87 protein-coding genes and 1 pseudogene (2 of these 88 only partly in view) are annotated in these 48,984 nt (G+C 69.2%); 74 read left to right on the forward strand and 14 right to left on the reverse strand.

Annotated elements, in window-relative coordinates:
- Positions 1-732, forward strand: partial view of a S1 family peptidase gene (locus ACH4YP_RS31345; RefSeq protein ID WP_398493985.1) — the 3' portion only. The gene continues 66 nt to the left of window position 1, outside the view; the window shows 732 of its 798 coding nt (coding positions 67-798); its start codon lies off the left edge, out of view; its stop codon occupies positions 730-732.
- A 177-nt stretch (positions 733-909) separates the two neighbouring features.
- On the opposite strand, the gene ACH4YP_RS31350 is transcribed toward ACH4YP_RS31345, so the two are convergent.
- Positions 910-2,679 carry a beta-galactosidase family protein gene (locus ACH4YP_RS31350; RefSeq protein WP_398493987.1) on the reverse strand — a complete coding sequence of 590 codons (1,770 nt, stop codon included), beginning with the start codon at positions 2,677-2,679 and terminating at the stop codon, positions 910-912.
- 116 nt (positions 2,680-2,795) lie between these two features.
- Between ACH4YP_RS31350 and ACH4YP_RS31355 the strand changes: the two genes are divergently transcribed.
- A complete protein-coding gene (locus tag ACH4YP_RS31355) occupies positions 2,796-3,686 on the forward strand; it encodes an AraC family transcriptional regulator (protein WP_361058529.1) in 891 nt (296 codons plus the stop codon).
- Between the two features lie 73 nt (positions 3,687-3,759).
- Positions 3,760-4,113: a chorismate mutase gene (locus tag ACH4YP_RS31360; RefSeq protein ID WP_398493989.1), complete on the forward strand. Its 354-nt coding sequence runs from the start codon at positions 3,760-3,762 to the stop codon at positions 4,111-4,113.
- A gap of 44 nt (positions 4,114-4,157) precedes the next feature.
- On the opposite strand, the gene ACH4YP_RS31365 is transcribed toward ACH4YP_RS31360, so the two are convergent.
- From ACH4YP_RS31365 to ACH4YP_RS31375, 3 genes are all read right to left on the reverse strand, one after another.
- Positions 4,158-5,411: a hypothetical protein gene (locus ACH4YP_RS31365; RefSeq protein ID WP_398493991.1), complete on the reverse strand. Its 1,254-nt coding sequence runs from the start codon at positions 5,409-5,411 to the stop codon at positions 4,158-4,160.
- A 30-nt stretch (positions 5,412-5,441) separates the two neighbouring features.
- Complete coding sequence (locus ACH4YP_RS31370) at positions 5,442-5,834, reverse strand: hypothetical protein (RefSeq protein WP_398493992.1); 393 nt, start codon at positions 5,832-5,834, stop codon at positions 5,442-5,444.
- Between the two features lie 106 nt (positions 5,835-5,940).
- The gene (locus ACH4YP_RS31375) at positions 5,941-6,456 is read right to left on the reverse strand and encodes a helix-turn-helix domain-containing protein (RefSeq protein ID WP_398494302.1); all 516 of its coding nucleotides are present in this window, start codon (positions 6,454-6,456) and stop codon (positions 5,941-5,943) included.
- A gap of 204 nt (positions 6,457-6,660) precedes the next feature.
- Between ACH4YP_RS31375 and ACH4YP_RS31380 the strand changes: the two genes are divergently transcribed.
- The 26 genes and pseudogenes from ACH4YP_RS31380 to ACH4YP_RS31505 form a co-directional block, all read left to right on the forward strand.
- Positions 6,661-6,867: a helix-turn-helix domain-containing protein gene (locus ACH4YP_RS31380; RefSeq protein WP_398493993.1), complete on the forward strand. Its 207-nt coding sequence runs from the start codon at positions 6,661-6,663 to the stop codon at positions 6,865-6,867.
- On the forward strand, positions 6,864-7,154 hold the full coding sequence (locus ACH4YP_RS31385) for a hypothetical protein (protein ID WP_398493994.1): 291 nt from the start codon (positions 6,864-6,866) through the stop codon (positions 7,152-7,154). The genes ACH4YP_RS31380 and ACH4YP_RS31385 overlap by 4 nt, the downstream gene beginning before the upstream one ends.
- 134 nt (positions 7,155-7,288) lie before the next feature.
- Entirely contained in the window at positions 7,289-7,624 is a 336-nt protein-coding gene (locus ACH4YP_RS31390) for a hypothetical protein (RefSeq protein ID WP_398493996.1), read from the forward strand.
- Positions 7,621-7,845, forward strand: coding sequence for a hypothetical protein (locus ACH4YP_RS31395; RefSeq protein WP_398493997.1), 225 nt, complete (start codon positions 7,621-7,623; stop codon positions 7,843-7,845). The genes ACH4YP_RS31390 and ACH4YP_RS31395 overlap by 4 nt, the downstream gene beginning before the upstream one ends.
- Complete coding sequence (locus ACH4YP_RS31400; protein ID WP_398493999.1) at positions 7,842-8,573, forward strand: hypothetical protein; 732 nt, start codon at positions 7,842-7,844, stop codon at positions 8,571-8,573. Before ACH4YP_RS31395 ends, ACH4YP_RS31400 begins: the two co-directional genes overlap by 4 nt.
- Positions 8,570-9,376: a hypothetical protein gene (locus tag ACH4YP_RS31405; RefSeq protein WP_398494001.1), complete on the forward strand. Its 807-nt coding sequence runs from the start codon at positions 8,570-8,572 to the stop codon at positions 9,374-9,376. The genes ACH4YP_RS31400 and ACH4YP_RS31405 overlap by 4 nt, the downstream gene beginning before the upstream one ends.
- Entirely contained in the window at positions 9,376-9,567 is a 192-nt protein-coding gene (locus ACH4YP_RS31410; protein ID WP_398494003.1) for a hypothetical protein, read from the forward strand. The genes ACH4YP_RS31405 and ACH4YP_RS31410 overlap by 1 nt, the downstream gene beginning before the upstream one ends.
- Positions 9,564-9,815, forward strand: coding sequence for a hypothetical protein (locus tag ACH4YP_RS31415; RefSeq protein WP_398494005.1), 252 nt, complete (start codon positions 9,564-9,566; stop codon positions 9,813-9,815). The genes ACH4YP_RS31410 and ACH4YP_RS31415 overlap by 4 nt, the downstream gene beginning before the upstream one ends.
- The gene (locus ACH4YP_RS31420) at positions 9,815-10,060 is read left to right on the forward strand and encodes a phiSA1p31-related protein (RefSeq protein ID WP_398494007.1); all 246 of its coding nucleotides are present in this window, start codon (positions 9,815-9,817) and stop codon (positions 10,058-10,060) included. The genes ACH4YP_RS31415 and ACH4YP_RS31420 overlap by 1 nt, the downstream gene beginning before the upstream one ends.
- The gene (locus ACH4YP_RS31425) at positions 10,057-10,740 is read left to right on the forward strand and encodes a hypothetical protein (RefSeq protein WP_398494009.1); all 684 of its coding nucleotides are present in this window, start codon (positions 10,057-10,059) and stop codon (positions 10,738-10,740) included. The genes ACH4YP_RS31420 and ACH4YP_RS31425 overlap by 4 nt, the downstream gene beginning before the upstream one ends.
- Positions 10,737-11,015 carry a hypothetical protein gene (locus ACH4YP_RS31430; protein WP_398494011.1) on the forward strand — a complete coding sequence of 93 codons (279 nt, stop codon included), beginning with the start codon at positions 10,737-10,739 and terminating at the stop codon, positions 11,013-11,015. The genes ACH4YP_RS31425 and ACH4YP_RS31430 overlap by 4 nt, the downstream gene beginning before the upstream one ends.
- Positions 11,016-11,121: 106 nt before the next feature.
- Positions 11,122-11,541, forward strand: a complete 420-nt coding sequence (locus tag ACH4YP_RS31435; RefSeq protein WP_398494012.1) for a hypothetical protein — start codon at positions 11,122-11,124, stop codon at positions 11,539-11,541.
- Entirely contained in the window at positions 11,541-11,735 is a 195-nt protein-coding gene (locus ACH4YP_RS31440; protein ID WP_398494014.1) for a hypothetical protein, read from the forward strand. The genes ACH4YP_RS31435 and ACH4YP_RS31440 overlap by 1 nt, the downstream gene beginning before the upstream one ends.
- Positions 11,735-12,286 carry a hypothetical protein gene (locus ACH4YP_RS31445; RefSeq protein ID WP_398494016.1) on the forward strand — a complete coding sequence of 184 codons (552 nt, stop codon included), beginning with the start codon at positions 11,735-11,737 and terminating at the stop codon, positions 12,284-12,286. Before ACH4YP_RS31440 ends, ACH4YP_RS31445 begins: the two co-directional genes overlap by 1 nt.
- Positions 12,283-12,690 carry a hypothetical protein gene (locus ACH4YP_RS31450; RefSeq protein WP_398494018.1) on the forward strand — a complete coding sequence of 136 codons (408 nt, stop codon included), beginning with the start codon at positions 12,283-12,285 and terminating at the stop codon, positions 12,688-12,690. The genes ACH4YP_RS31445 and ACH4YP_RS31450 overlap by 4 nt, the downstream gene beginning before the upstream one ends.
- Before the next feature lie 175 nt (positions 12,691-12,865).
- Complete coding sequence (locus ACH4YP_RS31455) at positions 12,866-13,198, forward strand: hypothetical protein (RefSeq protein WP_398494019.1); 333 nt, start codon at positions 12,866-12,868, stop codon at positions 13,196-13,198.
- Positions 13,195-13,392, forward strand: a complete 198-nt coding sequence (locus tag ACH4YP_RS31460; RefSeq protein WP_398494021.1) for a hypothetical protein — start codon at positions 13,195-13,197, stop codon at positions 13,390-13,392. The genes ACH4YP_RS31455 and ACH4YP_RS31460 overlap by 4 nt, the downstream gene beginning before the upstream one ends.
- The gene (locus ACH4YP_RS31465; protein WP_398494023.1) at positions 13,389-14,252 is read left to right on the forward strand and encodes a PD-(D/E)XK nuclease-like domain-containing protein; all 864 of its coding nucleotides are present in this window, start codon (positions 13,389-13,391) and stop codon (positions 14,250-14,252) included. Before ACH4YP_RS31460 ends, ACH4YP_RS31465 begins: the two co-directional genes overlap by 4 nt.
- The gene (locus ACH4YP_RS31470; RefSeq protein ID WP_398494025.1) at positions 14,249-15,103 is read left to right on the forward strand and encodes a hypothetical protein; all 855 of its coding nucleotides are present in this window, start codon (positions 14,249-14,251) and stop codon (positions 15,101-15,103) included. The genes ACH4YP_RS31465 and ACH4YP_RS31470 overlap by 4 nt, the downstream gene beginning before the upstream one ends.
- A 69-nt stretch (positions 15,104-15,172) precedes the next feature.
- On the forward strand, positions 15,173-15,709 hold the full coding sequence (locus tag ACH4YP_RS31475; protein WP_398494026.1) for a hypothetical protein: 537 nt from the start codon (positions 15,173-15,175) through the stop codon (positions 15,707-15,709).
- A 65-nt stretch (positions 15,710-15,774) separates the two neighbouring features.
- On the forward strand, positions 15,775-16,059 hold the full coding sequence (locus ACH4YP_RS31480) for a hypothetical protein (RefSeq protein ID WP_398494028.1): 285 nt from the start codon (positions 15,775-15,777) through the stop codon (positions 16,057-16,059).
- Positions 16,056-16,517, forward strand: coding sequence for a hypothetical protein (locus tag ACH4YP_RS31485; RefSeq protein WP_398494029.1), 462 nt, complete (start codon positions 16,056-16,058; stop codon positions 16,515-16,517). Before ACH4YP_RS31480 ends, ACH4YP_RS31485 begins: the two co-directional genes overlap by 4 nt.
- Positions 16,514-16,921, forward strand: coding sequence for a hypothetical protein (locus ACH4YP_RS31490; protein WP_398494031.1), 408 nt, complete (start codon positions 16,514-16,516; stop codon positions 16,919-16,921). The genes ACH4YP_RS31485 and ACH4YP_RS31490 overlap by 4 nt, the downstream gene beginning before the upstream one ends.
- Before the next feature lie 97 nt (positions 16,922-17,018).
- A complete protein-coding gene (locus tag ACH4YP_RS31495) occupies positions 17,019-17,234 on the forward strand; it encodes a hypothetical protein (protein WP_398494032.1) in 216 nt (71 codons plus the stop codon).
- Complete coding sequence (locus ACH4YP_RS31500; protein WP_398494034.1) at positions 17,231-18,055, forward strand: hypothetical protein; 825 nt, start codon at positions 17,231-17,233, stop codon at positions 18,053-18,055. Before ACH4YP_RS31495 ends, ACH4YP_RS31500 begins: the two co-directional genes overlap by 4 nt.
- Positions 18,052-18,291, forward strand: a pseudogene (locus tag ACH4YP_RS31505) (WhiB family transcriptional regulator); the annotation flags it as partial. The gene ACH4YP_RS31500 and the pseudogene ACH4YP_RS31505, both read left to right, overlap by 4 nt.
- 476 nt (positions 18,292-18,767) lie before the next feature.
- Here the strand turns inward: ACH4YP_RS31505 and ACH4YP_RS31510 are convergent.
- Positions 18,768-19,085: a type II toxin-antitoxin system Phd/YefM family antitoxin gene (locus ACH4YP_RS31510; protein WP_398494036.1), complete on the reverse strand. Its 318-nt coding sequence runs from the start codon at positions 19,083-19,085 to the stop codon at positions 18,768-18,770.
- A gap of 128 nt (positions 19,086-19,213) precedes the next feature.
- On the opposite strand from ACH4YP_RS31510, the gene ACH4YP_RS31515 reads away from it, so the two are divergent.
- From ACH4YP_RS31515 to ACH4YP_RS31610, 20 genes are all read left to right on the forward strand, one after another.
- On the forward strand, positions 19,214-20,488 hold the full coding sequence (locus tag ACH4YP_RS31515) for an HNH endonuclease (protein WP_398494038.1): 1,275 nt from the start codon (positions 19,214-19,216) through the stop codon (positions 20,486-20,488).
- 31 nt (positions 20,489-20,519) lie between these two features.
- The gene (locus ACH4YP_RS31520; protein WP_398494040.1) at positions 20,520-21,479 is read left to right on the forward strand and encodes a mucin-2; all 960 of its coding nucleotides are present in this window, start codon (positions 20,520-20,522) and stop codon (positions 21,477-21,479) included.
- Positions 21,479-22,063 carry an ATP-binding protein gene (locus tag ACH4YP_RS31525; protein ID WP_398494042.1) on the forward strand — a complete coding sequence of 195 codons (585 nt, stop codon included), beginning with the start codon at positions 21,479-21,481 and terminating at the stop codon, positions 22,061-22,063. The genes ACH4YP_RS31520 and ACH4YP_RS31525 overlap by 1 nt, the downstream gene beginning before the upstream one ends.
- Complete coding sequence (dnaB, locus tag ACH4YP_RS31530) at positions 22,060-23,418, forward strand: replicative DNA helicase (RefSeq protein ID WP_398494044.1); 1,359 nt, start codon at positions 22,060-22,062, stop codon at positions 23,416-23,418. Before ACH4YP_RS31525 ends, dnaB begins: the two co-directional genes overlap by 4 nt.
- A gap of 26 nt (positions 23,419-23,444) precedes the next feature.
- Entirely contained in the window at positions 23,445-23,618 is a 174-nt protein-coding gene (locus tag ACH4YP_RS31535) for a hypothetical protein (protein ID WP_398494045.1), read from the forward strand.
- Between the two features lie 381 nt (positions 23,619-23,999).
- The gene (locus tag ACH4YP_RS31540; protein WP_398494047.1) at positions 24,000-24,320 is read left to right on the forward strand and encodes a MazG-like family protein; all 321 of its coding nucleotides are present in this window, start codon (positions 24,000-24,002) and stop codon (positions 24,318-24,320) included.
- On the forward strand, positions 24,320-24,586 hold the full coding sequence (locus tag ACH4YP_RS31545; RefSeq protein WP_398494049.1) for a hypothetical protein: 267 nt from the start codon (positions 24,320-24,322) through the stop codon (positions 24,584-24,586). The genes ACH4YP_RS31540 and ACH4YP_RS31545 overlap by 1 nt, the downstream gene beginning before the upstream one ends.
- A 71-nt stretch (positions 24,587-24,657) precedes the next feature.
- Entirely contained in the window at positions 24,658-25,029 is a 372-nt protein-coding gene (locus ACH4YP_RS31550) for a hypothetical protein (protein ID WP_398494051.1), read from the forward strand.
- Between the two features lie 70 nt (positions 25,030-25,099).
- Entirely contained in the window at positions 25,100-25,480 is a 381-nt protein-coding gene (locus ACH4YP_RS31555) for a hypothetical protein (RefSeq protein WP_398494053.1), read from the forward strand.
- A gap of 48 nt (positions 25,481-25,528) precedes the next feature.
- On the forward strand, positions 25,529-26,257 hold the full coding sequence (locus tag ACH4YP_RS31560) for an SAM-dependent methyltransferase (protein WP_398494055.1): 729 nt from the start codon (positions 25,529-25,531) through the stop codon (positions 26,255-26,257).
- Between the two features lie 68 nt (positions 26,258-26,325).
- Entirely contained in the window at positions 26,326-26,832 is a 507-nt protein-coding gene (locus ACH4YP_RS31565) for a hypothetical protein (RefSeq protein WP_398494057.1), read from the forward strand.
- A gap of 98 nt (positions 26,833-26,930) precedes the next feature.
- Positions 26,931-28,352, forward strand: a complete 1,422-nt coding sequence (locus ACH4YP_RS31570; protein WP_398494059.1) for a hypothetical protein — start codon at positions 26,931-26,933, stop codon at positions 28,350-28,352.
- The gene (locus ACH4YP_RS31575; protein WP_398494061.1) at positions 28,349-28,630 is read left to right on the forward strand and encodes a hypothetical protein; all 282 of its coding nucleotides are present in this window, start codon (positions 28,349-28,351) and stop codon (positions 28,628-28,630) included. The genes ACH4YP_RS31570 and ACH4YP_RS31575 overlap by 4 nt, the downstream gene beginning before the upstream one ends.
- Positions 28,627-28,887: a hypothetical protein gene (locus ACH4YP_RS31580; RefSeq protein ID WP_398494063.1), complete on the forward strand. Its 261-nt coding sequence runs from the start codon at positions 28,627-28,629 to the stop codon at positions 28,885-28,887. The genes ACH4YP_RS31575 and ACH4YP_RS31580 overlap by 4 nt, the downstream gene beginning before the upstream one ends.
- Before the next feature lie 145 nt (positions 28,888-29,032).
- Positions 29,033-29,347 (forward strand): hypothetical protein, encoded by a 315-nt coding sequence (locus ACH4YP_RS31585; protein WP_398494065.1) that lies wholly within the window; start codon positions 29,033-29,035, stop codon positions 29,345-29,347.
- Positions 29,344-29,502 (forward strand): hypothetical protein, encoded by a 159-nt coding sequence (locus tag ACH4YP_RS31590; RefSeq protein WP_398494067.1) that lies wholly within the window; start codon positions 29,344-29,346, stop codon positions 29,500-29,502. The genes ACH4YP_RS31585 and ACH4YP_RS31590 overlap by 4 nt, the downstream gene beginning before the upstream one ends.
- Before the next feature lie 61 nt (positions 29,503-29,563).
- The gene (locus ACH4YP_RS31595) at positions 29,564-29,779 is read left to right on the forward strand and encodes a hypothetical protein (RefSeq protein WP_398494069.1); all 216 of its coding nucleotides are present in this window, start codon (positions 29,564-29,566) and stop codon (positions 29,777-29,779) included.
- A complete protein-coding gene (locus ACH4YP_RS31600; protein ID WP_398494070.1) occupies positions 29,776-29,946 on the forward strand; it encodes a hypothetical protein in 171 nt (56 codons plus the stop codon). The genes ACH4YP_RS31595 and ACH4YP_RS31600 overlap by 4 nt, the downstream gene beginning before the upstream one ends.
- A complete protein-coding gene (locus ACH4YP_RS31605; RefSeq protein ID WP_398494072.1) occupies positions 29,943-30,527 on the forward strand; it encodes a hypothetical protein in 585 nt (194 codons plus the stop codon). Before ACH4YP_RS31600 ends, ACH4YP_RS31605 begins: the two co-directional genes overlap by 4 nt.
- The gene (locus tag ACH4YP_RS31610) at positions 30,524-30,952 is read left to right on the forward strand and encodes a hypothetical protein (protein ID WP_398494074.1); all 429 of its coding nucleotides are present in this window, start codon (positions 30,524-30,526) and stop codon (positions 30,950-30,952) included. The genes ACH4YP_RS31605 and ACH4YP_RS31610 overlap by 4 nt, the downstream gene beginning before the upstream one ends.
- A 57-nt stretch (positions 30,953-31,009) precedes the next feature.
- On the opposite strand, the gene ACH4YP_RS31615 is transcribed toward ACH4YP_RS31610, so the two are convergent.
- On the reverse strand, positions 31,010-31,546 hold the full coding sequence (locus tag ACH4YP_RS31615; RefSeq protein WP_398494076.1) for a hypothetical protein: 537 nt from the start codon (positions 31,544-31,546) through the stop codon (positions 31,010-31,012).
- A gap of 108 nt (positions 31,547-31,654) precedes the next feature.
- On the opposite strand from ACH4YP_RS31615, the gene ACH4YP_RS31620 reads away from it, so the two are divergent.
- The gene (locus ACH4YP_RS31620) at positions 31,655-31,930 is read left to right on the forward strand and encodes a hypothetical protein (RefSeq protein ID WP_398494077.1); all 276 of its coding nucleotides are present in this window, start codon (positions 31,655-31,657) and stop codon (positions 31,928-31,930) included.
- Positions 31,931-31,989: 59 nt separating this feature from the next.
- On the opposite strand, the gene ACH4YP_RS31625 is transcribed toward ACH4YP_RS31620, so the two are convergent.
- From ACH4YP_RS31625 to ACH4YP_RS31650, 6 genes are all read right to left on the reverse strand, one after another.
- Positions 31,990-32,163: a hypothetical protein gene (locus ACH4YP_RS31625; RefSeq protein WP_398494079.1), complete on the reverse strand. Its 174-nt coding sequence runs from the start codon at positions 32,161-32,163 to the stop codon at positions 31,990-31,992.
- Positions 32,164-32,475: 312 nt separating this feature from the next.
- The gene (locus ACH4YP_RS31630; protein WP_398494081.1) at positions 32,476-32,865 is read right to left on the reverse strand and encodes a hypothetical protein; all 390 of its coding nucleotides are present in this window, start codon (positions 32,863-32,865) and stop codon (positions 32,476-32,478) included.
- Positions 32,866-33,009: 144 nt separating this feature from the next.
- The gene (locus ACH4YP_RS31635) at positions 33,010-33,309 is read right to left on the reverse strand and encodes a hypothetical protein (RefSeq protein ID WP_398494083.1); all 300 of its coding nucleotides are present in this window, start codon (positions 33,307-33,309) and stop codon (positions 33,010-33,012) included.
- A gap of 1,084 nt (positions 33,310-34,393) precedes the next feature.
- The gene (locus ACH4YP_RS31640) at positions 34,394-34,861 is read right to left on the reverse strand and encodes a DUF6907 domain-containing protein (RefSeq protein ID WP_398494084.1); all 468 of its coding nucleotides are present in this window, start codon (positions 34,859-34,861) and stop codon (positions 34,394-34,396) included.
- A 99-nt stretch (positions 34,862-34,960) separates the two neighbouring features.
- A complete protein-coding gene (locus ACH4YP_RS31645) occupies positions 34,961-36,166 on the reverse strand; it encodes a helix-turn-helix transcriptional regulator (RefSeq protein WP_398494086.1) in 1,206 nt (401 codons plus the stop codon).
- Between the two features lie 131 nt (positions 36,167-36,297).
- Positions 36,298-36,573 carry a hypothetical protein gene (locus tag ACH4YP_RS31650; RefSeq protein ID WP_398494088.1) on the reverse strand — a complete coding sequence of 92 codons (276 nt, stop codon included), beginning with the start codon at positions 36,571-36,573 and terminating at the stop codon, positions 36,298-36,300.
- Positions 36,574-36,789: 216 nt separating this feature from the next.
- On the opposite strand from ACH4YP_RS31650, the gene ACH4YP_RS31655 reads away from it, so the two are divergent.
- The 18 genes from ACH4YP_RS31655 to ACH4YP_RS31740 all read left to right on the forward strand — a co-directional run bounded on the left by ACH4YP_RS31655 (position 36,790) and on the right by ACH4YP_RS31740 (position 45,768).
- Positions 36,790-37,242, forward strand: a complete 453-nt coding sequence (locus ACH4YP_RS31655) for a hypothetical protein (RefSeq protein WP_398494090.1) — start codon at positions 36,790-36,792, stop codon at positions 37,240-37,242.
- An 88-nt stretch (positions 37,243-37,330) separates the two neighbouring features.
- The gene (locus ACH4YP_RS31660; protein WP_398494092.1) at positions 37,331-37,672 is read left to right on the forward strand and encodes a hypothetical protein; all 342 of its coding nucleotides are present in this window, start codon (positions 37,331-37,333) and stop codon (positions 37,670-37,672) included.
- Positions 37,672-37,827: a hypothetical protein gene (locus ACH4YP_RS31665; RefSeq protein WP_398494093.1), complete on the forward strand. Its 156-nt coding sequence runs from the start codon at positions 37,672-37,674 to the stop codon at positions 37,825-37,827. Before ACH4YP_RS31660 ends, ACH4YP_RS31665 begins: the two co-directional genes overlap by 1 nt.
- A 100-nt stretch (positions 37,828-37,927) precedes the next feature.
- Positions 37,928-38,131: a hypothetical protein gene (locus tag ACH4YP_RS31670; RefSeq protein ID WP_398494095.1), complete on the forward strand. Its 204-nt coding sequence runs from the start codon at positions 37,928-37,930 to the stop codon at positions 38,129-38,131.
- Between the two features lie 51 nt (positions 38,132-38,182).
- Complete coding sequence (locus ACH4YP_RS31675) at positions 38,183-38,467, forward strand: hypothetical protein (protein WP_398494096.1); 285 nt, start codon at positions 38,183-38,185, stop codon at positions 38,465-38,467.
- Complete coding sequence (locus ACH4YP_RS31680; RefSeq protein ID WP_398494098.1) at positions 38,467-38,733, forward strand: hypothetical protein; 267 nt, start codon at positions 38,467-38,469, stop codon at positions 38,731-38,733. The genes ACH4YP_RS31675 and ACH4YP_RS31680 overlap by 1 nt, the downstream gene beginning before the upstream one ends.
- 143 nt (positions 38,734-38,876) lie before the next feature.
- A complete protein-coding gene (locus ACH4YP_RS31685) occupies positions 38,877-39,047 on the forward strand; it encodes a hypothetical protein (RefSeq protein WP_398494100.1) in 171 nt (56 codons plus the stop codon).
- A 79-nt stretch (positions 39,048-39,126) separates the two neighbouring features.
- On the forward strand, positions 39,127-39,291 hold the full coding sequence (locus ACH4YP_RS31690) for a hypothetical protein (RefSeq protein ID WP_398494101.1): 165 nt from the start codon (positions 39,127-39,129) through the stop codon (positions 39,289-39,291).
- 160 nt (positions 39,292-39,451) lie between these two features.
- Positions 39,452-39,637 carry a hypothetical protein gene (locus ACH4YP_RS31695; RefSeq protein WP_398494103.1) on the forward strand — a complete coding sequence of 62 codons (186 nt, stop codon included), beginning with the start codon at positions 39,452-39,454 and terminating at the stop codon, positions 39,635-39,637.
- Positions 39,638-39,665: 28 nt separating this feature from the next.
- Positions 39,666-39,962: a hypothetical protein gene (locus tag ACH4YP_RS31700; RefSeq protein WP_398494105.1), complete on the forward strand. Its 297-nt coding sequence runs from the start codon at positions 39,666-39,668 to the stop codon at positions 39,960-39,962.
- A gap of 11 nt (positions 39,963-39,973) precedes the next feature.
- Positions 39,974-40,285, forward strand: a complete 312-nt coding sequence (locus tag ACH4YP_RS31705) for a hypothetical protein (protein ID WP_398494107.1) — start codon at positions 39,974-39,976, stop codon at positions 40,283-40,285.
- Complete coding sequence (locus ACH4YP_RS31710; RefSeq protein WP_398494109.1) at positions 40,285-40,485, forward strand: DUF4236 domain-containing protein; 201 nt, start codon at positions 40,285-40,287, stop codon at positions 40,483-40,485. Before ACH4YP_RS31705 ends, ACH4YP_RS31710 begins: the two co-directional genes overlap by 1 nt.
- Positions 40,486-40,487: 2 nt before the next feature.
- Positions 40,488-40,697 carry a hypothetical protein gene (locus ACH4YP_RS31715; protein WP_398494110.1) on the forward strand — a complete coding sequence of 70 codons (210 nt, stop codon included), beginning with the start codon at positions 40,488-40,490 and terminating at the stop codon, positions 40,695-40,697.
- A gap of 21 nt (positions 40,698-40,718) precedes the next feature.
- Entirely contained in the window at positions 40,719-42,065 is a 1,347-nt protein-coding gene (locus ACH4YP_RS31720) for a hypothetical protein (protein ID WP_398494112.1), read from the forward strand.
- The gene (locus ACH4YP_RS31725; RefSeq protein ID WP_398494114.1) at positions 42,065-44,146 is read left to right on the forward strand and encodes a hypothetical protein; all 2,082 of its coding nucleotides are present in this window, start codon (positions 42,065-42,067) and stop codon (positions 44,144-44,146) included. The genes ACH4YP_RS31720 and ACH4YP_RS31725 overlap by 1 nt, the downstream gene beginning before the upstream one ends.
- 135 nt (positions 44,147-44,281) lie before the next feature.
- Positions 44,282-44,893 (forward strand): hypothetical protein, encoded by a 612-nt coding sequence (locus ACH4YP_RS31730; RefSeq protein ID WP_398494115.1) that lies wholly within the window; start codon positions 44,282-44,284, stop codon positions 44,891-44,893.
- 20 nt (positions 44,894-44,913) lie between these two features.
- Positions 44,914-45,438 (forward strand): hypothetical protein, encoded by a 525-nt coding sequence (locus ACH4YP_RS31735; protein WP_398494117.1) that lies wholly within the window; start codon positions 44,914-44,916, stop codon positions 45,436-45,438.
- A 132-nt stretch (positions 45,439-45,570) separates the two neighbouring features.
- On the forward strand, positions 45,571-45,768 hold the full coding sequence (locus ACH4YP_RS31740) for a hypothetical protein (protein ID WP_398494119.1): 198 nt from the start codon (positions 45,571-45,573) through the stop codon (positions 45,766-45,768).
- On the opposite strand, the gene ACH4YP_RS31745 is transcribed toward ACH4YP_RS31740, so the two are convergent.
- Both ACH4YP_RS31745 and ACH4YP_RS31750 read right to left on the reverse strand, forming a co-directional pair.
- A complete protein-coding gene (locus ACH4YP_RS31745) occupies positions 45,769-45,972 on the reverse strand; it encodes a hypothetical protein (RefSeq protein WP_398494121.1) in 204 nt (67 codons plus the stop codon).
- 53 nt (positions 45,973-46,025) lie between these two features.
- Positions 46,026-46,307 carry a sigma-70 family RNA polymerase sigma factor gene (locus ACH4YP_RS31750; protein ID WP_398494123.1) on the reverse strand — a complete coding sequence of 94 codons (282 nt, stop codon included), beginning with the start codon at positions 46,305-46,307 and terminating at the stop codon, positions 46,026-46,028.
- A gap of 87 nt (positions 46,308-46,394) precedes the next feature.
- Here ACH4YP_RS31750 and ACH4YP_RS31755 point away from each other — a divergent pair, with 87 nt between their 5' ends.
- From ACH4YP_RS31755 to ACH4YP_RS31780, 6 genes are all read left to right on the forward strand, one after another.
- The gene (locus ACH4YP_RS31755; RefSeq protein WP_398494124.1) at positions 46,395-46,640 is read left to right on the forward strand and encodes a hypothetical protein; all 246 of its coding nucleotides are present in this window, start codon (positions 46,395-46,397) and stop codon (positions 46,638-46,640) included.
- A gap of 83 nt (positions 46,641-46,723) precedes the next feature.
- Positions 46,724-46,951, forward strand: a complete 228-nt coding sequence (locus tag ACH4YP_RS31760; protein ID WP_398494126.1) for a hypothetical protein — start codon at positions 46,724-46,726, stop codon at positions 46,949-46,951.
- Positions 46,952-46,987: 36 nt separating this feature from the next.
- Positions 46,988-47,218, forward strand: a complete 231-nt coding sequence (locus ACH4YP_RS31765) for a hypothetical protein (RefSeq protein ID WP_398494128.1) — start codon at positions 46,988-46,990, stop codon at positions 47,216-47,218.
- A 301-nt stretch (positions 47,219-47,519) separates the two neighbouring features.
- Positions 47,520-48,242 carry a hypothetical protein gene (locus ACH4YP_RS31770; RefSeq protein ID WP_398494130.1) on the forward strand — a complete coding sequence of 241 codons (723 nt, stop codon included), beginning with the start codon at positions 47,520-47,522 and terminating at the stop codon, positions 48,240-48,242.
- Entirely contained in the window at positions 48,239-48,484 is a 246-nt protein-coding gene (locus ACH4YP_RS31775) for a hypothetical protein (RefSeq protein WP_398494132.1), read from the forward strand. Before ACH4YP_RS31770 ends, ACH4YP_RS31775 begins: the two co-directional genes overlap by 4 nt.
- On the forward strand, positions 48,484-48,984 hold the 5' portion of the coding sequence (locus ACH4YP_RS31780) for a hypothetical protein (RefSeq protein ID WP_398494134.1). It continues 12 nt past the right edge of the window; the window shows 501 of its 513 coding nt (coding positions 1-501); it begins with the start codon at positions 48,484-48,486; its stop codon lies off the right edge, out of view. The genes ACH4YP_RS31775 and ACH4YP_RS31780 overlap by 1 nt, the downstream gene beginning before the upstream one ends.

A 48,984-nucleotide genomic window follows, 5' to 3' on the forward strand; every position in this document is an offset into this window, starting at 1 on the left:
GCCGTCGCCCTCGCGACCGCCAGCCTCCAGCCCGTCGCCGCGCACGCGGCGCCCGTGCCGGTCGTCGGCGGTACGCCCGCGGCGCAGAACGAGTTCCCGTTCATGGTCAGCCTCTCCATGGGCTGCGGCGGTGCCCTCTACAAGAAGGACGTCGTCCTGACCGCCGCGCACTGCGTGGACGGCTCGGGCAACACCACACGGATAACCGCCACGGCCGGGGTCGCCGACCTCAACGCCTCCGGCGCGATCAAGGTCAAGTCGACCAAGGTCCTCCAGGCCCCCGGCTACAACGGCAGCGGCAAGGACTGGGCGCTCATCAAGCTCGCCCGGCCCATCAACCTGCCCACGCTGAAGCTCGCGACGAACACCCGCTACAACAGGGGCACGTTCACCATCGCCGGGTGGGGCGACACCACGGAGAGCGCGGGTACCGGGTCCACGAAGCTCCTCAAGGCCAAGGTGCCGTTCGTCGCCGACCGCCAGTGCAAGCGGCACTACGGCAGCCGGCTCATCGCCGGGCAGGAGATCTGCGCCGGCGTTCCGCGCGGCGGGGTCGACACCTGCCAGGGGGACTCCGGCGGGCCCATGTTCCGCAAGGACGACGGTGGAACGTGGCTTCAGGTCGGGATCGTCAGCTGGGGTGACGGGTGTGCTCGGCCGCTCGTTCCGGGGGTGTACACCGAGGTGTCCGCCTTCTCTTCGGCGATAGCCCGGGCCGCGGCGACGCTCTAGCCTCCGGCGGGGCGGGTGGGGTGGGCGTTCGCGGTGTTGTGCCGGGGGCGCCTGCTTGTTTTCGGGTGCGGCCGGTGGGGGGTTTGTGCGCCCACGCGGCGGAGCCGCACAATGTCACGGCCCCGCGCCCCTGAAAAGTGGGCCCGAGTGACACAGCGAAGGCGGCCGGTGCTTGCGTTAGCTTCCGCCGCCCGCCTCGCCCGCGCCCCGCAGGGCCGGCGGTCCGGACGCCTCCTCGAATTCCAGGAGCCATACGTCGTTGGCGCCCTCGCGCAGGACCGGGCCGGGGACGTACAGGGATCGTTGGGGGCCGGTGGACCAGTAGCGGCCCAGGTTGAAGCCGTTGACCCAGGCGAAACCCCTTGTCCAGCCGGGGAGTTCGAGGCGGGCGTCCCCGGCGCCGCGCACCGTGACCGTGCCGCGGTACAGGCCGGGGGTGCCGGAAGCGGGAAGCGGCCGGAACGGCACCGGCTGCACGCCACCGTCGAACGCGTCGAGGCGCAGCCCCCGCGCCCGCACCCCGTGCAGATACTGCCGTTCGTGCAGTACGCCGCCGGTGATGCCCTTCGTCTCCCCGGTGCGCGGGCCGTAGTTGACCCGGCCCAGCGACTCCACCCACAGGTCCACGCGCGCGGGACCGGCGACCGGCTCCTTGAGCCGCGGCTCGTCCTCGGTGAGCACTCCGGCCGGCTCCCCGTCGACGTACACCGTCGCCAGGTCCCGCAGGCCGCGCACGGTCAGGGGGTACGGGCGGCGGGGTCCCGGAACGTCGACCGTGTAGCGCACCAGCCCCCGGTCGACGTCCAGTTCCTCGAAGGTCGGCGGCACGGGCCGCTCGGTCTCGGGCCCGCCGAGCGCGTCGAGCACGGCGGACAGGGACGCCCAGCCGGTGAGTTCCACGGTGGCGGGGGCGCCCAACCGGTCCGGTGCGGACGGCGGTTCGGGCAGCGGGCTGTCCGCGTACGCGGCCAGGAGCGACCGGAACCGCCAGAACTTCTCCGTGGGGCGCCCGTACTCGTCGATCGGCGCGTCATAGTCGTACGACGTCACGTCCGGCTCAAGCACCCCGTCGTGCAGCGCGCCGCCGCCCCGGTTGGCACCCGCCCAGCCCGCGAAGTTCGTGCCGCCGTGCGCCATGTAGAGATTGACCGAGGCCCCGCACTCCAGGATCTCCCGCAGCGCGTCGGCGGCGTCACCGGGATCGCGTACGACGTGCTCGGCGCCCCAGTGGTCGAACCAGCCGCACCAGAACTCCATGCACATCAGCGGACCAGTCGGCCGGTGCCGGCGCAGTGTCTCGAAGGCCACGCGCGCGTGCGACCCGAAATTCGCGGTCGCCAGGACACCGGGAAGGGAGCCCCCGGTGAGCATGTGGTCCTCGGGACCGTCCGACGTGAAGAGCGGCACGGTCACGCCCCCCTCACGCAGCAGGTCGGCGAGCCGGCTCAGATACACCTGGTCCGAGCCGTAACTCCCGTACTCGTTCTCCACCTGCACCATCAGCACCGGACCGCCGCGGTCGATCTGCCGGGGCACGATCTCCCGCAGCAGGCGGGCGAACCAGCGCTCCACATGGCCCAGGAACCCCTCGTCGCGGGTGCGCGCGAGGGCGCCCGACCCGCCGGTCACCCAGTGCGGCAGCCCGCCGTTCTCCCACTCGGCGCAGATGTACGGACCCGGCCGCACGATCGCCCGCAGCCCGGCCCGCTGGGCGGCGTCCAGGAACCGGCCGAGCGCCTCGACGTCCCGGAAGGAACCCGGACGCGGCTCATGCAGATTCCACGGGACGTACGTCTCCACACAGTTGAGGCCCATCGCCCGCAGCATCGCCAGCCGGTGCCCCCACTGCCCCTCGTGCACCCGGAAGTAGTGCAGCGCCCCCGACAGCAGCCGCACCGGCCGCCCGGCCAGCAGAAAATCGTCGTCCCCCACCGTGAACTCGGTCATGAGCACCACCCTGACCCCTGGCGGCGACCGGGTCCATGGACAAAGATCAGCGGTGATTGGACGCAGCTGTGCCGGCGGCGCGGGACGGGCTTGCCAACCGGGTGGGAGGACAGCCGATGTACCACACCTGGATGCGGTTCTTCAGCCCCGGACCCGCCCACCACAAGCTCGGCCTGGTCTGCCTCGGCGTCGGCCTCCAGTACGGGGCACTGCCCACCGTCGGACCCCGCACCCTCGACCACCACGTGGCCGTCGTGGTCAGCGCGGGACGCGGCTGGTTCCGTACCGTCGACGGGCGGTGCACGGCCGTCACCGCGCCCGCCCTGCTCTGGCTCACCCCCGGCGTGCCCCACCACTACGCGCCCGACCCCGAGACCGGCTGGGACGAGGCCTTCGTCGACTTCACCGGGCCCACCGCCGACACGTACACCGAACTCGGCTACATCGAACCGGCCCGGCCCGTCGTCCCCCTCTCCGACGCCGGCCCCGCCCGCACCACCGTCGCCCGCATCGCCCGCGCCGCCCGCCTCGGCAACCCCCTCCTTGAAGTCGAGACCAGCGCCGCCGTCCACGAACTCCTCGTCACCCTGCGCCGCGCCCGCGCCGACACCGCCCCCGACGGCGAACAGGTCCTCCAGGCCCTCGCCCGCGACGCCTTCAAACCGCTCTCCGTCGCCGACCACGCCGCCCGCCACGGCATGACCCCCGCCGAACTGCGCACCGCGGTCCGCCGCGGCGCCGGCTGCAGCCCCAAGGACTACCTCCTCGGCATCCGCCTCGGCCGCGCCAAGGAACTCCTCGCCGCCACCGAACTCCCCGTCGCCGCCGTGGCCAGACGCGTCGGCTACGACGACCCGGCCTACTTCTCCCGCCTGTTCACCCGCCGCGTCGGCACGGCACCCGTGCGCTTCCGGGAACAACAGGGACGCACCGTCCCCGGCGGCTGGAGCAACCAGGTCCCCGACCCCGACGACCCGCCGATGCTCCGTTCCCCGGGAACACGATGACCGGGGCTCCTGGGGAGCACGTCGACCGAGCGGCCGCGCACCACCCGCGGCACGCCACGTAGGGTTGCCCACCATGACCACCAGCAACACCGGAAACGCGGGCGGCGTCGACCCGGCCGTCCGCGCCGAACTCGCCCGGCTGCGCGAGAGCATCGACAACATCGACGCGGCCGTCGTCCACATGCTCGCCGAACGCTTCAAGTGCACCCAGCAGGTCGGCCACCTCAAGGCCGCCCACCAACTGCCGCCCGCCGACCCGTCCCGCGAGGCCCAGCAGATCGCCCGGCTGCGCAGCCTCGCCGAGAACGCCAGACTCGACCCCGCGTTCGCGGAGAAGCTCCTCAACTTCATCATCGCTGAAGTGATCAGGCACCATGAACAGATTGCCGACGGGGCCGTGACCAGCGGCGGAGACTCGGCATCATGATCCCAGTTGATCGAGAAGTGATCATTTAGGGGATCCTCGGGAGATCAACTCCCCCAGATGCTCGTCCACCCCAGATTCCGCATGGCCCGCTCGTGAATCTCCTGCAAGCCGTCCAGCCGGGCCCGGCGCATCGGCGGAGTCGGATGCCGGTACGTGCCCTTGATCCCAGGGTACTTGTGCCCCATCTGCTCATACCCCAGAACGGGGGCCACACCGATCTGCTCCTGCCACGAGTCGTGCGTGTGCCGCAGATCCCGCATCGTCAGCCCCGGCATGAGCGGTCCCCACTCCTCCTTCACCGCCGTCCCCCGCGCCTTCGGCCGGGCCTCCCTGCCGTCTGCAGCGGGCCGCAGCACCTCGTGCCAGTAGCTGCGCCACCACCACTTGCCCGTCTTCGTCGTGAAGACGTGCTCATGCGGCCAGCCGTCCAGGTGTTCCTTCAGCAGGAGGGCCAGGAACGGCGGCAGGTCGACGTCCCGCGCCGACTTGGCGTTCTTCGGCGGCTCCAGGCCGCGGAACATCTTGCGCTTGCCGTGCTCGTCGCGCACGTAGTACTCGGCGAGCGCCCCGATCTCCTTGTCGACGCGCAGGATCGGGCAGGTGAAGACACCGCCGTCGTGCTTCTGCTGCCGCTCCCGCAGGGTGTTGTGGCGCTGCAGGCCGACGAGCTCCTCGTAGCGCAGCCCGGTGAAAGCGGCTGTGACGATGTGCAGCCCGTACAGCGGGCCGAGCCGACGCGCCAGCTCCAGCACCACCTCTGGCTGGGCAACCGTTTCCTCGTCGGACTTCTTCGTCGCCGGGTCTGCGGGGAGGCCGGTGAGCCGGCGCCCGGCCAGCGGGTTGAAGGCGAGATGCCGGGCGTCGACGGCGCCGTTCATGATGCGGCTCATCAGCTGCACGCAGTCCTTGGTGGTGCTGCGGGCGCAGGTGAGTGTGCGCGCCCAGGCTTCCACCTCGAACCAGTTGACGGATATGAGGGCGGCGTCCTTCCATCGGGGGAGGATGTGCGCTTCGAGTCGCTCCCACCGGTTCATCTCCGTCCGGCCGCGGGGCTTCTGCGCCTTCATCCAGTCGGTGACGAATACGCCGAACTTCTTACGCGACAGTTCAGGGTCGACCCAGCGGCCTTCCCGGATCGCGGCTTCCTGCTGGTTCCCCCAGTCGACCGCCGTGGCCCTGGTCGGGAAGCCGGACTCGGATCCTTCCTTGCCGTCCGGCTTCTTGTACTTGCACCGCCACGTGAACTTGGTGGTCTTCTTGCCGTTGCGGACTTTGTAGACCTTCTCGGCGTAAGCCACGGTGCCCCCTCGCGTCCGGCTACTCGGCGTCTACCTGCCTTCGTCGTGGTAGCCCTTGGGTACACGCTGCCAGTACGGAGATCGCTCCGTGTCGAGTCGCCCGAGATAGTCCGCGGCGCGCTGGCTGAGCATCTCCACGTCGAGGGTGTAGGTGATGCCGGCCGGGCCGTCGTCGACTCCTATAGCCAGCGGGTCGGGCGGGTTGGGGATGCGGTCCCAGCGGACGGGGACGACGGGGCCTGGGGGTGATCCGGCCGGTCGGGGGGCCCAGCGCTGCGCCTGCTCTGTGAGCAGTTGTGCCAGCGGCTTGATGCCGTCTTCGCTGATGTCTGTCTCGTGCAGCCTGAACAGGCAGCCCGTCCCGTCTTCGAGATCGATGATCTCGGGCTCTATGTAGTCACCCTGAACACGCTCAACGTGCATGACCCACATGGGTCCTCCCGATCCGAGCAGTGCCCCCCCTCGGTGACGGTCCGTCGACCTAAGCACACTTTTGAGTCACGGTCGACCGCGTGGGACCGAAAATGCCCTACGACCCGTTTGGGGTGTCTGTTTCGCCGGGGATTGCCTGCAAGTGCCGCCGCATGCGACGCCATTGCTCGTAGCGGCGGTCGATCTCTTCCTCGGTCATGTTCTCCGCGCCCTTGACGATGACGACGAGCCGGAAGTCGTCCTCGTCGTCCTCGCCTCCAAGGTGTACTACTGCGTGATCGAGGGTCTTGCCGGACCGCAGCTCGCGGTCGACGGCCGGCGGGAGATCGGACTTGGACTCGGCGGGCGGCGGAACAGGTGTGGCCTGTTCTGGTTCCTGCCCGTCAAGGATTCGGTCGGCTGACTCTTCGGTCCAGCCGACGAGCCGGGCGTAGGCACGCATGGTCGCGGTGACCTTCGTGAAGGCCTTGCCGTTGGGCTGGCGCCCGCGCTCGATGGCCTGGATGGGGGTGCGGCTGACATGCAGTCGCTCCGCGACCTGCTCCTGTGTGAGGCCTGCCGCGGTCCGGGCTTTCGCGAATGCCCTGCCGAGCCGTTCCCAATCTCGCTCCATGGCCCTCAATCATGCACTAGTTCCATGCAACCACCTAGCTGCGTTCTGGCCTTTTGACCTGCGCTTTGGCTCGCAAATAGAGCGTTTGGGTTGCATGGGGCGCACCGTGCTAACCGGTAGGTACGGGACGCGCCGGTCCAGCAAGGCTATAAAAAAGCGCACTAGTGCTTGCCTAGGGCGTACTGAGGGGCTAGCTTTTGAGGCGTGAGGCCGCACGCCAGCGCTATCCGCTACAGACGGGAGGCTCTCAAGATGAGCCTTGCAAAGCTCTCCGCCCTGACTGGCATCAACAAGGGCCACCTCTCCCGAGTGGAGAACGGAAAGGCCGGTCTGGGCGACAAGAACATTCACCGGGTCGCGGAGGCGCTGGATGCCACCCCCGATGACATCACCCACAAGGAGTCCCCGTGACCGCCCCTCAGGCCACGACGTCCGCGCCCCGCAAGCGCCCCGCACCCAAGATCCGCGAAGACCTGCCCGCACCGAACACCCCCGAGGGCGAGCTCTTCCACTACACCCCCCATGAGGCGGCGCAGTGGACGCCGTTCTCCGGCCGGAAGCTCATGGAAATGATCCGGCTCCGCGAGATCGAGTACGTCTTCAACGGCCGCGACAACTACCTCACCGGCCGCCAGATCGCCGCCCTGAACGAGCACTTCGTCGTCAAGCCGTTCAGCAAGCCGGCCCGCGCCGCCTAGCCCGCGGCCCCAACCGCTGGAGTCCAGTCCGGCAGCCGGGGCCACTGCGGCCACAGGCCGCGAGATCCACCCCTCACGAACTCACGAAACGAAAGGGGCTTCACGTGAAGCCATCGTCGCAGACTCCCCGCCCGATGCCGAAGCCAACGGGTCCCAGCCGCAACGAGGTGAAGGCCCGCGTCCGCGCGAAGGCTGAGGCTGAGCGCGCGCTCCCCGCCCGGGATCGGATCCTCGCGATCCTGTCCGCTGTCCGTACTCACGGCGAGGCCGAGGCGATGCTCGCCGAGGTTGAGGCTGCCGCTGTGGCCAACGTGGAGAGCAGGGTCCGCGAGGCTGTCGCCGTCGGCTTCGTCCAGCTCGGCGAGTCCCGCGACTCCGTGGCGTGGGGCGAGGCGCACGACATTGCCATTGAGGGCCTGTGCGTGTGCCGCGGCGGCAGCAAGGCGTGCCCCGAGGCAGGTGCCCGATGAGCACCCCGACTCCTCCTTCCGCCTCCCCGCTGGTCGAGCTGCTGGATTCCAACGTGACCGAGGTTCACGTCCTGCCCGCGTTCGGTAACCGCCTGCAGGTCGTGTTTCACACGGGTGAGGGCATGCCGGAGCCGATGAAGGGCGCGGTCGCTTCGGTGACTGTGTACGGCGACGGCCGCATCTCGTATGAGCCCCTCCCGCAGACGGAGGCGCTGTCATGACCGACTACGCCTCTTCCGCTGCCCGGTTCGCCGCTGAGACGCGCGGCCACAAGATGACGGTCCTTCTGGACCAGGGCTTGTACCGGCATCTCGCGTTCACGGATCCGGCGGGCAGCTTCTACCGCTTCGACTTGGTGACGTGGCCGCACAACTTGATGGTGCGTGGCGATGGCTTCTCGTTCGCCTTCTCCGTCCACCCGACGGTTGACCTGTTCCGCCTGTTCCGGGAGAGCAAGCAGGCCGACATCAACCCGGGCTACTGGCAGGAGAAGGTCACCGCCGGTCGGGGCGACGTCACCGACTGGTCGGAGGAAAAGTTCCGCGCCTGGGTGATCGAGGAGGCCGCCGCCGCCGAGGCCCGCTTCCCCGGCGCCGTCGAGGCGGTCACCGAGCAGATCCTCGACTCCGAGGACCACAACCTCGAATACCGGGGCACGGCCGAGTACGCGGTCGGGTCGTTCGATCACGGCGACTTCCGTCTGCGGATCCCGGACCACTGGGAGGAGTCGTTCGACGACTTCTCGTGGGAGTTCCTCTTCGCCTGCCGCGCGATCGTGTGGGGCATCGGCCAGTACGACGCCTCGATCTGCGGCTCCCGCTGCCCCGAGCACGCGGACCACTACTGCCGCCGCTCACCCAAGCACCAGCCCGGCATCTGCCGGGACGTGAAGCAGAAGGGCTTCGAGTCCTGCACCTGGAACCCGGCCCGTAAGGCGGTGCTCCGATGAACGCCGAGACCTTCAACTCCCGCTATCCGGTCGGTACTCCGGTAGTCGCCTACCCGGCCTGCCGTCCGGAGGATCACCCCGGCGACAGGCGGCTCATCACCCGCACCCGCAGCAAGGCGCAGGTGTTGGGCGGTCACACCGACGTCGTCTGGGTCGACGGCCACAGCGCCTGCATCGCGCTCAGCCACGTGGACCCGGTGTCGGAGGACGAGTTCAAGGCGGCGCGCGCCGCCGAGACCGCCGCCGCAGTCGCCGAACAGGGTGCGCTCCCCATGCCTGTGGGAAATGCCCCGGATCGCCTCCAGGCCGCAAGCCGGTTGATGGCCGAGCGTGAGGCAGAAATCCGCGAGCACGTCGCGGCCACGAAGAACTGGTCGCTCGGGAACCTCGCCGCCCGCGACCTGCTCGCTGAACTGGACCGGACGCGCACCGAGTTGGCGAAGTACGTCGGCCATGAGCCGACGATCGCCGAGGAAATGACCTACCTCAGCCGCTGCCTCAACGCCGTCTGCGACCTGTGTGACGCGACCGAGAAGCAGGCCACCCGCTGGGAGAACCCGCTCCCCGTGCCCGAGTGGGTTGAGGACGTTCGTAAGGCAGCCGACGGCGACCGGCCGGACGATCCGGCCGACAACCGGCGCCGCATCTACATCGACGGCAAGGGCAACGGCTGGATCTCCGTCTGCTCGGAGGAGGGCGTCGAGTATGTCGTCCCCGTCGAGCCCGCCGCGGCCCTTGAGCAGGCCGTCGAGGAGGTCGCCGACGAGGCCGGCGGCTTGCGCGAGATCGGCAGGTGCTGGTGATGGCCGAACCGACCCGCCCGATCCGCGACCTGGACGTGCCGCTGCCCGAACTAGAGCAGCAGATCCGCGAGCAGGCCGCCACCCCGGACCCGCATGTGGGACTGAACCCGACCGGCCGGCCCCGCCGATCCTCCGCCCCTAGCCGCCGCAAGCAAGCACGCCGAACCACCACCGTCGAGGAGACCTCGTGACTGCTCACATCATCGGCGGTTTGACCGTCGACCTGCATGACGGCCCGATCCGCACCGAGTACAGCCGCAGCCACTTCGACGGCAAGCCCACCGCCCGCCTCGTCATCGGCCAGGGCAGCGACACCATCGCCATCGCGGTGAGCGGCTCCCCGGCCGAGACGCTCGACCAGCTACTGGAGGCCGTGTCCGAGCTTCGCGCCTGGACTGCAACCCAGCAGCTCGTCAAGCGGCTCCCCGAGGTGGCGTGATGCTCACCGACCTCGACGGCACACAGATCGACCTGGACCGGGCGCAGACCGCACTCGGAGACGACTCCCGGTGGCTGTGGACATGCGAGCACACCGATGCCGGTGAGCCGCTCATGCAGCGCATCGACCGCCTCGGCGAGGCCGTGCTGCCGCTGTCGGTCGTCTACCGCGACCACGGGCCACTCACCCCGGACAGCGTCCGCACCACGGCCGCCCTGTACCGGCAAGTCCTGGAGGCGGCATGACAACAGCGACTGAGACGCCGGTCGCCGAAAGCACCGTCAAGCCGGAAGCCGTCACTGATCTGCCCGGGCAAGTCGACGCCCACATGCGGGAGCACTTCCCCGATACCGTCGACGCCGGCGGCTGGATGACGGCCCGCGACTACCGCGACAACACGGCAGTCGTCGTCTGGCGGCCCGGAGACGCCGACCTCATGCCCGGCGGAATCCGCGCCATCCTCATCTACCGCTGGCACGTCTCCCTGCAGAACGCCGGATTCACCTGCGTGCCGCGCACCGACATGGAAGTCTTCGGCCGCCCCGACGAGCAGGCCCCGGACGGGCGGGCCCGCTGGATCCACATCACCGGCTGGGACCCGGAACTGGTCCGCCCGCACAGGTCTTTCACTCGGCTGGAAAAGGAGCTGAGGCAGAAGATCGGTGTGGCTGCGGAGCACCAGATCCACGTTGACCCCGCCAGTGTGCCGCCGCTGTCCGGCGCCATGGGCGGGGCCCCGCAGCCGGTGCACGGGCTCCGGTTCCAGTACGCCGAGAAGCGCCTGTACGTGACGGTCGTTTTCAAGGACACGGCCGAGCCGCTCCCGGACCCGCCCGCATGTGTGCTCGCCATCGCGGAGGAGCACCGCGGCCACGGCACCGGCTGGGACGGCGACGGATGGTGCCGTCTCCAGGAGGCGTCATGAGCGGCCGGGAGATCGAGTCGTCGTCCCTGATGCCCAAGGTCGCCGTCGATGACGCGACGTGGCGCAGGGCGGCCGTCAACACGGCCGGCGGGCTCGCCTTCCACCACCCGCACGAGGACGACGGCATCGACCCGAAGGCCGTCGGCCGGGAGCTCGCCCACAACCCGGCCATCGCCGGACCGCTGCGTGAACTCCTCGGCTACCTCGGCTACCTCGAAATCTGCGTCGACGCCGAGAAAGCCATCACCGCCCGCCTGAAAGGAGGCCAGTCGTGATCGAGACGCTCGCCCTCTGCATCCCCCCGTTCGTCCTGCTGGCCGCCTTCGTGGCCGGCGTCATCCACACCTTCCGCGTGACCGACGACATCGAGGAGGGGGAGTCGTGACGCTCACCGATCTGATGCCGAGGCGGTTCAGCTTCCTGTGGGAGCGCGAGCAGCCCGTCCGTAAGCACCGGGCCGTCGACGAAGTTGACCGCCTTAAGCGTCACCTGCACGGCGCCCAGCTCCTCATCAACGGGCTGCACCTGCAGCTCGACGACCAGGACCACGAGCACGAGCAGATCATCGCCCGCATCGACGAGCGGTACACCGCCACCATCCGCGAACTCGAAGACCGGATCGCCGAACTGGAGAACCGCCTCAACGTCGGCGTCCTCGCCGAGGCTGCAGCCGCGCAGACGCAGGAGATTCCCATCGTGCCCATCCCGGTCGCGTTGCATCAGGCGCCGTTCGCCACCACCAACCCCGGTCGCGGAACGCCGTCGTGGGCTGTGCGTGACGAGACGTCGGGGGTGTCGTGATGGCGGTCAAGGAGCAGGTCTTCCACATCGTTGTCTGCCCCCGCACCGACCAGGCCCACGACGAGGCACGTGGCGGGGCCAGCCCCGTCCTGCTGCGGCCGACCCGGGACGCGATGTCCGCCTCCTTCGACGACGCGAAATGGGTGGCCGAGGTCCTCGGCGCGACCGTCATCTCGACCGAGGGGGCGGCGTGATGGCGACCGTTGCGCAAGTCTTCGAAATCAACGACCTGACCGGCATGCCAGACGGCCCCCTCCCGGACCGCGACGCGATCGACAACTGGTCACCGAAGTCCTTCGACGACTACTTCACGGCGGAAGCCCGCCACCGGGCGCGCGGATTCGCCCAGCGGGCCGTCGAATGCGAGGTGACCGGCGCCGGCGTCCGCGAGTGGCATTCCTGCCGGGAAGCGGCAGTGCTGTCTCTCCTTGCCGCAGCCGAGGAAACGGCGCCGGCCGAGGACCGGCCATGGCACGCGGACCGCGTCGACGCCTATGCCGAACTGCACGGCTTGCGCGGCTGGTACCGGCACACAAGCCAGCACGGAAAGCACCGCATCCAGATCAACTACATCCGTCGGCGCCAAGACGCCGACCAGGACCGGCACTTCGTACACACCTCCGCGAACTACGACTACCGCGCGACGCCGCACTGGGTCGTCGACCGGGACACCGGCCGCACGGTCTACCGCAGCCACTCCAAGCGCATCGCCCAGCAGTGGATCGAAGCGAGGGAGGCGTCATGACCGTCCGCCCGCCGATAGTCGGCGTCGCCCTGTGGACCGCGGTGATGAGGAACGCCGACCACCGCTGCGAGTGCCGGGGCGCGTGCGGCAAGAAGCACGACCCGGACCGCAAGCGGGTGCAGGGCCGGTGCGACCTGGAGAACGGCAAGCGCGTGAGCAAGGTCGGCCAGGTCGTCCTGATCGCGATGCCGCGGGACCCGATCAACGAGGGCGACTTCGTGACCGCGGCCTCGCTGCCGGCCAGCCGTCTCGCCGCGATGTGCCCGCCGTGTCACGACGCGGTCCGCCGGAAGATCAAGTCGGCCGAGAAGAAGCTCCCGCCGCAGGAGGACGGGCTGTTCGCGGCCGAGGAGTTCGTCGTCAGCAAGGCCAGCACGGAGCAGGCCGACGTGGGCGCCGCATAGCTCCCGGTCGCCCGGCCGGTCAGGTACGGGCGTCCGGTGAATCGACCAACAACCACATAGGCCGGCGGCGCGTCGAGTTCCCCCAACTCCGCGCCGCCCAGGGTCCGCTCCCTCGGAGCACCCCCCCCGCTCGGGGGAGCGGACCCGTCTTCAGTGCACCCAGAAACGGAGAACCATGAGCACCAGCAGCCCCACCATTCCGCCGGATGTTGCCGCGCACGTCCTCTGCCACTACGGCCGCGGCGGCTACCCGGCAGGCGACTGGGCTGAGGACCTGATCAGCCTCATCTCCCGCGCCGACGACTCCAACCGGGACCGGTTCGCCGCCGGATTCCCCGACTACGTCGCCGCGATCACCGCCATCAAGTACGACCCGAACGGCGTCGCCCACCTCCTCGACCTGGCGGCCGGCCGCTGCACCCGCTGCAAGACCACCGACGGCCCCAACACGGCGGCCGGCTTGTGCGAGGCGTGCGACCAGCCGATGCCCCTGGACGGTGTCGCATGACCGCCGCGGCGAGCACCGGCGAACTGGAAGAGCTGGTCGGGAACCTCGAAGACGAACTCTCCGAGTTGCGCGACAAGTACGCCGACGTCGTCCAGGAGCGCGACGAGCTGCAAGGGAAGGTCGACGACCTCACCGCGCGCATTGCGGGAGCCCGCGACGACATTGAGGACGCGCTGCGGGGGCTGAGTTCATGACGACCACCATCGAAGCGCCGAAGATCGTCGACGGCCTGTCCGCCGAGGACTACCACGCGGACCGCACGTCGGTCTCCTCGACCGGACTGCGGGAACTCCTCGACCCCGGATGCCCGGCTCAGTTCCACTACGACCGCTACCACCCGAAGCCCCCGAAGAGGGAGTTCGACCTCGGCAATGCCGTGCACGCCGCGGTGCTGGGGGAGGGCCACGACATCGTCGAGATTGTCGGCTTCACGGACTACAAGAAGGGCGACGCCCGAGCCCTGCGAGACGAGGCCTACGCCGCAGGCAAGGTGCCGCTCCTGCCGAAGGAGAAGCTCCAGGTCGACGCGATGGCGAAGGCGGTCCGTGGACACCGGGACGCTGGTCCGCTGTTGGCGCCGGGCATGGGCCTCCCGGAACGCTCCATCTACTGGACCGATCCAGCGACCGGCGTCCGCTGCCGGGTCCGGCCCGACTGGCTGATGGTCCGGCCCGAGGTCACGGTCATCGTCGACTTCAAGACGACGACCGACGCCAACCCTGAAGCGTGCAGCAAGGCCATCGAGTCGTACAGCTACCACCAGCAGGGAGCCCTGTACATCGACGGCGTGCAGGCCGCCGGTCTAGCCCCTGAGGGCGCCCGCTTCTTCTTCGTCTTCCAGTCCAAGAAGGCCCCCTACCTGATCACGGTCCGCGAACTGAAGGACCAAGACCAGGACATCGGCCGGGCCCGCAACGAACGCGCACTCCGGATCTACGCGGACTGCGTCGCCAACGACGACTGGCCCGACTGGACCGGCCCCGTCGACACCATCCCCCAGCTCGGAATGCCGAGCTGGCCCACCCTCCGCCAGGCCGAGGAGTACTTGAAGTGAGCAGCGAGATCGCCACCCGCGACGAGCAGAACGTCGTCGCCGTACAGCAGCCCGCCAACCAGCCCGTCGAATCCAGCCTGGAGAAGTGGGCGCAGGACGCCGCCGCCATCTCCGGCATCGCCAACGCCATCGCCGGCACCTCTCTGGCCGGCGCCTACCGCGGTAAGCGCGACGAGATCGTCGCTGTCATCCTCGCCGGGCATGAGCTCGGGCTGAAGCCGATGACCTCGCTGAAGTCCATCGACGTCATCAACAACCAGCCCGCCCTGAGGGCGCACGCGATGCGCGGCATCCTCCAGAACAAGGGCCACGACGTCGAGCTCGTCGAGTCCACCGCCGAGTACTGCAAGATGCGGGGCCGGCGAAAGGGTGCCACCGATTGGCAGTACGTCGAGTGGGACACCGCGCGTGCCACCCAAATGGGGCTGATCAACAAGGCTGAGTGGAAGAAGCAGCCGAAGACCATGCTGATCAACCGGGCCACGGGTGAGATCTGCCGCCTCGTCGCCGCCGACGCGCTGCACGGAATGCCCTACGTCGCCGAGGAGCTCGACGGCTACGTCCACGGCGAGGCCGTCCAGCCGAAGCGGGCACCGCTGTCCGTCGCCTCCCTCACCGCCGCCCCGACGCCGCAGCAGCTGGCCGAACCGCAGCCCACCGATGTGGTCGACGTCGACACCGACGACGAGCACGCCACCGCAACCCAGGAGCTGCACGCCTTCGGACGCGACCAGGGCATCGACGACATCGAGCTGCTCGCCCACGAGGAGCTCGGCGCGCCCGTCGAGCACGTCTCCGCGCAGGCCATCCGCGATCTCGTCGCCCGCCTCCGCGCCGCAACCGCCGCCTAGACCCCACCCGACGGCCGACCCGCCCGCCGATAACAGGCGGGCCGGCCTCCGAGAAGGAGACCACGAAGCATGACGACCGAACAGATCGAGTCCGAGACCGTGACCGTCGCGGTCTCCATCCTCCACGACATGCGGGACGCCAACGCCCTGCTGCGCCGCCGCGACCGCGATGTGCGGGACCTCGTCGCCACCCACATCGCGGAGGGCCTCGCCAGCCGGGAGAAGGACCGCTGGCTCGCCGCCATCAAACTCTCCAAGGCCCTCGACGAGGCCCACTGCAGCGTGGACAACCTCGTCGACAACTGGCTCGAAGACCACGGCTGGGAGCCCCGGTCCGCCTACAAGACCCCGGCGTCCCTCACGCCCTCCGACGACCCGTGGTCGCCGAAGCCGGACATCACCGCCGACGTGCCCGAGCCCGTCCGCCGGATCGTCGTCGAGCGACTCGCCGACATGCTCCTCGACCGCCAGGACGACTGGCACGCCGAGCAGGCCCGCCGCCTCACCTTCGCTCTGAAGAACGAAGGCGCCGACCTCACCGGCGACATCGAAAAGCGGATCACCGAACTCACCCTCGGCCGCGACCCCAGCGACCCGCCCTTCTAGCCCACCCCATTGGGGAGCCGCCGCGGCCCGAACCTGCGGCGGCTCCCCGGACCAGGAGACCACGAATGACCGCCAAGACCATGCATCAGTCGGAGGCCGCCCTCCGAGCCACGCTCACCACTCTTGCCGACCGCTGGGAGCAGATGGCCGGCCAGGCCCCGGATCCTGATGAGGGCCTGTTCGTCGACGAGGTCACGCCCGCCGAGTCCGCACGAGTCGAGCGCGCCGCGACTTACCGCACCGCGGCCTCCGACCTGCGGGACGTCCTGCGCACCGGCCGCATCCCGCACCCACTGATGACCGACGCCGAGCTTGAGCAGCACGGCACGCCCGAGGAGACCACCTCATGAGGGCCTTCTATCGCGGCTACTCCGCCGCCACGGGCCGCCGTGCCAAGCAGGTCCGCAATGTGCACGTGATGCGCGAGGACGGCAAGTTCGCCGGCAGGCAGGGCCTGTGCGGGGCTGTCGGATGGGGCGTCACCCAGTCTCCGCCCGTCCTCCTCGACCCGATGCCGTCCGAGCCGCCGGCCGGCTTGATCTGGTGCCGGGCCTGCATCGGCCACGCCTCCCAACTCGTCGGCCAGCTCGACTCGTTCGCCCGCATCATCGCCGCCGCCGCACCCGAACACTGCGGGCGCTGCCGCCAGCCCCGGCCGCTCTTCGACTTCTCGTGGGTGCCCGACGGCTGGATGGAGTTCAAAACGATCCGGCTCTGCGCCCGCTGCCACAGCCTCTCCGCCCTCGAAGACGAAGACGGCCAACTCGACTCGGGCCCCCTGCTCGACCGGATCGGAGCCACCTCATGAGCAACATCGCCCCCACGTTCGAGGCCGGCCGCATCGAGGCCGCCGCCCCGTCCACGTCCCGCCGGATCGTCGACGACTACGAGGCCTGGGTCGACGAGGTCACCCCCGCGTTCGTGGCCGCCGCCGACACCGGCCAGCCGTTCACGATCTGCGAGATCGCCACCACCAAGCATCTGCCCGACCCGCCGCACCCGAAGAGCCAGTGGGGGAGCCTGCCGGCCCGCCTGCAGGACGCCGGACTCATCCGCCACCACGGCTACGGGCCGTCCGCGCGCTGCCGCAAGAGCCTCGTCTACGTGTGGATCGGCGTCCCCATCCGGCTGCGTGAACTCGTTGCCGCCCGACGGCGGGAGGAGCGGGCCGCACGACGGGCCGCCCGGGCGGACGAGCGGAGGGCGGCGTGATGTGCGACATCGCCCTCTACTGCGGCCTGCTCGGTCTCCTCCTCGGCGTCGTCGCCGTCATCGCGTCCATCGCCGACCGCAGGCACAGGAGGCGGACGTGATCGACGACATCGCCGCCGTCCTGGACATCGAGCCCGGTGCGGTGATCGCCGCCACCTGCTCCGTCGCCTGCATCGCCGGAGTCTTCGCAGTCCTGGCCGGCCAGCTGGCCTTCGGACGGATCAGCCGCCGATGGCAGGCGCGGCGCGGCATCCGCCAGCTCGAATCCTTCGCCAACCACCCCGCCAACCGCAGCCGGAAGGAGAAGCCGTGACCACCGCCGCCGACCACACCCCGTCCCGAGGCTGCTACCAGCGCGGCTGCCCGCTGCCCGAGTGTGCACAGGAGAACTACCGGTACATGTGCCGGCTTCGTCTCAGCTACCACCGCGGGGAGCGCCGTCGCACCGACGCCACCCAAACCGCCCACCACATCGAACGCCTCATCGAGGCCGACTGGACGCAAGCCCAGATCGCCCGCGCCGCCGGAATCGCCCACCACATCGTCGGAGACATCCGCCGCGGACAACCCATCGTCGCCACCACCACCGCCCGAAGCATCCTGGCCGTCCCGATCGGGCCACCGCCCGCCGACACCCGCGACGTCGACGCCACCGGCACCACACGCCGACTCCGCGCCCTCGTCGCCATCGGCTGGCCCATCGCCCAACTCTCCACACGGCTCGGCATCTGGCCGACCGCACTCGGCAACATCGCCCGCGGCGAACTCGAACACGTCCGCGCCACCACCGCCGACACCGTCGCCCTCCACTACCAGCACCTCATCCAGCACCCCGGGCCCAGCAACAGGGCCCGCATCCTCGCCCGCAACAAAGGCTGGCGCGACCCGCAGTGGTGGGAGGACTACGGCCGCATCGACGACCCCGACTTCGACCCCGAAGCCGCCGACGAGTTCGGCTTCCGGGAGCGCGCCAAGCTCCGCCGCGAAGAGATCATCCACCTCGCCTGGCACGGCGACACCCCCGACCAAATCCACGCCCGACTCGACGACGAAGTGTCCATCTCCACCGTCCGCCAGATCGTCCAGGAATGGCGCAGCGGGCAGAAGCACGACCGCAAGCAGGTGGCCGCATGAGTGACTGGAGGAACGCGGCCCGCTGCCGCGAAGTCGACCCCGAACTGTTCTTCCCCGTAGGCGAATCCGCCCACGCCGCCATACAGGCGGAAGAAACCAAAGCCGTCTGCCGCACCTGCCCCGTCGTTGACAGCTGCCTCCAGTTCGCCCTCAACGAAGGCATCCCCTCCGGCATCTTCGGCGGGCTCGACGAGCGGGAGCGTGCCAGCCTCCACCGGTCCGTGAGGCGAGGCCGTACCGCACCCGAGGACGTCACGACCAAGGCCGCGGAGGCGCGCGAGACGCGGCAGGAACGCACCCTCCAGGCCATCTTCAACGACAACACCACACGCCTGTGGGGCGGACACCTCGCATGGACCGGCGGCGACCAGATCTACTTCGGCGGCCACAAATACACGCCGCGGCAAGTCGCCTTCAAAGTCGACCGAGGCCGGCGCCCGGAAGGGCCCGTGCTGTCCGACTGCGGCAACAAGGAATGCGTCCTTCCCGCTCACCTGACGGACCAGCCAGAACGCGGCTACTGCGGCACCCGCAACGGCTACCGACTGCACCGCAGCAACGGCGAAGAAGCGTGCGCGCCGTGCAGCAAAGCGAACACCGACGCCGACAACCGACTCCGCCGCACCGGCACCACCAAAAAGCTCGCCGCCTAGCCCGGACATGACGACGGCCCCGCCAGCACGGCGGGGCCAGGAAGGAGACGGACGTGACGTCAGGTCGAGTCGAGCGCGCGGCGCTTGGCGATTTCGAGGGACTCGCGGAGTACGCGGGCGTTGGTCTTGTCGCTCGGCCTGTCTCCCTCCTCCAGCTCTTCCAGGTAAGCGCGGAGTTCGTGCAGCGTCGCGTAGTCCTCGTAGCTGACGATCACGGCTGCTTCCTCGCCGCGATTGATGAGCACCGTGGGCTCGCCACCGAAGCGCGCACGGGCGATGACCTTGCCGAGGACGTTGCGTGCCTCGGCGATCTGGTTCCGGTGGACGGTCGGTCGCTCGCTCATGAGCAGATCGTAACTGATAGCCGCAATGGTCATCTTAGTCTCCTTAGCTGTGACGCCTTTCTTAGCTATGATAGCTACAAGGGAGAGGGGTTGAACACACCTCCCTAAGCGCTCTGGTTCCGTGCGCCCAAAACCCCTCAAGCTCTCTCGAAAGAAGACCAATGGCCGTCTCCAAGCGCCTCCGTTACGAGATCCTCCGCAGGGACTCACACACCTGCCGCTACTGCGGTACGTCCGCCCCGGACGTACCGCTGCGCGTCGATCACGTCACCCCCGTCGCGCTCGGCGGCACCGATGAACCGAGCAACCTCGCCACCTCGTGCGAGCCGTGCAACAGCGGCAAGAGCAGCAGCACCGTCGATGCCGCCACGGTCGCCGATGTCAGCGACGACGCCCTCCGGTGGGCCGCCGCCATGCAGCAGGCGGCCGACGAGAAGCGCCAGGAGGTGGCTCCGAAGCTCGCGTACAGGGAGCACTTCAAGAAGTCCTGGCAGGGCTGGACCCGCGAGGTCGGCTGGAAGACGCAGAAGGTCGAACTACCCGACAGCTGGAAAGGCAGCCTCGACACCTTCTACGAAGCCGGCCTGCCGCAAGAGGTATGGCCCGACATCGTCGAGAAGGCCATGACCAACCCGACGGTCAGGGTCGACAACACCTTCCGCTACGCCTGCGGCATCGCCTGGCGCATGGTCCGCGAGCTTCAGGAGCGAGCGAAGACCATCACGGGAGTCGCATCGAAGACGGCGACACCTGCGGACTCCCTTACTCAGGCGGCCATCGACATCTGGGAGAACGAGCAAGCCGAGGACGTCACGTCGGAGATGCGCAAGGAGGTCCTCGCCAGCCTCGCTGAAGTGTGCGGCACGGAGGATCCCCACCGAGTTCTCTTCGGTGCCCAGCTAGCCGCTTGGTGCGGAGAGACCGACGTGGCCGGCGCACTGCGGGCCAATGATCACAGCGAGATCTACCACCAGTGGTGGTGCTCCTGGCTCTCGACAGTCGGCGACTACCCGCCCGACGAGGCAGGGACGCGCATGCGAAAGCAGATCGACACCTTGCTCGCGGACTCCGTATCAACCGTGCGCATCGCTCGAGCCGCCGTATACGCGGGCGCTCGAAAATCAGTCAGTCTCCACTTCGGGCTGGACGCCAATGAGCAAGAACTCATTGGCGTCACGGGCTACTTCTGGACAGCCCTCGAAGCGTGGTGCGAGGCCTTCCATGCCGTCGACGGCCGCTGGCCCGACAAGTCCGAACGCTCTGCATTCATCGACAGCATCGGTCGGATCGCGGCCGACGGCGACATCTACATCGCCGACATCCAGACGGCCGCCTCTGCGGCAGGCGCTTACCAGGACCCCGACATCAGCACCTGCCTGCCGCGCCATGGGTCGGTTTTCGAGATCCTCTCGCAGCCCGTGGGTGGTGTCGCTTGATGGGCCGCATCGAGAACCCGGGGGAGAACTGATGCCTTGGTTCAAGGTCGACGACACGGCGCACGCGCACCCGAAGATGCGCCGCGCCGGCAAGTCCGCCATCGGCCTGTGGGTGATGTGCGGCTCCTACGCCGCCGCGTACCTCACCGACGGGATCGTCCCCGCGGAGACGGCAGCCGAGGGCACGCCAACGCAGATCGCCAAGCTCGTCAAGGCTGGCTTGTGGCATGAGCAGGGGCACGGGTGCCCGCGGTGCCCTCAGCCGATGCCCGGCGACTACGTGATGCACGACTACCTCCGCTACAACCCGACCCGCGCGCGGGTCGTTGCTGAACGCGACCGCGAGGCGGAAAAGAAGCGGGCCCAGCGCGCCGGCGGGAAGCCGGACGGAACGCCTCCGCCGCGAAACGCGAACCAAAACGGCTCGGATTTCGGTGGAAAAACTGAAGAAAAACTCGAGTTTTTGGACGGTTTTTCTTCGCCAGTTTCAGGTAAAGCCCCAGTTCAGGACGCCGCGTCCCCTGGGGACTCCAGCCCGCCTCGCGCACGCGCGTCCCGGCCCGCCCCGACCCAAGCAGTAGCTACTGACGTAGCTACTGCTGCTAGCTGGGCCGACCGCAAGAACGGATTCCCCGACGCACTCAAGCCCCTCGCTAAGGCGCTCGCGGCAGCAGGGCTCGGAGCGGTTGCCTGGGACATCAAGAAGTTCACCGACTGGCAGCGAATCCGCACACAGCTCGAGCGACTTGGGGCCGACCTCATGGTCCGCTCCGCCGTAAACGCAGCCCAGCTCCGCGGCGAGCCGGACAGCGTCACCGCCTGGATCGGCCGCTGGGAAACGCTCGAGCCCGAACCGGAACAGCAGCCCGGCCGCCCCCACCTCCGCGCCGTTGCTGGCGGCTGGACCGGCCCCAACCGCCCCCATCCCGCCACCGGTGCCGGCGCCCCCGTGCCCACTGCCGATGAGTACAAGAACGCGAGGCCCTTCTGATGACCCCTGCCGAAGAGCGGCGCGCTCGACACGATGCCGCCCAGTCCGCGGCCCGCAACGAGATTCGCGCGCAGACCCTCGACCGCTACCTCGCCCGCCGCCCGAAGTCCTTCACCGAGGACCACCCCGTTCGGCCCGAGATCGAGAAGTGGATCAGCGACTTCCTGTCCGGCTCTCACGCCTCACTGCTGCTGCTGGGCGAGCCCGGCACCGGCAAGACCTGGCACCTGTGGAAGCTCGGTGAACTGCTGATCCGCCGCGGCTGGTTCGGCCGCTACTACCTGGTCTCCGACTTCGAGTTCAAGGCCGCCGCGGACCGGCCGGTCAACCACGAGCGGCTGCAGACGTGGCGCGAGGCGCCGCTGATCGCCCTCGACGACCTGGGTGCCACCCAGCTGTACCCGTGGACGGTCGACGCGATCGCCCAACTGATCGACGCCCGCTGGCAGAACCAACTGCCCACGTTGATCTCCACCAACCTGCCCACCCTCGAGCCGCTCGGCCCGCGGACCCAGTCCCGCTTCGCCGACGGCGGATCCGCCTTCGCCACTTTCACCGGAACCGACTTCAGGAAGGCCTCATGACCCACGACCACGAGCCCCCGGCCGACGATTTCAAGGACATTCCGCCGATCGACCTGGACGCCGAGCGGGCAGTCCTCGGAGCAATGATCATTTCCAGCCGGGTGATTGAGGAAGTCGTCGAAATCCTCGAGCCCGCGCACTTCTACCGCCACAACCACGAAACGATCTACCGAGCCCTCGTTGACCTCCACAACGAAGGCGCCCCCCACGACCAGATCGCCCTCAACAACCGCCTCGAGCGGGACGGAGACCTGGCCCGCTGCGGCGGCCACGGCTACCCGTTCACCCTCGTGCAGGCCCTGCCGTCCGTCGCGGACGCCGAGTACTACGCCAGCGTCGTCCGCGAGAAGGCCGTCCTGCGGAAGATCCTCACCGCGGGCAGCGGCATGACGCAGGAAGCCCGAAGCGGCGAGTACAGCCCCGACGAGATCATCCAGAACGCCTACGACACCCTCGAGGGTCTCGCCGGCCTGACCGACGCCGGAGACGAAGATCTGTCCATCGGCGTCGACATCATGAACACCGTCGCCGAGGTCGTCGACATCCGCGAGAACGGCCCCAAGCTCGGACTCCTGACCGGATTCATCGACTTCGACGCCCTCACCGGCGGCCTGCAGCCCGGCCAGTTCATCCTCATCGCCGCCCGCCCAGCCATGGGCAAGTCGGTGCTCGCCGGGGACTTCGCCCGCTACACCGCGATCCGCAACGACATCCCGACCGCGTTCTTCTCGCTCGAGATGGGCCGCAAGGAGCTCGAGAAGCGCTTCCTGTCCGCGCAGGCCACCTACCCGCTGCACTGGATGAAGGCCAAGGGGCCCATCGACGACGGCAAGGTCATGAAGCTCGTCGAGGCCGGCAAGGACATGCAGTCGTCGCCACTGTTCATCGTCGCCGACACCGGCATCACCCTCGCCAAGATCCGCTCGCACTGCCGCCGCGTGCAGCGCCAGCACGGCCTCGGCCTGGTCGTCATCGACTACCTGCAGTTGATGCACGGCGAATCGACCGGCCGCAACGACAACCGGCAGCAGGAAGTCTCCCGGATCAGCCGCGGCCTGAAGACGCTCGCCATGGACCTGCAAGCCCCAGTCATCGCCCTGTCCCAGCTGAACCGCGGCCCCGAGCAGCGGCAGGACAAGAAGCCGATGGTGTCCGACCTCCGCGAGTCGGGATCCCTCGAGCAGGACGCCGACATCGTCATCCTGCTGCACCGCGAGGACGCCTACGAGAAGGACTCCCCTCGCGCCGGCGAGGCGGACCTGATCGTCGCCAAGCACCGCAACGGGCCCACCGCCACGATCACCGTCGCCTTCCAGGGGCACTATGCCCGATTCGTCGACATGGCCCAGGCCTGATCAACCCAACCGATCGGAGAACTCCCATGCCCTACCTCGACACCTGCGACCGCTGCCTCACCGCCGACAGCCCTGCCATAACCCCCGTCAAGGTCGCCCCGACCGGCCCCGGCTCCGTCCTCGCCACCTACCGCTGCCCCACCTGCGGCGACACGTGGACCTGCGGATGGGCAGCACAACCTGACGACGAGGCCGCCTGATGCCCCGCCGGTGGCTGCGGCATCCGCCGGCGACGGTCCGCCGCCCACTCACCTGCCCGTCGGGTGAGCCGCGTTTCGGCACGGCGTCGGCGGCGGGCATTGAGTCGGCCAGGCTCGGTTCGCGGTGGAGGACGCCGTTCACGACTGCCGGATGCGATGTCTGCGGCGGCTGGCATCTGCGGCCACCGCCGGGTGCACGTTGACCGCCGCCCGCAGGGGACCGGTCGGGCGGGAAACCCCCGTGCGGGCCGCCTGCTTCGCCTCAGGCGGCCTGGGGGCGCCTGAAGGTCCCCGCGGAGCTTCGAACCCGTCCCAGCGCCTCTCAGGGCCCGTACAGCGCCTCCCGAATCCGTTCACCGCAACTCACCCACAGGAGAACCGATGTTGAGCACCGATCAGTGGGCCACGATCCGTGGCCTCGTCGACTGGCTGGACCAGAACAACGGCCGCAGCGACCACGAACTCGCCATGCGCACCCTCAAGGTCACCGAGGAGGCTGGTGAAGTTGCCGCCGCGTACATCGGCGTGCACGGCCAGAACCCGCGCAAGGGGCGTTCGCACGGCTGGGTCGACGTGCAGGAAGAACTCTGCGACGTGATCGTCACCGCCGCCGTGGCGCTCGCCTCGATCAGCGCCGAGCCGCAGGGCGTCCTCGACGCCAAGCTCACGAAGATCGCTGCCCGTTCGGCGGTGGCCCGCTGATGACCCGCCACATCCGTGCCCGCGACGTCGACGCCGTCCTCGCGTACAGCGGCTACGAGCAGTCCGAGTTCGTCGACGGCGACTGGGAGCCCGGCTACCGCATCGCCCAGGACGGGCGACGGCAGGTGAACGTCTTCCATGACGGGCCCGGCGAGGCCGACGCCCTGGAGCGGTACCGGCTCCAGCTGCAGGCCGACGGATTCCATGTCGTCGCCGATCAGATGCCTGGCGGCGGACGACGCCGACTCCACGTCACCAAACCCTGACCGCACCCCGCCACCACCCCCGCCGTGTAGTCCCATCCCGCACCCACACCAACCCGCAGAAAGAGGCACAAATGACCACCGACCCCCGAGCCCTCCAGCTCGCCCAGCACCGCCAGCACATCACCCACGAGAACACCAACGGATCTGTCCAGTTGTGGGACGGCCTCACCAAAGGCGCCCAGCAGATCAAGGTCCAGGAAGCCGAGGCCTATCTGCGCGCCGCCGTCGAAGCCGGACTCATGCCGCCCGCAGACCGGCCCACCGACAAGCACAGCGCGATCTGGCTGGACGAGGAGGGCTTCGTCTACGGCGAGTACCAGACCAGCCCGTCATCCCACGGCGACGCAATCCTCCGCCTCGTCTGGGAGTCCGAGGTCTGCTCCTCCAAGCGCGACCTCGAAGACCAGGGCGCCGAGTTCCGCCTCATCGGCTGGAGCACCTGAGCCCGCCGTGTGAGCCCCACCCACCCCCACAACAGATCAACACCAAGCGCGCGCGACCAAGGAGCAGCACATGACGTACATCGCCCCGGCATTCATGACCCACGCCGCACCCGAAGCCATCGAAGCCGCCATCCGCGAAGCCGAGGTCACCCGCGACCGCTACGCCAAGAAAGCCAGCGTCCTGCGTGGACTCCTCGCCACCCGCCACGACCAGATCGCCGCCGGAACCTGGCCGGGCACCCCGACCGAGAGCCAGCCCGCAGCCGAACCCCAAGCCGCCGCTCGCCAGCCCTGCACCGAGTGCGGCCTCGCCTACCAGGTCAAGCGCGACGGCACCCTGCGCCTCCACAACGGCGTGACGCTGTCCGGCTTCTCCACCGGCAAGCCCTGCCCCGGCGCCAACAAGCCGCCCGCACCCGGCGCCAACAAGCCGCCCGCACCCGCCGCCTGAGCCGCCCGCGCGACCGCATCCGGATACCAACCACCAGGAGACACCGCCGTGATCAACCTGCCCCCTCGCCCACCGAATGGCCTGACCGTCCTCGACACGTTCTGCTGCGCCGGCGGCATGGGCATGGGCTACTACCTGGCCGGCTTCGACGTCGTCGGCGTGGACATCAACCCGCAGCCGAACTATCCGTTCCCGTTCATCCAGGGCGACGCAATCGAATACATCCGCGCCCACGGCCACGAGTACGACTTGATCCACGGGTCGCCGCCCTGCCAGGACTTCTCGAACCTGAACGCCTACAACAAGAAGTCCTATCCGCGACTGATCGCCCCGACCCGGGAGGCGATGGTCGCGACCGGCCGGCCCTACGTCATCGAGAACGTCGAGGAGGCGGCCCGGGAGTTGATCGACCCGGTGACGTTGTGCGGCCCGATGTTCGACCTGATCGTCTACCGGCACCGGGTGTTCGAGACGAACTGGGACCTGGCGGTGCCGGCGCATCCGAAGCACGTGGCGCGCTGCATGCGCAACGGTTATCTGCCCACACCGGAGAAGCCGTTCATGTCGATCCACGGCGGCAAGCACTCGAAGAAGTGGCAGCGGGCGGCGTGTGACGCCATGGGCATGCCGTGGATCAAGGTCCCGGAGGACGCGCGGATGGAGCGGATCCAGCTCGGCATCCGCGAAGTCTGCGAAGCCATCCCTCCGAAATTCGCGCAGTGGATCGGCGAGCGCGCCGCCGCACATATCCGCGGCCGGATGCCCGCCGCCGCATGACCACCCGCAGGCCGGCCGCCGCTGTTGGACCCAGCGGCGGCCGTGCCCCCAGTACACCAGGAGACGCAATGACTGATCCCACCATCCCGTTCACCGACCAGCACCTCAACGAGTACGCGGTCCTCGCCGAGACCGCAGCCCACATCGGCGACAAGATCAACCCGCGCGTCGTCACCGAGCTCGTCGACCAGATCCGCCGCCTCCAAGGCCAGCGCCGCTACCTGATCGACCAGATCGCCAAGAAGGACGCCGCGTCCGGGGCGGCCGACCGGAAGGCGCAGGAGTTCCTCGCCGGCGGATCCGCCGAGCAGCCGTCTCCGACACCGCTCACCGACGCCCGCCACCCGGCCGACTGCCACGAGCCAGCCCTGTGGAACGACACGGCCGGCAACCTCCTCACCATCCACCCGGACACCGCCGACGACGAGGACCGGCCCACGGTCACGCTGCAGATCCAGGACCTCACCAGTGAGGCCTTCGTCCACGTGGCGCAGACCGGGGTGCCGCAGCTGGCTGCGGACCTGTGCGCGGCGGCCGGGTTCCGGGAGCTGTCCGAGGTGCTCCTCAACCCGTGACCACCCGCACGCAGACCGGCCGCTCCTGTTGAAGCCAGGAGCGGCCGGCACCCCGAACCCTACGCAGCCCACATCCCCGCACCCGACTGGAGAACCCCATGACCGACCCGACGCCCGACTCCACCAACCCGATCGCAGGACGCGTCGAAGTCCGCGACCCGTGCCCCTGGTGCCCCGGCCGGCCGATGATCGCGCGCACCCTCATGGATGACCATGTGGCCCGGCTGCATCCGGACGTGCAGACGGTGGACGCCGCGCCTGCTGCCGTGTCTGTCGCCGTACCGCCCGCCAACCGGCCCCCGGCTCCGGCCCGCGTGTACCGCGTGTCAGAGATCCGCGACAACGAGCTTCGGCGTATCCACGGCTACCACGCCAGCCTGAACGGGGCGTTCACCTACTGCGAGACCGAGGAACGCAAGAAGCCGCTCGTCGACAGCGCCCGCTTCGAGTTGTTCGCGGCGCCGGGCGGAAGGCGGTGGCTGATCCACAGTTTCTACGGGCCGGAGGACCGGTTCCCGGAAACAAGCGATCTGCTGATCACCGAGGTTCGCGTGATCCCCGACGAGGCCGATGCCGTACCGCCCACGGTGGAACGCCGCGACCGGTACGCGCAGGCGCTGGCCGACGCCCTCAAGCCACGCTATGGCGGCCCGCAGCACAACACCCCCGGAGGCCTGCCGCTGACCGCCACGGCGGAGGAAGCTCGTCTTCACCGCGCGCAGCCGCTCACCGCCGCGGTGCTGGCTGTCGCGGACGCCGAGCAGGCAGACGTGCGGGCCGCCGCACTCCGGGAGGGCGCCGACTGGTTCGAGGCCGACGGGCGCCGCGTGCAGCAGATGTTCGGACATCAGGCCGCCGCCGCACTGCGCCGCCTGGCCGCCGTGTCTGCCGTCGTCCCGGGTGCGGCCGCCGAGACGCAGGCCGGGCGCGGCGACGCATTCGAGCAGTGGCTGAAGAACTTCCGCGACAGTTGCGGCGGCGAGACGGACGAGTGGCACGCCTTCGATGCCGCTCTCGACCGCTACCGGCTCCACGCCGACACCGGGACCCCGCTCGGTGAGCACGTCTGCGAGGGACGGGCGGTCGGGGACTGCGGATGTCTGGAGAAGCCCGCCGCCGTGTTGCCGCAGCCCGAAACACAGGCCGGGCACGAGCCGCGCCAGTCGTGCGCCTGCGGCCAGGACGGGTGCGAGTACTGCGACGTCGACGAGGTGACGCTGCTCTGCCCTCGCTGCGGTGACGACATCAGCGACTACCACGAGGACGACCTCGTGTACCGGACTGGCGACAAGCGCCCGTACTGCTCCGGCGAGTGCGTGGTTGCCACCCACCGGGCCGCACTCAAAGAGCAGCCCGCCGTCGTGTCGCAGCCCGACGAGGAGGCCCACGGGCCGCGCACCGTCTGCACCTGCGGCCACACCCGAGGCGAACACGTCGCCGTCAGTGGACGCCTCCTCTGCGACGCATGCGACCCCGACAGCACCGACAACCTCGTCTGCAAGGAGTTCGAAGCCCTGTGAACAGCGACGCCGACAACCCGATGCGTACCGCCCTCGACGCGGTCGCCCGCCAGCTGCACGACGACGACCCGGCCGAGTTTCACGGCACCGAGGCGGACCACTGCCGGTTCTGCCCCGAGCCCGTCGAGGAGACGACGGTGGGCCCGCGCTGCGGCAACAACCCCAACGTCCGGTTGACGGACGGGGATCGGCAGGCGGTCGACGAGTTCAAGGCGTACCTGGCGCGACGTGCCGCTGGCGGCCCGCCGGAGCGCGACCTGTTCGGAGACTCGTCGTGACGGTGATCGAGTTCTTCGATGCGGTCGACGCGATGCTCGACGCCGCCATCAAGTGGATCATGCTTGGCTCCGCGATCGCCTCACTCCTGCTGTTGGCTGCGGTGGCGGTTGTCACGTGGGCTGCGAAACGCGTCAGGAGGGGCGCCAGGAGGGCGTGTGGCGCCTCAGGCGGGCCGAATGAGGGCCTGGACGATCGAGAGGCTCCTGAGGCCGCAGAGGGCCGCACAGAGACTCCGGGCTACCGGGAGGCCGCATGAACCCCGCCGACGCAGCCCGCCAACGCCACGCCGCCATCCACCACGTCTCCGGTCGCTTCATCGACTGCTGCGAAGAAGGCGAGACCGACTGCCCCTGCATCTGCCACGACACCCCACCCGACCCCGACCCTGGGAGCGAAACCACATGACCGACAAGCCTCGTGACCGCCACATCCGAACCAACCCGGACGCCTGGGTCAACCAGACCACCCTGCCCGACGACCACCGCCCCTACCGCCGCGCTTCCGAACCCGGCGGCCAGGAGATGCACACCCACACCCTCGACGCCCAACAGACCTGGCGGCAGATCGGATGGCACGGCCAGACCGGAGCCTTCTACGCCCTCGACGAGAAGCCGTCCGCCCACGAACCCGGCAGCTGGGAGCCGCTGTGGATCCTCGTCGACAACGAGCCGCCCATCCTCCCCGACACCGACGACACCGAGGAGGCGCAGCGGTGAGCGCGGCCGACGAACTACGCGACCCCGACGACAGCGACCACACCCCCACCCGATTCGACTGCCGCCAACACGAAATGCGCGACCTCCGCGACCAAGGCCCCGGCCCCCACGCCCTCTGGACCGCCGTCACCGTGCCCACCGGGAGGTACCTGTGACCACGGCCGCCGACCGCCACGCCCTCGCGCTCGCCCGCCTCATCAACACCGGGAGCAGCACATGATTCAGCCCGGCCAGACCTACCGCCACTGCAACCCCCGCGAATCCATCCGTATCCGCATCACCGCCTACCGTCCCGGCGACGCCCGCGCCCACGTCGTCGACGCCGTCACCGGGAAACGCTTCCGACAGATCCTCGTCACCCACCTCTATGACAGTGACCGCACCAAGACTGGCGCCCGACGCCGCTCCGGATACGCCCTGGAGCAGCCGTGACCGTCTCCAGCAGCCCGCGCGGCGAGAAGGCGGGCAGGCCCGGCGTCACCTGGGAGCAGCAACTCGCCCGCACCGAGCAGCACATAGCCGACAACGCGCCCGACCCCGCACCGCCCAACCGGGCCACCCGACGGGCACTCGCACGCAAGACCCGGAGGAACCGATGACCGACCAGCCCGAGCCGTGCACCGGTGAGGAAGGTTTCTGCGCGGCGCACGGCTTCCACCGGCACCCCCTCAAGCAGCCCAGCGAGGCCTCGCCGTCCCAGCGCCCCGACCTCCGCGACCAGATCGCCGCCGCCCTCTACGAACGCGAACGCCCGCTCCGCGACCCCCACTGGTCCGACGCCTACGCCATGGACCGCGAAGTGTTCGAAGCCATGGCCACCGCGATCCTGCCCGTCGTGCAGCGGGAGACCGCGCAGCTACGGCGGGAACGGGACATGGCGTTGAACGCCGCCGGCGCCGCCTACCCGCGCCTCCTCGCCCAGCTCGCCGCCGACCGGGCGAAGATGCTCCGCTGCGCCCGAACAGCTACCCGGGAGGAAGTGCGGCTCGCCCAGGAAGGCATCGCCGCCGGAATTCACACCGCTGCCGCGTGGGCCGTGCAGCTGTTCGAAGGCGATCCCGCGCGGCAGACATACCTCCAGAGGGACGAACAGGCCGGCGCCCGCGGGCCCAGCGTGGACGAATGCCGGGACAACGACCGGGCTCACTGGGACAGCAAGCGTGCAGGGGAGGCGCCGTGACCAGCAGCGAAGACATCCTCGCCCAGATCGACAACGCTGTTGAAGACTGGACGGTCAGCGTCGACGCCGTGCGCAGCAGGCCCGGATACGAGCCGCGCCCGCCCAAGCTGTCGATCAGGCGCGGCGACGGCGAATGGCAGGAACTCGAAGGCGTCGCCAGCGTCGGCTTCGGACCCGAGGAACGGGTCGTCGTCATCACCGTCGATGCGACCGAGGCCGTCAACCAGATCCGCCGCTTCCGCGAGCGCCTCCAAGCCTGGGGCGAAGCAGCCCAGCCGCAACTGGAAGAGATCGGGCGGGCCCTCGACGCGCTCGGCAAGCAGGCACGGGAAGCGGCCGACGGCTGCGTCGACTGCCCGCCACCGCGGCGCCGCGACCGGCCCGCCTGGCAGAGCCCCTATGGGCCCGCGCGACCGAGACGGTGACAGCACGACGACGCCCCCGGCCGGAACCCCGGCGCGGGGGCGCACTGCTGTCCGGGGTCAGGCCGTCAGCAGGTCGTCGTCGCTGAACGGCATCGTGAAGTTGTCGTCGGGGTGGGTGCCGACGTGGTCGGGGCCGCTGCCGACGCCGCTCATGTTGTGGGTGCCTCGCTTGTTGAGGCGGCGGTTGCAGGTGTAGCCGTCTCGGCTCATCATCCCGCACTGGCTCTCAGGGGCGAGCGGGTTGCGGAACGGGGCCTGCGGGCGGGCAAAGGTGACGCCGGCGTCCTGGAGAGCCTGCACGTACTCGCCGACCGCCTCACCGGCGAGCTCGCTGGACCGCTGCTGCTCGACTTCGGTGAGGACCGCGGTACCAGGGCCGGAGCACTGCTCGTCGCGGGCGTTGCGGATGGTGGCGCAGGTGGACGCGTAGCGGTCGATCTGGACGGTGGCTCCGCAGTCGGTGCAGGTGCCCTCGAAGATAAGGGCGCAGCCGGAGTGCTCACGGGGGAGGCGCTTCCAGGTGAGGGTGTGGCCGTTGGCGCCGGCGACCTCGTTCATGCGCTCCTTGCCGAGGGTCCACCACTGCTTCGCCATGACCGTCTCCTTCGGGTTCCGCGTCCTTCGATACCTCCAATCTATAGACCTCTATAGCGCATGTCTAGAGGTCTAGCGGAGATTCTTTTAGAGGCCTACAGTGAAGGCATGGAGACCGCCCCCGACGACCTCGTCAAAGCAGCCATCGAGCAGGCCCTCGCTATCGACGACCCCGCCATACGGGGCCGCGCAATCACCCGCATCCTCAAAGCCGTCGAGGACGACAAGCGCCTGAAGGAAGCCCGCGCCGCAGACGTCATCGAGCTGCGCAAGACCCGCACCGGCCAAGAGGTAGCCGAGCTCGTCGAACTCTCCGTCGGCCGCATCAGCCACCTCGTCAACGGCACCGTCACCGGACGGCGAGCCAAGAAGGGCAGCGAGTAGCCAGGCGCGTCAACGCCCCCACAGCCATCCTGGCTGTGGGGGCGTACCGACGTGTGCGGCTACTCGCTGGGCGTGCCCTGCTCCGGCAGCCCTGCCCACACCTGCGCTGCGATCAGATCCGCATCGTCCTGCGACGTGCCCGCCTTCACCAGTGCGATCCCTCGCGACCCGTCAGGGAAGGTCGCCTCCCGCATCTCCGTTCCCAACGGGCCCGGCGTCGGCTCCTCCGGCATGGCAGCTCCTCTCCTCGACTGCTGGACACGGTAGAGCGCCCCCGCCCCGACAGGTGGCGGCGCTCATCCGAACGGGCTACGAGGTGCTTACACAGCAGGCTGCCCACTCCCCGGGCACATCTCACGACTGCCTTGCGGCTGATGCGGCGCCACGGGCTGGCCAGGCTCCGCACCGCCATAGGCGCCACAGACCGGACACGAGGCCGAACACTGAGCAGGATCGACGTGATCACGCATGAGGGCTCCCTCTATCGGCGGGTGATTCGCCGTGCACCGTCACCGTGCGGCAGCCGGAAGGGAGCAGGGAGGGGCTCAGAGCAGGCGCACGAAAGCGCGCTCCCCGTTACGGAAGAACACCGTCAGCCCCGGATCGGTCTGCTTCTTGCGCGCCGACCACACCTCAAGCCGCTCCGTGTCCGCCGGCTCCGCAGCACCGATCACCCCAGCCAGCCAGGCGTCCGGGGCGCCATCAGCAGGGGCCGTCGTATAGGCAGGCGGGCCGCCGTTCACCGCAGCCGTCGGCGTGTCGTGCTTCGCGCCGTCCGCAAGCTGGCCAATCACCTGCCACTTAAATTCACGGCCGCCCACAGTCGCAGCCAGCGCATACGGGTGCTTGCCCGACTCGATGACCTGCACTCGCTGCACGTCAGGACTGTTCTTGAGCAGGTCGAGCAGGAAGTCGCGGAACTCGGCGGGGCGCATAACGGGATCCTTTCACGGCGGCAGCACAGGCCACCCTAGAGGTGAGGAGATAGTCACGTGACGGAAGGGCAGGACAGCCCGGCGAGGCGGAGGGAGTGGGCGACGCAGGCCCCGCCCGATCGGGCGGGGCCCTGACGTGTGCCGTCAGGCGGCTGACTCCACTTGCGGCGACGTGGTCCACCCATCGGTCACGTCGAGGATCAGTCCCAGGGTTCGTGCCGGGAAGTACTCGCGGCCCCGAACGGGCGCCTCCCGTGCATCCCGTAGCGCGGCACGGACGGCCCGTTCAAGCCGCGGCGCCAGGTCGCCGGGCAGGCCCTCGACGAGGCGGACCACGCTGTCGAGACCCTCGCGGGCGTGTATGCCGAGTCGAGGGCGCGGATCCCCTGATGTGATACCGAACTTCACGGTGTCGCTAATCTCGTCAGCAACGACGTAGAACACGTCCCACGCCTTTCCGGCGCACATGCGGCAGATGCCGTTGCCTTGCTTCACTGAGCTCGGCGCTGGTGCGCCCTCATGGCCCTCCGGGCAGCGAACCCGATGAGGCGCCCCGTTGCCGAGCCATTCCGACTCAAGGACTTCCCCGCCCAGTTCTTCGACCCGGGCGCGGAACGCTGCCTCGGCGACCCGAGGGTCCATTCCGGCGCACGTGAGACACATGCCGATGCCCCTGCGCAGATGCCCTGGGCGGGGACTGCATTCGTGCCCCTCGGGGCACAGGCAAGCATGCGGATTGTCTTTGCCTTTCCAGGCCTCCTCTATAACGGTCCCGCCTAGCTGCTCGACAAAGGACCGAAAGTTCTCCCATGCCACCTGTGGGTTCTGGCCGGTGCAAGTGCTGCACATGCCTCGCCCCTGGTGGAGGCCGATGGGCCAGATCTGGCCCAGGTGCCCCGCTGGGCACCTGACGGCATACTTCTGCCGGCTCCCCCGCCATTCTGTGTCGAGAACTTCCCCGCCCAGTTCTTCGACCCGTTGCCGGAACTTCTCCCAGGCTGCGACAGATGCAGGCCGAGGACACTTGGTGCACACCCGGTTGCAACGCAGCATGTGCGGGATGGGGTAGCAGGTGTGACCTGCCGAGCACCTCGCCTCATGCCTGGCGATCGCCCCGCGCCATTCCGGCTCAACCAGAGTCGCGCCGACCTCAGCGAGGCGCGCTCGGAACGTTGCTTCTGCGGCTTTGGGGTCGTTGCCCGCGCACGTGCGGCAGATGCCGCCACGTTTCTGTACATCGGTTGGACGCGGTGCGCTTTCGTGCCCCTTGATGCACCGGACGCGATGCCTTTTATCGGATCCGCTCCATGTCTCGTAGAGCACTGCACCGCCTAGCGCTTCGACACGGGAGCGGAATTCCGCCTCCGCTTGTATCGAGCGGGCTGATCGCTTTTGTGCGGTTGTCACGCGAGGACTCCTACCGACCCCTTGGCCGTCTCTTCGGATGATCCGAAGCGGGCCCGCTCAACTCCTCTGAGCGGGCCCGCCGTTGCGCTTCAGTTCAATGTACGAGCCGGGACTGACAGCGCTAGGCGGTGCGCGCCCGCCGCATGTACTGCGCTCGGACTTCGACGAGGCGGCGTTGCATGGCTCGCATCTGATCCAGCCGCTCGGCGAGCGTGCGGATGACCGTCTCAAGTCCGTCAGGGTCCAGCCCGTCGACGAAGTGGTCATCGACCAGCTCGATCACAGCGAACGGCAGCCGGTCCGCGATCTTCGGAGACCACGGCTCGACCTTGATGACGGTCGACAGGATGCGGAACTCTTCCGGCTTGCCGTCCGCGTTCACCGGCAGCGTCATGTCCTCCGCCAGCGTCCAGCACCAGATGTCCTCGGGGAAGATCGCCCGGCCCATCTCTTGGGTGTGATCGATGGTGCACCCGGTCATGCAGGTCACGGCCATCGGCTCGCTCGTCCGGCGGTTGATGAACGACCACGTGCGGGGCTGCGTGGCCTGCGGCACAGTGCCTGCCGTCGTCTCTTCGATTACAGTCATTGAAGGCCTCTTCTCTGCTCAGAGTGGGGTTTGATCAGCGGTTGCATCCGCTGGTTGTTGGCGGCCGGGGTGTTCCACCACCTCGGCCGTCGCCGTTCTTCAGGCAGTTTTGAGTGCGGCGATCGCCTCCCTGAGATCCGTTGCGGCGGGGGAGCCCTGGAATCTCGGTGTGCTGAGCATTGAGCCGACACGGCCGGCTCGCTTCGAGATCCAGGAGATCTGGGATTCGCGGGGCAGCGTGAGGATCGGCGCCATGGCGTCCGCTGCACCTTCGACGTCGTTGAGCTGCACCAGCGCGGTCGCCTTGTAGATGTGGGCCAGTCGCTCGTCGTCAAGGGAACGCTGCTCGGCGGGCATCTGCGCCCACGAGTCGATCGCAGCTTGGGCCTCGGTCGCGGCCCGGCGAGCGTCGTCCCCGCCGTCGAGCCAGATGAGCGACGAGCCGGCGTAGTACCGCTGCTTCGTCTCAGAGAACTCGAACAGGCCGGCCAGGGAGTCGGGGCGGTGTACGCGCTCGCGCGCCTGCTCGGCTGCGTTGAGGGCGGCGTTCGCGGCCCGGGAGTCGCCGAGGTTCGCCAGGCACTGGGCCTCGCCGCACAGCAGTCGGGCCTCTCCAGTGCCGTGCCCTTCGGCGACATGCTGCATGCCGTCGCGGACGTAGTCGAGGGCGATGCCGTAGTCGCCGTTGAAGCGGGAGATCAGAGACTGGGTGCCGCGTACCCAGACCAGGAGCTCCATGTCTCCGGCGTACCGGGCGCAGCGGGCTGCGGCGCGGGCATGCTCTAACGCCGCCTGCGAGTCTCCGAGGTCGAGCGCCGCGTAGGCGAGGACGCCGGACAGGCGGCCAGCTGCGACGTACAGATCGGCTCGCTCGTGCGGGCCGTGCCGGTAGTCGCGAAGCCGCTGAAGCACGTCGGTGCGCAGGGCGTCCGCGCGCTGGAGCATCGGAGCCGGCGGCCATCCCAGGTAGTCGACCGCCGCCTCTTCCACGCCGCCGCCGATCTCGTCCAGCTCCAGGTCGGCCAGCTCGCACAGGGAGCGGGTGGTGGCCAGGGATGAGGCGAGCGCTTTGCGGGTGACGGCCTCATCGTGGCGCACGCTCTCATCCTGCTGGAATGCGCGGACCAGGGCGCCAGCGGCCTGCAGTGCGATGTCTGCTGCCTCGGCGAGCTTCTGATTCGGCGCACGCTCGCCGGTCTCTACGCGGTGGATGAACCCGCGATGGAAGTGGACTTGTTCGGCTAGATCGGCGAGGGAAAAGCCGCGAGCGTAGCGGTACTCGCGGAGTTCGGCAGCGAAGGTCATGCCATCAGTCTCCCGACTACTGAGAGGCGGAACAGGCCCCCGCCTGTCGCCAGTTGGCGAATTGCCATACAGGCGACAGGCAGTACCTAGAGGCGGTATCCGGTGCGGGTGTGCTCTGGATTCATGAGGAATTACTGCTCGGGCTTTTCGGGGGCGGCGCCCCTTCCGCGCGGCTTCTCGCGCTCACGGAAGAACTTCTCGATGGGGCCCCAGACCATCACCCAAGCCCTGCCCGCCATGATCCATTGGTCGGGCGGGATGGGCCAGTCCGGGTCATGTTCTGCGATGTACCGGACGCCCTGCCGCGTGATGGGGCGGCTCACGAGGCCCAGTTCGTTGAGGCGATCTGCGATCTGGGTGAAAGTGACGAAGTCGGGCATCCCTCCTCTCTCGTCATCGGTCTGCATGTCCACATTCTTCCTCTCTGCACCACGTACTTGTCAAGAAGGGAGTTCTCCTCTACTGTCGAAAACGAACCAAGCCCCGGTAGGTGGTTGCACACCAAACCGGGGCTGCTCAACAGCCCCCTCCGACGGTTGCACGCCGGAGAGGGCCTGCCCGACAGGTGGTTGCACACCTGGTCAGGACATCCGGAACCACCTGCGCTATCAGGAGGACCAGACATGACAGATCGTACTTGGCATGACGCCAGTGCCGGAACTGGCGTGCCCACCGCTCCGCTGCCTGCCGCTGCCGTATCGGCCCTGGCCCGTCTGGACCTGAAGCTCGCCGATCCGGCTGTCGTCCGCGCCGTGACGGTGTACGAGATCGCGACGGCCCGCTACGACGAGCTGATCGCCCGCCCCGCGTCGACACTGTCGGGTGGCGAGTTTCACTCGCTGGTGTCTGCGCAGTTGAGCCTGACTAAGGCGTTCGAGACTCTCGCCGAGGCTGGCCGCCTGGACCTGATCGCCCCCGCAGAGACGGCGGGCCGGTATCGGCTGGCGTCGCTGGACTGTCGCCGCGCTGCTGCCGACTTCGACTTCGATGGCTGTCTGGTTGCGCAGGACGAGATGCGGATGTGCCGCTGCCAGCTGGAGCAGGCCGGCCGCCTCGACTTGATCGGGGTGGCGTGATGCTGGCCGCCGATGAGCACGGCAAGGTGAAGGACAAGCTTCCCGAGCGCCCCTGCGGCCCGCACCCCTACCCGACGGCGGTGCGGTGATGGGCGCGGTCCCGAACGCTTCGAGGCTGCGTTGGCAGCGTGACGCGCACAAGGCGCTCGGCGGTCTGCTGAAGCTGAACGACCTGCCGGTCATCACGTGGACGATCCCGGTCTCCGGCGCTCTGGTCGGTGACGTCGACACGTTGACGTCGACGCCGGCCGAGATGCGGGCCGCGTTCGACGCCTGGGGCCGCCAGTTGGGTGCGGCGGTGACGCCGGAGCGCACCAGTTCCGACGGCGCCATCCACCTGTACGGCAAGTTCCGGTTGGACGTGGGTTACGGGGTGGGCGGCGCCATCAGGGCCACCATCTACCCGCCGTTCGAGGACGGTGACGTCTGATGGCGACCCCGACGAGGCCTCGTGTTCCGGCTGATGCTTCGGACGATCTGCTGCAGAAGCTGTACGCCGAGTCCCGGGACGGTGTTCCGGCCGACCGGCGGGCGACCTGCCCGGTGCATCTCGACTGGCGGGACCGCTGCCACAGCTGGCACTAGCTAACCCCAAGACCGCCGCGCTGGCGGGGTTAACCCATCCCCCGCGGCCCCCGTCAGCGCGGCTTCCAACCCCACCCTCACCTCATTCGAGAGGACCGCTATGCCGAAGTTCACTGCCGAGCAGCGTGCCGCGATCGCCGCCGAGTACGACGGCTACGCGGACGGCCGGGAGCAGGTTGCCGCCGACCTGGAGTCGAAGGGCCACAGTGTTGCGGCCGAGTTTCAGCGCGACCTCGCCAGCGACTACCGCGATGTCTCCGACGCCGCCCGCGCCTCCAGCAGCGCCCTGAACCGCATCTACTGACGCACCCCCGCTCCACCCCCACCAGTTCCTGTGACCGAAAGGGTCCCACCCATGTCTCCGTTCTTCTTCTCCGCCGATCTCGCCTCCGTGTCCGCCGAGGTTCGGGAGATCCGTTCCGGTCTTCTGGTCGACCAGGTCGACGCCTCTTGGGAGGAGGCGCGGGGTGACGAGTCCGCCGAGTTGACGCTGCGGGCGATCGCCGCCGACCGGGCCGACGACTGGGCCGCCCTTGACCGGATCTTCGCCCGGGCTGCGGAGATCGACGGTGCGAACCCGTTCGGGCCGCGGCTCGTCGACCAGCTCGCCGAGCTCACCAGTTGGGTGGAGGCCGCCTGATGGGCCGCCGCGCGAAGGACACGCTGACGCCGGAGCAGCAGTACGCGGCCGAGCGGGCCGCCGCTCTCCGTCAGCAGGCTGACGAGGCCGACTATCGGGCCGCTGTGGCCGGACGGGAGATCGGCGACACGGCTTGGAACAGGGGCGTTGTCCCCGAGGAAGTGCTTGCCGTACCTCGCCGGGATCTAGCGACGGCAAGGCGGCTGCGGGCTCAGGCCGAGCAGGCCGAGCCCGCAGTAGAGCCGAAGAAGCGGCGGTGGTTCTGACCGCCTTCCCTGTTCGGCCGTGGCGGCGGCACACCCCCCGACCGCCGCCACGGCACCCAGCCTCTGCCGGACCGAACCCGGGCCACCGCCTCAACCGCAGGCAGGGGCACGCACCACACCATCCACCGATCCGAGGAGACCCCGTGGCCAGCAACTCCGAGCAGCAGATCGCCGCCTACCAGCAGGGCGCCACCGCCACCCGCGACTTCCAGACGCGAATGCTGGCGGCCGGAGACCCCGACACCGCCAAGGCCGCCAGTGACCTGACCGACGGCTACCTCGACGCCATCAACAACACGCAGAACCAGCCCTGACCGCTGACCGATCCGTCCGTCTCGCACGGGCGGTGAGGGGAACCGTCCAGTGTTCCGCCACCCACCGAAAGGACCCGTCATGGGCCGCATCGCCAACAAGATCCTCGGCACGCCGGAGCAGCGCGAGCACAACGCCCGCTTCAACAACAAGAACACCGACCCGGACAGCGACGAGTACCTGGCCTCCCACGACCGGGTTGTCGCGGCGGAGGGGGCCGCCAAGGAGAAGCCCCAGCGCGGCTGATGGCCCGTAAGGAGTGCCCCCAGTGCGTGGAGCACGCCGAACTCCATCGCGGCAACTGGGGGTTCGGCCCCCAGAACGAACCGTGTGGACCGTGCGAGGACCACGCGAACAACGGATGCGGACTCGACCGCCGCTGAACCCAACCCGAAGGGAGCCCGACGTGAAGGTCGCCGACATGCACTTCCACTGCCCGGACTGCCACCCGCAGCTCGTGCGGGGCCAAACCCCGGCGATCTGCGGCCAGACCATTCCGCCCGCCATCGTCGGCAACGGCCCGGTGCGGAAATGCGCGGGCTGCAAGAGGGCCCGCCGCAAGCACGCAGCCGGCCACAAGGCTCGCGCCTAGCCACCCCAGCCCCCGGAAGGAGCCCGTAGTGCACGCCTATCTGATCACCGCGAAGCCTGGCCGGCTGCATCGTGCGGCCGCGTGGGCGGGCCGGTGGGCGCTGCGGGCCCTCGCCCTGACGGTGATGGTCGCCCTCGGGGCGGTCGTTTTCCCGCTGCGCGCGGCCCGACCGGTCCTCAACTACCTGGCCTGCCGGGCCGCATGGCTGGAGCTGTGGGCCGCCTCCGTCACCGGGATCGGCCCGGTCGGTGCGGCGCTCGGCTCGGGCCTGACCGACGAGTTCATCGCCGAATTCCACAAGGCGCGCACCGGCGCCACCGCCTGAGAGAGGAACCCATGAAGAAGCCGAACCCCGTCGACGTGATCGGTGGCATCGCAACCGCCGTAGTCACGGGCGCCGTTGCCGCGCACCTTGCCGACCACGACGTGAGCACGCTCATCCTGCTGTCCGTCGTTCTGTCGATGCTGTCGTCCGGTCTCACGCTCACCGACCGGGTCGCGAAGGCCACGACGACCGAGGTGTACCGGTGCTCCGCTCAGGGCTGCTCGGTTGAGATCCGGGCGACGCGCAACCAATCGCCCGAGCGGCTCGCCGTTCTGCGGGACATGGCGACGGACCACGCCCGGCACGGATCGGCGGCCGTCTGATGCCGATCACGTTCCGTAAGAGCTTCCGGATTCTGCCCGGGGTCCGCCTCAACATCAACCGGCGCAGCTGGTCGATCACGTTGGGCGGCGGCAAGGGCCCGCGCCACACGATTTCGTCAACCGGACGCCGCACCACCTCCATGGACCTGCCCGGACCCTTCGGGTTCCGGCGGACCACCCGCCGCAGCCGAGAGGACTGACCATGTGGATCATCGCCCACCTGAAGCGCCGCTACCCGCTCCCTCAGGCCGCCGCGATCCTCCTGCCGCCGCTGATCGTGTCGATGAGCACCACGTTCACGCTCACCCTGGCCGGTCTGCCCAAGCCTGCCGTGACAGCGATCAGCTTCATCGTCCTGTTCGCGGCCGTATCCATCGCCGTAGCTGTCATTGACCGGCGCAACCGCGCCTGACCCGAAAGGACACCGAACGTCATGACCGCCAGCCCGCCCCAGGTCAACGGCAGCACCCGGCCGACCATGCCCGTATACGGGGACTGGCGGCCCATCACACCCGACCCCGAGCCCGTCGAGGAACAGCGCAACCCTGAGCCCGAGCCGGCCGGGAAGTCCGAACTGGTCGCCCAGGCGCAGGCCGAGGCGATCCGCGCCAAGGCGTGGGCCGACGCGGAATCGCAGCGCATGGCTGCCGAAGCCGAGGCCGACGCGGTACGCACCCGGGCCGAGGAGGACTCCCGGAAACTGCGCCTTGCCAACGACCGTACTGAGCGGAAGGCCCGCGAGGAGCAGGCCGCGTCCGAGGCTCGCATCGCCGAGAGCCGGAAGCGGAAGGCCGACGCCGACCGCGCCCGCGAGGAAGCCGACCGCCAGGCCGAAGGGCAGCAGAAGAGCGAGGCCGAGCAGACGAAGGCCGTCGCGAAGTCCGGCAAGCGGTGGCGCAACGTCGCCCTCGCCTTCTACGCCCTCTGTGCAGCGGTCGCCCTGCCCGTTCAGATGAACGCCTTCTACGACCCGACCGCCGAATACCTGCTCATCGCCCCGGTGTTCATCGAGGTGATCGCGCTCGTCGCCCTTGTCGGCGCTGCTGCTGCCGTTACAGCCGGGCGACCGCACTGGCACTACCGGCTCGTCGCCTGGGCCGGTGCGCTCACCGCGGCCAGCATCAACATCGTTCACGGTCTCGCCGAGTACGACGCGGCGACCGCGTTCGGCACCGCGCTCGCCTCGATCGCCGGCCCCGGCATGTGGGACCTCCACGAGCACGGCCGCATCCGCAAGCGCGACGGCAAGCCGTCGTGGCGGCAGCGCAGGGCCGCGAAGAAGGCGGCCAAGGCGGAGTTGAAAAGGGAGGCCGCCGAGGAGAAGCAGCGCGCCGTCGAGAAGGCCGCCGAGGAGAAGGCTGCCGAGGCTGAGCGGGTGCGTCTGGCGGAGGAACGGCAGCGGGAGTTCGAGGACGTCTGGAAGGAGGCCGTGAAGATCGCCGCAGCGGTCGGATCGGCTCCCGACGACGACACGGTGTGGGCCCAGGCTCACCGCAACATCAAGGGCTGCGAGCCGGGCGAGTCCATCGAGTCCATCACCGCCCGCCGCGCCGCCGAGAGGCGCGTCGAAGCCGCGCTCACCGGCACCCCCGTTGCAGCCCTCGCAACAGGCCGTTCCTCGCAGGTCGATCAACAAATGCCCGGCCGCTCCAGGCGTGGTCACGCAGGGGGTCCGACAGTGCGCGGAACGCGACAGAAGGGCGACACCCAGAAGTACTCCCCGGCCGCCCGCAACCAAGCCTCCATCGCCGCCAAGAACGCACGCCAGAAGGACCAGTGATGACGACCGAAGCCACCCCCGAGTTCCCGCCCGACTGGGACACCAGCAAGGTGATCGCGGGCGAACTCGTCGTACCCGACGACCTGTCCGAGGAAGACATCGCACCCGGCATCGTCATCCCCTACGAGCCGGGCTACCCCATGCTGCGGAAGACCGGCTCCGCGGCCATGGTCGTCGCCGCGAAGACCGGGCGGGCCGTCGGCCTCACCGCCCGCGGCGGCTGGAACATCGCCAGTTGGTTCGGCACCGGATTCGGAGCCGGCGCATACCTCGGCTGGCGGTACGTCCGCGCCCACGACCTACAGGAAGTCCTCGGCGGCATGAGCCGCGGCGCCGACTGGAACAAGGTCAAGCAGGAGCGCCACTCCCGCTGGAAGTTCCTCGGCTGGAGCGCCCTCGCCACCGCCGGGCTGAACCTTGCCGGCTGGTGGGCGCTCGTAAAGTACGCGGGCATGACCGCCGCCGACTCGTGGTGGATGACCCCCGCCACCCTCACGCTCGCCACGTTCGCCGCAGTCTCCTGGTACGGGCGCTACCGCCTCAACAGTCCCGGCATCGCCGCGGAGCAGATTGTTGCCGACCAGGACGACCCCGAGAGCGGCGAGCCGTACCCGATCGCCTGGGTGACTGACGGCGGCCAGGCCGCGGACTGCCTCGGCCGGGCCCTGTACGCCGAGGGCGCCGACTACCGGGACGTGAAGACGCTCGCCCGTCACGACTGGGGGTGGGAGCTGGAGGTTGTCCTCAAGGGATCCACCCCGGGCAAGGTGCAGGGCGTCGTCGACCAGCTCGAATCACACCTGGGGCTGCCCGATGGCGGCTTCATGATGGAGCCGGACCCGCGCGACAAGTCCCGCATCATCGTTCGCCTCGTCCAGATGAACCCGTTCGCGGAGATGCCCCGCCCGGCCGTGCACGCCCCGCGCTCCCTGTCGGTCCACGACACCATCGCCATGGGTCGGGCCATGGACGGCAGCATCTTCGAGCTCACCCTCGACGGATTCTGCGCGCTCATCGTCGGCGCCATGGGTGCGGGCAAAACCCTCGGCGCTCTGCGCACGATCAACGAGGCGCTCACTGCCTGTCGGGACGCCGTCGTCTGGGACCTCGACCCGATCAAGGGCGGACTCGCGGAATTCGGCGACCTCATGGCCCGCCACGCCCGCACCCCCGAGGAGTGCGAGGAGGCCCTGGCGGAGGCGCTCTCCTACATCTCCGCCCGCCGCTACCTCATGCCCGCACTCGGCATGGGCGACCGCTGGCACGCCACCGAGAAGCACCCCAACCTGTACATCAACATCGACGAGTTCATCCAGCTCAGCCCCAAGGGCAAGGCTGACGCGATCACGATCCTGCGCACCGGCCGCCAGTACGGCATCTACCTCATCATGGCTGGTCAGGAAGCCACTGCGGACGCTCTGGGTGACGCCATCGCCCTGATCATCGCTTACCGCATCCTCATGGCCTGCCGCTTCGAAGACATCAAGATCGCCTTTGGTCCCGGTGCCGGTGCGCAGGGCTGGCGGGCGGACCGAATGAAGCCCGCCGTCGGGGTCGTCGCCAACGACGCAGGCCAGGCCATGATCATGGGCGGGTTGTTCAACCGGGCCATCCGCTACCAGTTCAACAAGTACACCCGCGATCAGATCGTTTCCGCCGTCCCCGACCGCATCAAGGCTGGCCCCAACCGCATGGACAGCGACACCGTCCTGAAGGCCGGCGTCACCCTTACCACGGCAGGGCAGCGGGGCAACCTCGCCGAACGTCTCGACGCCGTCGCCCACGGCGACGCCCCGCTCATCGCCGCACTGCTGCGCGTCTTCCGCGCCAAGGGCCGCGACTTTCTGCCGACCGGCGAAGTGCTGCTCCCCGCCCTGGCCGCTGCGGGAGTCGACGGGGTGGACGCGACTGCGCTCGCCAACCGGCTCCGCAAGCACGCTCCCGGCGTGAAGGCGGACCGCACCGACTGCCCCGAGGGCAAGTACCTGCGCGGCTGGAACCGGAGCGAGGTCGAACGGGCCGCTGCGGGCCTCCTGGACCCGGCGCAGACCCGGCAAGACCCCGGCATGAGGGCGGCGTAAGCCCGGCGGGGACCCGGCGGAGGTCTGGAGCATCGGTGCAGGTCGCCGGGTGTCTGCCGGGTCTGCGCCGGGGTCCCGCCGGGTCGCCGCCACCCTATTGATCCATATATGTGAAGTTCTTGAAGAGGAGTCCGTATGCCGCCCGCGAAGCGCAAGCCGGCCCGCCGCAGCACCGCGGCGAGGCGCCGTAAGCCCGCCGCCCGCAAGCATCCCACCCGCCGCGTCAAAATCCCCCGCGGCGGCCCCATCCACGCCCGACTCGGCAGCTGGCTCGTTCTCCGTGTCGTCGCCCCCATGGTCGCAGACCGCCGATCCGTCATGCAGTCCCGCAAGGACGCCGCGATCCTCCGAGCCACCCACGTGGGCTGCCCCACCTGCCACGGCAACGGCCAGATCTTCACCAAGGGCAAAGACGGCTCCTTCACCGGCTCCAAGCCCTGCCCGGCCAAAGCGACCAAGGAGAAAGTCTCCCGAGTCGAGATCAACCGGGCCGCCCGCATGGGCGCCGACAAACGCACCGGGCTCGTCGGCTGGACCTGCCCCTGCGGCAAAAAGGAGAAGCCCCGCTACCGCGACGCCAAGACCGCCACCAAAGCACTCCGCGCCCACGAGAAGACCAAGCACGGAGGAGTCAGCGTCGGCGGCGCCTGGTACGCGCAGCAGACCGAAGCAGCCGCCCTCGCCCCGTCGCAGCCCGCACCCGCCCCCAAGACCCGCAAGGCGTCGGCGAACGCCGCCACCCCGTAACCATGAAAGGACCAAGACCCATGTACCACCTGCCCGAGCCGAAGCCCACCGCCCCCGCGGCCGGGCAGGCCACCCCCACCGACGCCGACCGCGAGACGGTCCGCCGCCTGTTTGCCGCCGTCGAAGAGATCGCCGCTGACAAGCCCACCGCCATCCGCATCGAAGACCCGAGTGTGCCGTCATGGGAGGACGGCTCCCGCATCGGCGGCACCCCGGCCGTCGACCAGCCCGGACGGCCGTCGATGAGCTCGAAGGCCGTCGACGACAGTGTCCGCATGTGGTCGTTCGGCGGGATGTCGGTCCTCGTCTGCGGCGGCGTCTCCCTCGTCATGGTCGCCTCCGATGCGGCGGATCCGACGGCGATCGGCGTGTTCTTCGGCGGTCTCGCCGCCCTCGCGCTTGCTATCGCCCGGCTCCTGCGCCGTGCCGGACAAGCCGTACCCGCCGAGACCCACAACCACATCAGCGGAGACGTCCACGTCGACCAGAGCGAGACGAACCAGAAGAACCGCGCCATCTGGATCAAGAACAACAACCCGCAGTAGGAGGAGGGTCGATGCCCGACAACGAGTGCCAGCTGTGCGGTGCCCCCGGCGGCTACCCGTACTGCAACGCCAACTGTGAAGCCGCCGACAACCCCGACCCCGACGACGACAGCAACTACTGAGGAGGCCGTTATGGGACTTGCTGCCCGCCGCGCTACACGCGCATGGAACAAGGCCAACGACGACCTCGACGTCTACGTTGCCGAGCAAGGCAACAAGCCCGCCCAGGGCGACACCCGCTACCTGTACTTGCAGGACGCCGTCAACACCGCCTACGACAAGATCCCGGCCCGCTACCTCGACCCCCGCGACAGCGAAGACGAGGACTGATCAACCCGCGGAAGGGCCCCGGCCGTCACCGTCCACGACCGGGGCCTGCGTCATGCGCGGCACAGCCCGGGCGACCCAGCGGGCGCCGGCCGCATCCGTCGGTTTCGTCACCGCCACCGCACCCATGCGCTCGCAGATCAGATCCAACTCCCGCTGACAGGACGCCCGGCTCTTCGTGCGCACCATGTACACCACCTCGTCCATGGACGCAGTCTGCCCGGGGTGGTGGGGGAGTGGGGCGGAAACGGGGAAGCGGGCTACTCGGCGTCGGGCTTCGGTTCGGCGCGCTTGCCGGTGGTCCGCCCTTCGACGATCTGCTGCGCCCGTGCCCTGCTGAGTCCGAGTTCCTTGCCGACTTCGGCGTGGCTCATGCCCTCGTTGCGCATCTCCTGGACTGCGCCTTGGCGCACCTCGCGCAGCCAGTGCTGCAGGTCCGGGATGGCTTCCAGCACCTTGCCGACATCCTTGGCGCGCTGGATCGGATCGCCCTGTTCGGCGAGGTGTTTGAGGTTCTCGAAGGGGCTCGGCGGCGTCGTCATGGATTCAGTGTAAGGGGTGGGTTGACAAGACGTAAGGGGTACCCTTACAGTGAAGTCATCGCCAGGGAGACCAGCAGGGGAGACGGAATGAACACGGTGCGCGAGCAGGCCAACGCCAAGGTCGCCGAGATGGCCGCGAAGCTCAGCGACGAGGCTCTGTGCCTCGCCTGGATGGGCACCGAGGGCAAGCCGGTCACCGAGGAGTCCGCCATCGTGCGCGGCTGGGTCATGGATGAGCTGAACAAGCGCCTCGGCGACGACCTGTTCGACGAGTGGCTTGTGGACGTCGACGACAACGGCGACGGCGTCAACCCCCTGGCCTACTTCGCCTGACCCATCGCAGGGCCCGCAGCGTCGCCACCCGCGCCGCCGCCCGCATCGCCCGCCGCGGAACCGGAACCCTCGCGAGCCACGCCATGGCGCAGGGCCTCTCCCGCCGGGACGCGGCCAGCATGGTCGGCACGTTGCGCAAGGTCGCCGCCAAGTGCGGGGTTGTCGGCACCACGGGCCGGACTCACGCCGGGCGCCGGATGCGGGACTGCTCCAGGTTCACGGCGCAGCAGGTCGCGGTCATCGCCCTCAACTACAAGCCCCGCCGCGCCGAGTTCAAGATCTGCGCCGCCCGCCTCGCCCTCGCCGCCTAGGAGATCGCCATGGCCACCACCGTCAGGAGTACCGCAATGAGCGTTCCCACGATCACCCCGTGCCCCGGCGGATTCATCACCAGCCTCGACCTGCACGACGGGCGAATCCTCGTGGAGGGATGGGCCCTCAACCTCGCCCCCATGGCCAGCGACGACCCGTGCCACGAGGTCGCCTACCACTACATCGCCGCCACCCAGGCCGAAGCGGCGAAGACGGTCGGCGAGTTCGCCGGCTGGCTGGACCAGCCGCTCAACGCCACCGCCTGAAACGCGGCTGTGGCGGTGCGCCGCCCACAACCCTGGACTGATCTTCGGCTGGGGCGACATGCCCGGCCGCGAACGATAGGAGGCCTCGTGGCCTACCTTGCCGTCCAGTTCGGCGCGGCGTGCGTAGGTGGACGGTACGCCAGCCGTTCATGGCCCGCGCCGAATTGGCCCGTCCTCGAATAGGGCGGGCCATTGGCATGCGAGAGGGCTCAACGCTATGCCATCGGCATGGGTTGTAGGCGTGCTGATGCACAATTGGCGCAAGCGCATCATGCTTCCCGCACCACACGAGGAGCCCGCCGTGCACGACCACTCCGCCTCTGAACTCGACTACGAATGGCCGACGTGCGCGGCCGGGCCCGAGACTGGCCCCCGTAGCCACCGCCTGTGGGCGACCGAACTCGGCCGCCAGGTATGCCGACCGTGTGAGGACAAGGCCGGCGCGTGGCTCGCCGAACTCCCGGCCCTGTTCCGGCGACTGGATACGACGGCGTCGTTGATGCGGGGCGCCCGCCGTTCGGGCGGCGGCTCGTCGGGCTCGAAGAATCCGCCGATCCCGCCCCGCCTGGAAGTCCTGGCCCTGGTCGGCCCGGGTGGTGTTGCGGCCCGGCTGCGGGACATCGAGGACGCGTGGCGGAAGGCGCTCGGCTGGACGGTGGCCCCGTGGCGCGGTTCCCCGGCGCAGGCCGTACCCGCGCACGCCAGGTTCCTTGCCGACAACCTGTTGTGGGCGTGCGGCAGTTACGAGTCGGTCGGCCAGGACATCGACGACCTGCGGCGCCTCTACGGCGAGTGCAAGGCGATTGTCGACGACGAACGGCGGCCCGGCCGTGTGCAGATCGGTGTCTGCCCGGCCCGGTACGACGACGGCAGTCTGTGCGGGCAGCCGTTGACCGCCACCGCCGCATCACATCGGGTCCGGTGCGGGGCGTGCGGGTGCCGGTGGGAGACGCTGGGGGAGTGGCGGGAACTCCGGGCCGCGCAAGAAGCCGTGCTCGCCGAAGCGGCGGGGGTGGCGGCGTGAACCTCGCCCTCGCACGCGTCGTGCAGACCTGCTTTGCCTGCCCCTCGCAGTGGGACGCGTGGGCCATCGGCGGCCAGTACCTCTACCTCCGTTACCGGTGGGGCGTCGGGACCGTCGACAACGAGGAGCACACTGAGCTGATCCGGTTCAGTACGGGCGACGAAATGGGGGGCGTCATAGACCTCGACGAATTCCTTCTCCGGTCCGGACTTCGCCTCGCCGACCGGGCAGAGGTGAGCTGATGAGCCAGATAGTCGACTTCCTGCGGGCCCGGTACGCGGAAGACGCCACCGCAGTCCGTGCGAACTGGAACCGGGACGGCGTCACCTCGGAGCGCTACCACGGCACCCCCATCGACCCGACGCGACTCCTCGACGACCTCGACGCCAAGCTCGCCCTCGTCGACGAGTTGGACTACGAACCACCGGCCACCGAAGACGAACCCGACACCGCACTGCATGCCCGACGCGCCCACCCCGCCTGGGAGTACGCCACCACCGAAGGCCCACGCAAGCAGTGGGACGACGCCGACGTGCCACCCGTCGACGAGGCGGGCGACCCCGACCCGACGTGGGAGCGCAACGTCGACGCGGGCCGCGACGGCTGGGAACGGTGGGACTACACCGAAGAGTCGTACTGGCGGCGACCGCGCCCCGACGGGCCGCGACCGCCGCACATCCCGCGCGGACTCCGCATTCTGGCCCAGCCGTTCGCCGGGCATCCGGATCACAAAGGGGAGGAG

Origin of the sequence: Streptomyces sp. NPDC020747 (genome assembly GCF_044334695.1) — a bacterium.
GTDB lineage: Bacteria > Actinomycetota > Actinomycetes > Streptomycetales > Streptomycetaceae > Streptomyces.

Excerpts from the sequence above, each read along its gene's own strand:
- ACH4YP_RS31350 (WP_398493987.1), bottom strand. The coding sequence starts at position 2,679 with ATGACCGAGTTCACGGTGGGGGACGACGATTTTCTGCTGGCCGGGCGG.
- ACH4YP_RS31355 (WP_361058529.1), top strand. The coding sequence starts at position 2,796 with ATGTACCACACCTGGATGCGGTTCTTCAGCCCCGGACCCGCCCACCAC.
- ACH4YP_RS31360 (WP_398493989.1), top strand. The coding sequence starts at position 3,760 with ATGACCACCAGCAACACCGGAAACGCGGGCGGCGTCGACCCGGCCGTC.
- ACH4YP_RS31370 (WP_398493992.1), bottom strand. The coding sequence starts at position 5,834 with ATGCACGTTGAGCGTGTTCAGGGTGACTACATAGAGCCCGAGATCATC.
- ACH4YP_RS31375 (WP_398494302.1), bottom strand. The coding sequence starts at position 6,456 with ATGGAGCGAGATTGGGAACGGCTCGGCAGGGCATTCGCGAAAGCCCGG.
- ACH4YP_RS31390 (WP_398493996.1), top strand. The coding sequence starts at position 7,289 with ATGCCGAAGCCAACGGGTCCCAGCCGCAACGAGGTGAAGGCCCGCGTC.
- ACH4YP_RS31395 (WP_398493997.1), top strand. The coding sequence starts at position 7,621 with ATGAGCACCCCGACTCCTCCTTCCGCCTCCCCGCTGGTCGAGCTGCTG.
- ACH4YP_RS31400 (WP_398493999.1), top strand. The coding sequence starts at position 7,842 with ATGACCGACTACGCCTCTTCCGCTGCCCGGTTCGCCGCTGAGACGCGC.
- ACH4YP_RS31405 (WP_398494001.1), top strand. The coding sequence starts at position 8,570 with ATGAACGCCGAGACCTTCAACTCCCGCTATCCGGTCGGTACTCCGGTA.
- ACH4YP_RS31410 (WP_398494003.1), top strand. The coding sequence starts at position 9,376 with ATGGCCGAACCGACCCGCCCGATCCGCGACCTGGACGTGCCGCTGCCC.
- ACH4YP_RS31420 (WP_398494007.1), top strand. The coding sequence starts at position 9,815 with ATGCTCACCGACCTCGACGGCACACAGATCGACCTGGACCGGGCGCAG.
- ACH4YP_RS31425 (WP_398494009.1), top strand. The coding sequence starts at position 10,057 with ATGACAACAGCGACTGAGACGCCGGTCGCCGAAAGCACCGTCAAGCCG.
- ACH4YP_RS31430 (WP_398494011.1), top strand. The coding sequence starts at position 10,737 with ATGAGCGGCCGGGAGATCGAGTCGTCGTCCCTGATGCCCAAGGTCGCC.
- ACH4YP_RS31440 (WP_398494014.1), top strand. The coding sequence starts at position 11,541 with ATGGCGGTCAAGGAGCAGGTCTTCCACATCGTTGTCTGCCCCCGCACC.
- ACH4YP_RS31445 (WP_398494016.1), top strand. The coding sequence starts at position 11,735 with ATGGCGACCGTTGCGCAAGTCTTCGAAATCAACGACCTGACCGGCATG.
- ACH4YP_RS31450 (WP_398494018.1), top strand. The coding sequence starts at position 12,283 with ATGACCGTCCGCCCGCCGATAGTCGGCGTCGCCCTGTGGACCGCGGTG.
- ACH4YP_RS31455 (WP_398494019.1), top strand. The coding sequence starts at position 12,866 with ATGAGCACCAGCAGCCCCACCATTCCGCCGGATGTTGCCGCGCACGTC.
- ACH4YP_RS31460 (WP_398494021.1), top strand. The coding sequence starts at position 13,195 with ATGACCGCCGCGGCGAGCACCGGCGAACTGGAAGAGCTGGTCGGGAAC.
- ACH4YP_RS31465 (WP_398494023.1), top strand. The coding sequence starts at position 13,389 with ATGACGACCACCATCGAAGCGCCGAAGATCGTCGACGGCCTGTCCGCC.
- ACH4YP_RS31475 (WP_398494026.1), top strand. The coding sequence starts at position 15,173 with ATGACGACCGAACAGATCGAGTCCGAGACCGTGACCGTCGCGGTCTCC.
- ACH4YP_RS31480 (WP_398494028.1), top strand. The coding sequence starts at position 15,775 with ATGACCGCCAAGACCATGCATCAGTCGGAGGCCGCCCTCCGAGCCACG.
- ACH4YP_RS31485 (WP_398494029.1), top strand. The coding sequence starts at position 16,056 with ATGAGGGCCTTCTATCGCGGCTACTCCGCCGCCACGGGCCGCCGTGCC.
- ACH4YP_RS31490 (WP_398494031.1), top strand. The coding sequence starts at position 16,514 with ATGAGCAACATCGCCCCCACGTTCGAGGCCGGCCGCATCGAGGCCGCC.
- ACH4YP_RS31510 (WP_398494036.1), bottom strand. The coding sequence starts at position 19,085 with ATGACCATTGCGGCTATCAGTTACGATCTGCTCATGAGCGAGCGACCG.
- ACH4YP_RS31515 (WP_398494038.1), top strand. The coding sequence starts at position 19,214 with ATGGCCGTCTCCAAGCGCCTCCGTTACGAGATCCTCCGCAGGGACTCA.
- ACH4YP_RS31520 (WP_398494040.1), top strand. The coding sequence starts at position 20,520 with ATGCCTTGGTTCAAGGTCGACGACACGGCGCACGCGCACCCGAAGATG.
- ACH4YP_RS31525 (WP_398494042.1), top strand. The coding sequence starts at position 21,479 with ATGACCCCTGCCGAAGAGCGGCGCGCTCGACACGATGCCGCCCAGTCC.
- dnaB (WP_398494044.1), top strand. The coding sequence starts at position 22,060 with ATGACCCACGACCACGAGCCCCCGGCCGACGATTTCAAGGACATTCCG.
- ACH4YP_RS31535 (WP_398494045.1), top strand. The coding sequence starts at position 23,445 with ATGCCCTACCTCGACACCTGCGACCGCTGCCTCACCGCCGACAGCCCT.
- ACH4YP_RS31540 (WP_398494047.1), top strand. The coding sequence starts at position 24,000 with ATGTTGAGCACCGATCAGTGGGCCACGATCCGTGGCCTCGTCGACTGG.
- ACH4YP_RS31545 (WP_398494049.1), top strand. The coding sequence starts at position 24,320 with ATGACCCGCCACATCCGTGCCCGCGACGTCGACGCCGTCCTCGCGTAC.
- ACH4YP_RS31550 (WP_398494051.1), top strand. The coding sequence starts at position 24,658 with ATGACCACCGACCCCCGAGCCCTCCAGCTCGCCCAGCACCGCCAGCAC.
- ACH4YP_RS31555 (WP_398494053.1), top strand. The coding sequence starts at position 25,100 with ATGACGTACATCGCCCCGGCATTCATGACCCACGCCGCACCCGAAGCC.
- ACH4YP_RS31565 (WP_398494057.1), top strand. The coding sequence starts at position 26,326 with ATGACTGATCCCACCATCCCGTTCACCGACCAGCACCTCAACGAGTAC.
- ACH4YP_RS31570 (WP_398494059.1), top strand. The coding sequence starts at position 26,931 with ATGACCGACCCGACGCCCGACTCCACCAACCCGATCGCAGGACGCGTC.
- ACH4YP_RS31585 (WP_398494065.1), top strand. The coding sequence starts at position 29,033 with ATGACCGACAAGCCTCGTGACCGCCACATCCGAACCAACCCGGACGCC.
- ACH4YP_RS31595 (WP_398494069.1), top strand. The coding sequence starts at position 29,564 with ATGATTCAGCCCGGCCAGACCTACCGCCACTGCAACCCCCGCGAATCC.
- ACH4YP_RS31605 (WP_398494072.1), top strand. The coding sequence starts at position 29,943 with ATGACCGACCAGCCCGAGCCGTGCACCGGTGAGGAAGGTTTCTGCGCG.
- ACH4YP_RS31615 (WP_398494076.1), bottom strand. The coding sequence starts at position 31,546 with ATGGCGAAGCAGTGGTGGACCCTCGGCAAGGAGCGCATGAACGAGGTC.
- ACH4YP_RS31620 (WP_398494077.1), top strand. The coding sequence starts at position 31,655 with ATGGAGACCGCCCCCGACGACCTCGTCAAAGCAGCCATCGAGCAGGCC.
- ACH4YP_RS31625 (WP_398494079.1), bottom strand. The coding sequence starts at position 32,163 with ATGCCGGAGGAGCCGACGCCGGGCCCGTTGGGAACGGAGATGCGGGAG.
- ACH4YP_RS31630 (WP_398494081.1), bottom strand. The coding sequence starts at position 32,865 with ATGCGCCCCGCCGAGTTCCGCGACTTCCTGCTCGACCTGCTCAAGAAC.
- ACH4YP_RS31640 (WP_398494084.1), bottom strand. The coding sequence starts at position 34,861 with ATGACTGTAATCGAAGAGACGACGGCAGGCACTGTGCCGCAGGCCACG.
- ACH4YP_RS31645 (WP_398494086.1), bottom strand. The coding sequence starts at position 36,166 with ATGACCTTCGCTGCCGAACTCCGCGAGTACCGCTACGCTCGCGGCTTT.
- ACH4YP_RS31650 (WP_398494088.1), bottom strand. The coding sequence starts at position 36,573 with ATGCAGACCGATGACGAGAGAGGAGGGATGCCCGACTTCGTCACTTTC.
- ACH4YP_RS31655 (WP_398494090.1), top strand. The coding sequence starts at position 36,790 with ATGACAGATCGTACTTGGCATGACGCCAGTGCCGGAACTGGCGTGCCC.
- ACH4YP_RS31660 (WP_398494092.1), top strand. The coding sequence starts at position 37,331 with ATGGGCGCGGTCCCGAACGCTTCGAGGCTGCGTTGGCAGCGTGACGCG.
- ACH4YP_RS31665 (WP_398494093.1), top strand. The coding sequence starts at position 37,672 with ATGGCGACCCCGACGAGGCCTCGTGTTCCGGCTGATGCTTCGGACGAT.
- ACH4YP_RS31670 (WP_398494095.1), top strand. The coding sequence starts at position 37,928 with ATGCCGAAGTTCACTGCCGAGCAGCGTGCCGCGATCGCCGCCGAGTAC.
- ACH4YP_RS31675 (WP_398494096.1), top strand. The coding sequence starts at position 38,183 with ATGTCTCCGTTCTTCTTCTCCGCCGATCTCGCCTCCGTGTCCGCCGAG.
- ACH4YP_RS31680 (WP_398494098.1), top strand. The coding sequence starts at position 38,467 with ATGGGCCGCCGCGCGAAGGACACGCTGACGCCGGAGCAGCAGTACGCG.
- ACH4YP_RS31690 (WP_398494101.1), top strand. The coding sequence starts at position 39,127 with ATGGGCCGCATCGCCAACAAGATCCTCGGCACGCCGGAGCAGCGCGAG.
- ACH4YP_RS31705 (WP_398494107.1), top strand. The coding sequence starts at position 39,974 with ATGAAGAAGCCGAACCCCGTCGACGTGATCGGTGGCATCGCAACCGCC.
- ACH4YP_RS31710 (WP_398494109.1), top strand. The coding sequence starts at position 40,285 with ATGCCGATCACGTTCCGTAAGAGCTTCCGGATTCTGCCCGGGGTCCGC.
- ACH4YP_RS31715 (WP_398494110.1), top strand. The coding sequence starts at position 40,488 with ATGTGGATCATCGCCCACCTGAAGCGCCGCTACCCGCTCCCTCAGGCC.
- ACH4YP_RS31720 (WP_398494112.1), top strand. The coding sequence starts at position 40,719 with ATGACCGCCAGCCCGCCCCAGGTCAACGGCAGCACCCGGCCGACCATG.
- ACH4YP_RS31725 (WP_398494114.1), top strand. The coding sequence starts at position 42,065 with ATGACGACCGAAGCCACCCCCGAGTTCCCGCCCGACTGGGACACCAGC.
- ACH4YP_RS31730 (WP_398494115.1), top strand. The coding sequence starts at position 44,282 with ATGCCGCCCGCGAAGCGCAAGCCGGCCCGCCGCAGCACCGCGGCGAGG.
- ACH4YP_RS31735 (WP_398494117.1), top strand. The coding sequence starts at position 44,914 with ATGTACCACCTGCCCGAGCCGAAGCCCACCGCCCCCGCGGCCGGGCAG.
- ACH4YP_RS31740 (WP_398494119.1), top strand. The coding sequence starts at position 45,571 with ATGGGACTTGCTGCCCGCCGCGCTACACGCGCATGGAACAAGGCCAAC.
- ACH4YP_RS31745 (WP_398494121.1), bottom strand. The coding sequence starts at position 45,972 with ATGGACGAGGTGGTGTACATGGTGCGCACGAAGAGCCGGGCGTCCTGT.
- ACH4YP_RS31750 (WP_398494123.1), bottom strand. The coding sequence starts at position 46,307 with ATGACGACGCCGCCGAGCCCCTTCGAGAACCTCAAACACCTCGCCGAA.
- ACH4YP_RS31755 (WP_398494124.1), top strand. The coding sequence starts at position 46,395 with ATGAACACGGTGCGCGAGCAGGCCAACGCCAAGGTCGCCGAGATGGCC.
- ACH4YP_RS31760 (WP_398494126.1), top strand. The coding sequence starts at position 46,724 with ATGGCGCAGGGCCTCTCCCGCCGGGACGCGGCCAGCATGGTCGGCACG.
- ACH4YP_RS31765 (WP_398494128.1), top strand. The coding sequence starts at position 46,988 with ATGAGCGTTCCCACGATCACCCCGTGCCCCGGCGGATTCATCACCAGC.